At 54.8% G+C, this 57,671-nt stretch carries 35 protein-coding genes (1 of these 35 running past the window's edge); 22 read left to right on the top strand and 13 right to left on the bottom strand.

Annotated elements, in window-relative coordinates; genetic code table 11:
* The 4 genes from QTO31_RS19170 to aroQ form a co-directional block, all read left to right on the top strand.
* Positions 1–2,971, top strand: partial view of a right-handed parallel beta-helix repeat-containing protein gene (locus QTO31_RS19170; RefSeq protein ID WP_301430755.1) — the 3' portion only. Its footprint begins 773 nt before the window's first position; only the last 2,971 of its 3,744 coding nucleotides appear in the window; its start codon lies beyond the left edge, outside the window; it ends in the stop codon at positions 2,969–2,971.
* Positions 2,972–2,982: 11 nt separating this feature from the next.
* Positions 2,983–8,151, top strand: a complete 5,169-nt coding sequence (locus tag QTO31_RS19165; RefSeq protein WP_301430754.1) for a beta strand repeat-containing protein — start codon at positions 2,983–2,985, stop codon at positions 8,149–8,151.
* A gap of 311 nt (positions 8,152–8,462) precedes the next feature.
* Positions 8,463–9,593: a hypothetical protein gene (locus tag QTO31_RS19160; protein WP_301430753.1), complete on the top strand. Its 1,131-nt coding sequence runs from the start codon at positions 8,463–8,465 to the stop codon at positions 9,591–9,593.
* Positions 9,594–9,920: 327 nt separating this feature from the next.
* The gene (gene aroQ, locus QTO31_RS19155; RefSeq protein ID WP_301430752.1) at positions 9,921–10,367 is read left to right on the top strand and encodes a type II 3-dehydroquinate dehydratase; all 447 of its coding nucleotides are present in this window, start codon (positions 9,921–9,923) and stop codon (positions 10,365–10,367) included.
* A 217-nt stretch (positions 10,368–10,584) separates the two neighbouring features.
* On the opposite strand, the gene QTO31_RS19150 is transcribed toward aroQ, so the two are convergent.
* Both QTO31_RS19150 and QTO31_RS19145 read right to left on the bottom strand, forming a co-directional pair.
* Entirely contained in the window at positions 10,585–11,589 is a 1,005-nt protein-coding gene (locus tag QTO31_RS19150) for an amidohydrolase family protein (protein WP_301430751.1), read from the bottom strand.
* Complete coding sequence (locus QTO31_RS19145; protein ID WP_031460379.1) at positions 11,586–11,978, bottom strand: metal-sulfur cluster assembly factor; 393 nt, start codon at positions 11,976–11,978, stop codon at positions 11,586–11,588. The genes QTO31_RS19150 and QTO31_RS19145 overlap by 4 nt, the downstream gene beginning before the upstream one ends.
* 418 nt (positions 11,979–12,396) lie before the next feature.
* Here QTO31_RS19145 and QTO31_RS19140 point away from each other — a divergent pair, with 418 nt between their 5' ends.
* From QTO31_RS19140 to QTO31_RS19110, 7 genes are all read left to right on the top strand, one after another.
* Positions 12,397–12,906, top strand: coding sequence for a molybdenum cofactor biosynthesis protein B (locus QTO31_RS19140; protein WP_031460378.1), 510 nt, complete (start codon positions 12,397–12,399; stop codon positions 12,904–12,906).
* Between the two features lie 79 nt (positions 12,907–12,985).
* Positions 12,986–13,624, top strand: coding sequence for a 4-vinyl reductase (locus QTO31_RS19135; RefSeq protein ID WP_028457115.1), 639 nt, complete (start codon positions 12,986–12,988; stop codon positions 13,622–13,624).
* 4 nt (positions 13,625–13,628) lie between these two features.
* Positions 13,629–13,841, top strand: a complete 213-nt coding sequence (yidD, locus tag QTO31_RS19130; protein WP_028457116.1) for a membrane protein insertion efficiency factor YidD — start codon at positions 13,629–13,631, stop codon at positions 13,839–13,841.
* Between the two features lie 172 nt (positions 13,842–14,013).
* Positions 14,014–14,646: an IS607 family transposase gene (locus tag QTO31_RS19125; protein ID WP_301430749.1), complete on the top strand. Its 633-nt coding sequence runs from the start codon at positions 14,014–14,016 to the stop codon at positions 14,644–14,646.
* The gene (locus QTO31_RS19120; RefSeq protein ID WP_301430747.1) at positions 14,637–15,977 is read left to right on the top strand and encodes an RNA-guided endonuclease InsQ/TnpB family protein; all 1,341 of its coding nucleotides are present in this window, start codon (positions 14,637–14,639) and stop codon (positions 15,975–15,977) included. The genes QTO31_RS19125 and QTO31_RS19120 overlap by 10 nt, the downstream gene beginning before the upstream one ends.
* Positions 15,978–16,354: 377 nt before the next feature.
* Positions 16,355–17,029 (top strand): RNA polymerase sigma factor, encoded by a 675-nt coding sequence (locus tag QTO31_RS19115; protein WP_031460374.1) that lies wholly within the window; start codon positions 16,355–16,357, stop codon positions 17,027–17,029.
* A 3-nt stretch (positions 17,030–17,032) separates the two neighbouring features.
* Entirely contained in the window at positions 17,033–17,491 is a 459-nt protein-coding gene (locus tag QTO31_RS19110) for an anti-sigma factor (protein WP_301430746.1), read from the top strand.
* Positions 17,492–17,967: 476 nt separating this feature from the next.
* On the opposite strand, the gene QTO31_RS19105 is transcribed toward QTO31_RS19110, so the two are convergent.
* The 3 genes from QTO31_RS19105 to QTO31_RS19095 form a co-directional block, all read right to left on the bottom strand.
* Positions 17,968–18,573 (bottom strand): hypothetical protein, encoded by a 606-nt coding sequence (locus QTO31_RS19105; protein ID WP_031460372.1) that lies wholly within the window; start codon positions 18,571–18,573, stop codon positions 17,968–17,970.
* A 141-nt stretch (positions 18,574–18,714) separates the two neighbouring features.
* Positions 18,715–22,767, bottom strand: a complete 4,053-nt coding sequence (locus tag QTO31_RS19100) for a response regulator (protein ID WP_301430745.1) — start codon at positions 22,765–22,767, stop codon at positions 18,715–18,717.
* A gap of 217 nt (positions 22,768–22,984) precedes the next feature.
* Entirely contained in the window at positions 22,985–23,473 is a 489-nt protein-coding gene (locus QTO31_RS19095; RefSeq protein ID WP_301430743.1) for a flavin reductase family protein, read from the bottom strand.
* A 391-nt stretch (positions 23,474–23,864) separates the two neighbouring features.
* On the opposite strand from QTO31_RS19095, the gene QTO31_RS19090 reads away from it, so the two are divergent.
* The gene (locus tag QTO31_RS19090) at positions 23,865–24,320 is read left to right on the top strand and encodes a hypothetical protein (RefSeq protein WP_028457122.1); all 456 of its coding nucleotides are present in this window, start codon (positions 23,865–23,867) and stop codon (positions 24,318–24,320) included.
* On the opposite strand, the gene QTO31_RS19085 is transcribed toward QTO31_RS19090, so the two are convergent.
* The 8 genes from QTO31_RS19085 to QTO31_RS19050 all read right to left on the bottom strand — a co-directional run bounded on the left by QTO31_RS19085 (position 24,283) and on the right by QTO31_RS19050 (position 47,090).
* On the bottom strand, positions 24,283–24,663 hold the full coding sequence (locus tag QTO31_RS19085) for a hypothetical protein (RefSeq protein WP_301430742.1): 381 nt from the start codon (positions 24,661–24,663) through the stop codon (positions 24,283–24,285). The genes QTO31_RS19090 and QTO31_RS19085 overlap by 38 nt on opposite strands.
* Positions 24,660–24,947, bottom strand: a complete 288-nt coding sequence (locus tag QTO31_RS19080; RefSeq protein WP_301430741.1) for a YhbY family RNA-binding protein — start codon at positions 24,945–24,947, stop codon at positions 24,660–24,662. Before QTO31_RS19080 ends, QTO31_RS19085 begins: the two co-directional genes overlap by 4 nt.
* Positions 24,944–25,726: a dolichyl-phosphate beta-glucosyltransferase gene (locus QTO31_RS19075; RefSeq protein ID WP_301430740.1), complete on the bottom strand. Its 783-nt coding sequence runs from the start codon at positions 25,724–25,726 to the stop codon at positions 24,944–24,946. The genes QTO31_RS19080 and QTO31_RS19075 overlap by 4 nt, the downstream gene beginning before the upstream one ends.
* A gap of 21 nt (positions 25,727–25,747) precedes the next feature.
* Positions 25,748–26,686, bottom strand: a complete 939-nt coding sequence (locus tag QTO31_RS19070) for a glycosyltransferase family 2 protein (protein WP_301430738.1) — start codon at positions 26,684–26,686, stop codon at positions 25,748–25,750.
* On the bottom strand, positions 26,683–27,534 hold the full coding sequence (rfbD, locus tag QTO31_RS19065) for a dTDP-4-dehydrorhamnose reductase (RefSeq protein WP_031460364.1): 852 nt from the start codon (positions 27,532–27,534) through the stop codon (positions 26,683–26,685). Before rfbD ends, QTO31_RS19070 begins: the two co-directional genes overlap by 4 nt.
* A 154-nt stretch (positions 27,535–27,688) precedes the next feature.
* Positions 27,689–29,182 (bottom strand): response regulator, encoded by a 1,494-nt coding sequence (locus tag QTO31_RS19060; RefSeq protein ID WP_301430737.1) that lies wholly within the window; start codon positions 29,180–29,182, stop codon positions 27,689–27,691.
* A 425-nt stretch (positions 29,183–29,607) separates the two neighbouring features.
* A complete protein-coding gene (locus QTO31_RS19055) occupies positions 29,608–30,033 on the bottom strand; it encodes a hypothetical protein (RefSeq protein WP_031460362.1) in 426 nt (141 codons plus the stop codon).
* 509 nt (positions 30,034–30,542) lie between these two features.
* Positions 30,543–47,090, bottom strand: coding sequence for an SdrD B-like domain-containing protein (locus tag QTO31_RS19050; protein WP_301430734.1), 16,548 nt, complete (start codon positions 47,088–47,090; stop codon positions 30,543–30,545).
* Between the two features lie 896 nt (positions 47,091–47,986).
* Here QTO31_RS19050 and QTO31_RS19045 point away from each other — a divergent pair.
* The 10 genes from QTO31_RS19045 to bchD all read left to right on the top strand — a co-directional run bounded on the left by QTO31_RS19045 (position 47,987) and on the right by bchD (position 57,496).
* Positions 47,987–49,345, top strand: a complete 1,359-nt coding sequence (locus tag QTO31_RS19045) for a BCD family MFS transporter (protein WP_301430732.1) — start codon at positions 47,987–47,989, stop codon at positions 49,343–49,345.
* A 67-nt stretch (positions 49,346–49,412) separates the two neighbouring features.
* Complete coding sequence (locus QTO31_RS19040) at positions 49,413–50,240, top strand: class I SAM-dependent methyltransferase (RefSeq protein ID WP_301430731.1); 828 nt, start codon at positions 49,413–49,415, stop codon at positions 50,238–50,240.
* Positions 50,240–50,728, top strand: coding sequence for a 2-vinyl bacteriochlorophyllide hydratase (gene bchF / locus QTO31_RS19035; RefSeq protein ID WP_367620661.1), 489 nt, complete (start codon positions 50,240–50,242; stop codon positions 50,726–50,728). The genes QTO31_RS19040 and bchF overlap by 1 nt, the downstream gene beginning before the upstream one ends.
* A gap of 81 nt (positions 50,729–50,809) precedes the next feature.
* A complete protein-coding gene (locus tag QTO31_RS19030) occupies positions 50,810–51,799 on the top strand; it encodes a zinc-binding dehydrogenase (protein ID WP_031460356.1) in 990 nt (329 codons plus the stop codon).
* 73 nt (positions 51,800–51,872) lie between these two features.
* The gene (locus QTO31_RS19025; RefSeq protein WP_301430728.1) at positions 51,873–53,108 is read left to right on the top strand and encodes a chlorophyllide a reductase iron protein subunit X; all 1,236 of its coding nucleotides are present in this window, start codon (positions 51,873–51,875) and stop codon (positions 53,106–53,108) included.
* Between the two features lie 40 nt (positions 53,109–53,148).
* The gene (locus QTO31_RS19020) at positions 53,149–53,310 is read left to right on the top strand and encodes a hypothetical protein (RefSeq protein WP_173424565.1); all 162 of its coding nucleotides are present in this window, start codon (positions 53,149–53,151) and stop codon (positions 53,308–53,310) included.
* The gene (locus QTO31_RS19015; RefSeq protein WP_301430727.1) at positions 53,310–54,062 is read left to right on the top strand and encodes a DUF169 domain-containing protein; all 753 of its coding nucleotides are present in this window, start codon (positions 53,310–53,312) and stop codon (positions 54,060–54,062) included. Before QTO31_RS19020 ends, QTO31_RS19015 begins: the two co-directional genes overlap by 1 nt.
* A gap of 4 nt (positions 54,063–54,066) precedes the next feature.
* The gene (locus QTO31_RS19010; RefSeq protein ID WP_028457136.1) at positions 54,067–54,261 is read left to right on the top strand and encodes a hypothetical protein; all 195 of its coding nucleotides are present in this window, start codon (positions 54,067–54,069) and stop codon (positions 54,259–54,261) included.
* Positions 54,262–54,394: 133 nt separating this feature from the next.
* Positions 54,395–55,507, top strand: coding sequence for a magnesium chelatase ATPase subunit I (bchI, locus tag QTO31_RS19005; protein ID WP_031460353.1), 1,113 nt, complete (start codon positions 54,395–54,397; stop codon positions 55,505–55,507).
* A gap of 87 nt (positions 55,508–55,594) precedes the next feature.
* Positions 55,595–57,496: a magnesium chelatase ATPase subunit D gene (bchD, locus tag QTO31_RS19000; RefSeq protein ID WP_301430725.1), complete on the top strand. Its 1,902-nt coding sequence runs from the start codon at positions 55,595–55,597 to the stop codon at positions 57,494–57,496.
* The last annotated feature ends 175 nt before the right edge of the window (positions 57,497–57,671 follow it).

Genomic DNA, 57,671 nt, shown 5'->3' with positions numbered 1-57,671 from the left:
TATCCAGATACTCAGTGACACGACTATTGACCCGAATGGACGTGCAGAGCTGAATCTGGTCGGTGGCTCGACCAACGCTGAACGGAACATCATTGGTGCCAATGGATTGAGTGGTATTCTGATCAGTGGTTCGCAAACGTATACGACGACTGTTGCCAGTAATCTGATCGGGGTTAACCTGGAGGGAGAAAGCTCATTTGCCAACGGCGGCGATGGCCTCCGCATTGAAGATGGCGCCCAAGCCACGCAGATCGGGAGCATGAGTGCAACCCAACCATTGGTCATTAGCGGTAATAACGGAGTTGGGATTAGAATCCACGCGAATGGAGGTGCCTCGCCAGCCAACACGAACCTCAATGGCTATGCGTTGATTGGTTTAAGTCGGGGTGGCAGTAGTGCCCGCCCAAATGCGCAAGGTGGCATCTACGTAAGTGAGAGCGCCGGAGTGACAACCATTGGCAGTGCCAGTACATTGCTACGTATCGGTGGCAATGGTGGACCGGGTATTTGGATTGGCCCTAACGCCAGCAATATCGCAGTGGTAAACGCATTTGTTGGCGCACTCCCCGGTGATGTAGTCATTGCTAATGAACGAGGTCTGGTCATCGATGGCGCCAGTGGCATTACTGTCACTGCTTCCACAATAGCCGCCAATACCACCGCTGATGTACAGATACAAAATGCCAGCAATGTGACCTTTGATAACAATGTGATCGGGTTACACGCTAGTCGCCGTAGTGTCGCAGGGAGTGCTGCTGCCGGCATTACTGTGAACAACAGCACCAATCTGACAATCGGTCTGACAACTGGAAATGTGATCGCTGGTGCGAATGGCCCAGGGATCGACATCAGTGGTAGCAATAGTGTGAGTATTACGGTTCGAGCCAACATTTTTGGTCTCCGCCGTGACACAACCGGCGACGCCTACAGTGTTGCCGCAGCCAATACCGGCCCTGCTATTCGCGTTAACGGCGCATCGCAGGTAACAATTGTCAGCAATGTGATCGGCGGTAATGGCAATACTGCCGGTATTGATCTGACAGATGTCCAGACGGCAACCATCACCCAAAACCAGATCGGCTGGATTGCCGATCCAGCAGGTGGCTCCACGCTGCTGCCCCGCTCGGCCAGCGTTGGGATTGCGTTAACGAGCGTTACAACCGCTACCTTGAGCGGGAATCGGTTGCGGCTGAATACAGATGATGGCATTCGCCTGACCGACTCGAATGCGGTCACGATTGACAATCTGAATGAGATTGAGGAGAACGGTGGTGATGGGATACAGATTGGTGGCACTAGCCGTAGTGTAGTGATAACCGGCAATCACATACGAGCCAACGCCGGTTATGGGGTACTGGTAACCGATAGCGCCCAGCGAGTTCGTATCACACAAAATCAGATGTCAGCGAATGGATTGGGGGGTATTCACCTCGATAACACAACGCTGTATAACGGGACCGGCCTTGATCCTGATCAGACCCTCAACCGGCCTAATCACAGTATTGATCCACCCTTCGACCTGCAACTCTCACAAGACGGTTTGATAACCGGTCGAATCTTTCCCAGTGCGGCTGAGCGTGAAGAAGACCTCATTCCAATCTCAGCATGCGCTGGCTGCACAATCCAAGTCTATGCGCCGAAACCCGATCTGGCTGTCCCTGACGGACAAGGCTGGCAACAGCTTGAGATGTTAGTCAACGGTGTTATCCGCTCTGAGATCGATCAGGTCGACGCCAGTGGTGTATTTAATGCACAAATGATCGATCTTCCTGCCACCTATCCTCAACTCATCTTTGCTGCGACAGACCGGTTTGGAAATACATCGTCATTTCACATCTTCACCCCAACCGTTGATCTACGGCTGACCCCGCTTGATCCAGTCAATCAAAGTGCAGCACCTGGCAGTACTGTTCGTTATCGACTACAGGTAGAGAATCACGGAACGTTGCAGATTAACCGTCTCCGCCTTACTACCACAGGCACCCTAAGCGGTTGGACACCAAGCGTCGAGCCGACTGATCGCTTTGCACTTGCTCCTGGCGCCAGTCGCGTGCTTACAGTGACGCTCACGTTACCAACCGGTAGCCACCCGTCGATCCAGGTACCGATCACCGATACCACAACGCTATCATTGACTGCACCCGGTCTGAACCCGATCACACAGACATTGCGCACAGCAGTACAGGCATTACCGGTATTAACGGCCAGTCCGGCAAATAGCTCGGCTACCGTGCTTCCTGCCGATACATACATCTATCGTCATCAAATTACGAACAATGGCAACGTGACTGTGCCCATCGATGTGAGTGCAACCACTGCCGACCTGATTGGGCTTGACACCTACAATACGACAGTGTTAACACCAACGGTAACCCTGGCGCCGGGGGCGAGTGCAGAGATTGCCGTTCGGATCACAGTTCCTACCGGTGCACAAACGACTACGCCAGACGGTAATCCGGTTCGTGCAACAACGATTATCACCGCTACCCCACGCGGATTTGGTGCACAGGCCATCACCATAACTGACACCACCACTGTTGGTCTGCGCTATAGCGCTGAATTGCGCAGCAGTTACGAACAAGATGTGCAGGCTGGCCGCGAGGTTGTCTTCTTGCACACATTACGTAACACCAGCAACGGACGGGCAACGTTCCAGCTCAATTTTGCTGCCAGTCGTGGTAGCACGCTGATCGCTTTTGAGTCGGCAACTGCTGGCGTCACCATCAGTGATAATCGGGTCACACTCGACAATGTGGCCGGTAGTGGCAAGGTTAATCAGATGGTACTACGGGTACGGGTACGGATTAGTGAATTGATCTTGCCTGGCACCCGTGAAACGTTGCGCATCTGGGCATCGATACCTGGTACCACTGAGCCACTCAGCGGCGCTGAAGTGCAGGATATAGCAGTTGTTCGTGATTCGTCGGGGATTCTGGTACCGACAGTCTGGATACCGTTGGTCGTAAATTAAGGAGTGACCCTATGGATCGTCGCCTTCGGATTGCACTCCTTACGTTTCTCCTGGTCAGCCTGTTTCCGATCGCCGAACCGGTACAGGCAGCATCACTGATTGTCAATTCGCTTGCCGATACCAACGATGGCGCCTGCACCACCGATCCAGGGGGCTGTACATTGCGCGAGGCCATCACTGTTGCCAACAGTAATGGCGTACCCGACACAATTACCTTCAGTGTGAGCGGCACCATCTACATCCGCGATAGCGGTTTGCCACCTCTGACCGAAGGAAACACAACCATCGATGCCGGTACAAACCATACACTCATTCTCAGTGGTGAACAGCTCCGCGATAGTAGTAATAACGTTATCCCGGCCCACGGTATTGTTATCGCTTCAAATAACAATGTCATCCGCGGGTTGGTGATCATTCGTTTTAGCAAGGGCATCGGTTTCACGAGCGGAGGCTCCGGTATCTATCTACGTAACAATGCTCAGAACAATCTGATTGTGAATAACTGGATTGGGCATTTGAACGGCTTACCAGAGCCAAATACTGGCTACGGCATTCTGATCGACGGTGGGGCCAGCAATAACCGGATCGGTACCGGTAATCCCGCCGACCGGAATGTGATTAGTGGTAATACTGTTGCCGACATCGGGCTGAGCAACAACCTGAGTACAACTCCACTCGATGGCAACCAGATTGTTGGAAACTTTATTGGTACGACAGTAAACGGCGATGCTGATCTTGATCCGACCATCGCTGCGGATAATCTCGGTGGCATCTCAGTAGAGAATTACGCCTACAATACATTCATCAGTAATAATGTTATCGGTGGCTACACCGGCACGAATGCCGCCGGAATTGTCTTGTTTAGCAATGCTGCAAGCAGCAACGCCCCCTCTATTCCTCGTAACACCCGCATTACCGGTAACTGGATTGGTGTCAACCCGACCGGTACCGTCATTGCCAACCGCATCGGTGTCCTGGTTAGCGGCGGTGGTGTGTATGGCGCAATCAATACCGAGATCGGCGATCCACTGAATCCCCTTGCCGGACGGAACTATATCAGTGGGAATGCCAGAGGTGGGATTGTTATTGCCGACACCCCATTTGCTACCGGACCTACGACAATTGCTGGGAATTATATCGGTGTGGCGCTTGATGCGGGTGGTAATCCCTTCCCAGTCGGGAACGGTACCATTAACCAGTCAGTCGGTGGCGAAGGTGTGTTTGTTGGTCGTAATGCTATTTCGACCACTATTGGGCCAGGTAATGTGATCGCTGGTGCACGCACAAACGGTATCCGCATTCGTTCTGGGAATACAGTGGTACGGGGGAATTACATCGGAGTTCATCCAAACGGCACCCAAACGACAACGACAACCATTAGCAGTTCGCCTGTAGGCTACGGTACCGGCGACGCTAGCGTCTGGATCGAGAACGGCAGCAATTCGATTATTGGTGGAGCGAACCCAGCGGATCGCAATGTAATTGCCGCCGGGCACTTTGCCGTTACTGGTTCCGGGGCTGCTGTGTTAATCGAGCCTTGTACGACAAGCTGTACAGCTAATAACAATACTGTCTGGGGCAACTACCTCGGCATTCGAGCTGATGGGAGTGGTCTCCTGGTGGACGGCACTAGCAACATAGTCGCCGACAGTGAAGGTCTTCGGATCAGCAATGCAAGTAACAATACCGTCCGTGATAACCTGATTGGCGGCGTTGACCGCGGCATAAATCTTCGTAATAACGCGAATAACAACCTTATTACCGGGAACCGAATAGGTGTACGGGCATCAAGCAGCGATACCCCTGGCAGTGGTACAACGACGCGCAAAGACGGTATTCAACTTAATAGCGGTAGTAACAATCGGATCGAGTTTAATCTCATTGCATTCACCGGCCAGAGTAATACCACTTTGTTCAATGCGACTCACGGCATTACTGTCAGGAGTAGTAACAATCAACTGTTCGGCAACCGGCTGGTACGCAACGGTCGTCTCGGCGTGGGTCATGGCATTTTCATAGCCGATAACGTAACCGGTGTCTTGATCTCACGGAATACAACTCAGGATAACGCACAGGATGGAATTGGCCTCGGCAGTGGCGCGAACGGCGGACTTGCCGCTCCGACATTCAATCCGATCACAGCCGGTTCGCCAATTGTTAGCGGCACAACTGGCTGCGGTGCTAATTGTGTTGTCGAAATCTTCACCAGTAGTGCCAGTGTGACTGACCGCAATCGTGAGGGGCCGGTCTTTTTAACTAGCACCACAACCGGTAGTGGTGGAACGTTCAGTGCGAATATTACCGGATGTCTGGGATTTATTACGGCAACTGTCCACAACCCCACAACCGGCAACAGTTCACCTTTCTCAAATGCACTCGACGTGAATGCAACCGATGCGTGCAGTACGCCAACCGCCACTCTAACGGTTATCGGCGGTAGCAGCCGCGCAGTGAGTATTGGCAGTACATCAACCTATACACTCACCCTGAGTCACACTGCTTCGGTGACTCGTACCTATACGCTGATCCTTGATAGCAACCGCGGGTGGACGAGTGGGCCAGCACTTGTAGAAGTACCACCGAACGGTAGTGTGCAGGTACTCTTCAGCGTGCTCGTTCCCTTGACCGCTACTGCTGGTGATACCGATACCACAACCGTTACTGCTCGTAGTGACCAGACCGTCTCGAACCAGGTGACACTGACGACAACTGCTCAGGCAGTCACGATTATTCCGGCGCGCCCTGAAGTTTCACCCGGCCAGATTGTAGAACGGACAGGGAATACCATCACGTTTGTTCATACTATCACCAATACCGGTCAGCTCAGCGGCCTTTTTAGTGTTATTCGGCCAGATGGTAGCAGCGGTCTGCCTATCTTTAGCGGTACCCCACCCACCGGATGGAATATTCAGTCTGCAACCCTTGCCAGCACAACCCTGAATCCTGGTGCGACAACAACGCTGACTATCGTTGTGAATACACCAGCTAGTACGACCCTCCTCGCGGGAGACTACCCCTTCTCATTCCGAGTACGTGCGGTGAGCCAGCAGGGAAGCCAGACCTTTACCGAGCAGAGCGATCCCCCGACGGTTGATACAATCCGCGTCCCGGTTGTGCGCACCTTTTCGTTCGTCGCCCAACCACCGACCAGTCAACAACTGACACCCGCAGCAACGGTGAACTTCAGCTATACTATCACCAACACCGGTAACTTCACCGATACGTTTAGCATAACGCCACCTACCACGACCAGTCCTGCCTCTGGTCTTAGCTTCAACGTGACACCAGCAGGCCCATTCACACTGGCTGCCGGTCAATCTCGTCCGATTACGCTCACCGTTACTGCAAGCGCCAGTGAGCCGGTGGGAACGTACAATTTCACCGTTCAGGCCGGTGTAACAGGGGGGAGCAACCCACCGGCTATCCAAACGGCAAGTGGAACGGTACAGGTCATCGGTGGTGGTACCCCAGTGTTCGTCGGGACGCCGTTGGTAACGCCTGCCTCAGTTTTGCCGGGTGACACCGCAACGATCACGGTGACCGTGCGCAACGGTGGTAATGCAGCCGCTCCCTTTGATTTTGTCCAGACGTTGCCGACCGGCTGGAACTTGATCGGTAGCAGCAGTACATGTCCTTCACCAGTACCCGCCGATAACACAACCTGCACGTACACCTTACAGGTAAGCATACCCACAACTGCTGACGGCGGGAATGCTATTGTAGAAGTACGAGCGATTGCGCGTAACGGCGGTCAAATACCTCCTGCACCTGATAGTACTGCCAGTACGAACGTTACTGTCACAGTCGCGACGATTCGCGATCTAAACTTCGCTCCAACACCACTTACCGCTAACGGCGATCCTGGCGAGGCGATCACCTTCACCCACATTCTGACGAACACGGGCAATGCGGCTGACGTCTTCACACTCACGCTGAGCGGATTACCGGTTGGTTGGAACGCAACGGTTGTTCCGACAACCACAACTACCCTGGCGCGTAGTGCCAGCACAACCGTCACCGTACAGATTACCATCCCCACTGGCATCAGCGCCGGTACCACGGTAACGGCCATTGTGCGAGCAACCTCTCAGGGGAATCCCACCGTCAGTGCTGACGTGCTTGATAGTGTCACCGTCAACAGTGTTGATCGGGCTGAGCTGTCAGCAGGGACAACCGTTAACAGTTTACCAGGGGCCACAGTGGTCTTGACGCACACGCTGCGCAATAGTGGATCATCAACCATTGCCTACGATCTCAGTGTACAAAGCAGCGATGCAAGCTGGACAGGTCTCAGTGTCAATCCTGCCACCAGTCCAGTTTTAGGACCTGGTAGTAGTACGGTGATCACTGTGACGATACCCATCCCAACTAGTGCACTGCCCGGCACCAGCAATACGATCACGGTTGAGGCACGGGCCAATGGCGGTACGACCCTGCTCGCCGCGGCTGAAAACATTATTCAGGTCGGTGCCTTGCGCGATGTTGAGATTACACCATCACACACTGTTATTGCACTACCCGACTCCACTACTGTCATCACGCACACGGTGCGTAACCTCGGCTTTATCGCCGATTCGTACACGATCACCGCACTACAAGGTGATGGTCACAGCGTGATTGCGACTCCCAATCAGGTCGATCTGGGGCCGGGGGAAAGCCGTGACATCGCCGTTTTACTCACCTTGCCGGCTGGTCTCGCTGCCAACACCGCACTGAGCAGCATCCGTGTCACAGCCACGTCGCGGAGCGATGCAACGATTACCGCAAGTATCTTCGATAGCGTCCGCGTTGGGCTGGTAACCGGCGTTGCGCTTAGTAGTGACCGTCTTCAGGGTATCCCCGACGGTCGTAACAAGATTACCTTTACTGGCATTACCCTGGAAAATCTGGGGAATGATACTGACACCTTTGACCTTACGGTCAGCGGACTGAGCAACAAATTCAGCGTAGAGGTGGTACCAGATAGTGTAACCCTTAACGGCGGCGCAATTGATGTTGGCATCAGCGTTACCATCAATTTACCAGTGATCCAACCGGCGGCCCTACGCCATGATCTAATCCTGACGGCAACATCTCGCTGTGACCCGAATCAGCGCAGCAGTATTCGGCTATCCATGATCTATCTCAACCGTCAGGCGATTTTTGGCGAACCGGTGTTTATCCCGATTGTTAGCCGTTAGTGCAGAAGAGATCACCCTCGACATACAGACCATTGCCCCACCGCTTCAGGTGGGGCATCAATCTATCTCAACCTCAGATTGCGGCTTGATACGAACCATGCGCTCAGTTCCACTCACCCATCGCAGAACGTGGGTCAAAGGCCATGCCTGCCTTTCTGGTACGAGATATAATAAAGCATCCATCTGACCAACTCATAGCGAACAAAGGCATACGCGACGAGGCCGAACAATGACCGGTCACATGCGGGCACAGAACACCTCATCAGGGAGAACTATCATAGCTAACGAGTATTCACCTCTCGGAACAGGGTATGGTACACATCGAACGAGTGGATTTTGCTAACAAACAACAGATTAAACGCTTCGTTCAACTACCGCACCGGCTATACAAAAGCTGCCCGCAGTGGGTGCCACCACTCAACATCGATGCCTATGCTCAACTCAACCCGCGAAAACACCCCTTCTACGAGCATTCAGATGTTGAGTGCTTCCTGGCTGTACGCAAAGGACGCGATGTTGGGCGCATTGCCGCCATCGAAAATCGGCCATACAATAAGTACCACGGTGTCAGAGAAGCCAATTTTTACTTTTTCGACTGCGAAAACGACCCGGAAGCTGCCGCTGATCTGTTCGAGACCGTCTTTGACTGGGCTTGCAAACGTGGTCTGAACCGCGTTGTTGGCCCGAAAGGCATGGGGCCGCTTGACGGCTACGGCCTGCTCACCTCCGGCTTTGAACATCGCCAAACGATGACCATGCTGACATACAACTACCCCTATTATGTTGACCTGGTTGAAGGGCTCGGTTTTCAAAAAGAAGTCGATTTTGTATCCTGCTATTTGCCCTCTGACAGCTTCAAGATTCCGGAACGTATCGAACGGATTGCCCGGCGCGTAATGGAGCGCCATCACTTGCAGGTTAAGCATTTTGCCAGCAAACGTGAACTACTTCAGTGGGTGGATCGTATTGGGGAGGCTTATAACAAAGCGTTCATCCATAATTGGGAGTATTACCCGCTCACCGAACGAGAAACTGACTTTGTGGTGCAGAGCATTATCACAGTTGCCGATCATCGTCTCATTAAGGTCATTACGCACGCCGGTGAAGTTGTCGGCTTCCTCTTCGCCTTTCCCGATGTCTCGGCTGCCTTACAGCGTGCCAGAGGACATCTCAATCCGCTTACGCTGGCCGATCTGTTGATAACGATGCGTCGCACCAGCGCAGTGGTGATCAACGGCATGGGTATCTTGCCCGAATTTCAGGGTCAGGGTGGCAATGCACTGCTCTACTACGAAATGGGAAAGACACTGCTGGCATTCAGACGATTCACGCACGTTGAAATGACCCAGGTAGCCGAAACCGCACGCCAGATGCGTGCCGACTTGAAGAACCTAAACGGAGTAGAATACAAAAACAATCGCGTGTATTTTAGGGATTTGTAGAGGTTCATTCCCCCCATTGCCTGCAAAACGCCGATGATGCCTGTCTCGGCGTTTGTGGGGTTAGAATCCCCTCACCTTCCCCGATCCCTCTTCCTTTCCTGCACGGAGCAAGGGAGGGAGAGGATAAGGCACGTTCGCCAGTGAACAAACCATTTTTTGCTGCGTAGCGGGCCGAAGGCCCGTGCACCCAGGAAGTTTTACTGTAGACTCACTGCAATCATTTCTCAGGTACAATACCTCTATCGTGGAAAGACAGTCTAGAGAAAATCAGAGACTAGTATGCAGACCATTCAATCACAAGATCATCTGAACACGAGACAGAAAGTTATGACAACCACCATTCTCGTTCTCCACGGCCCCAACCTCAATATGTTAGGCCGCCGTGAACCGCATATCTACGGAACAACGACACTTGCCGACATTAATACTGCTCTCCGACGGCGTGGCGAGGCAGCAGGTGTCCACATCATCTGTATTCAGTCAAACCACGAGGGTGAACTGGTAGAGGCGGTACAAACACACGGCTGGGAAGCAGCAGGGATTATCATCAACCCAGGTGCGCTCACCCACTACGGCCTCTCGCTCCGTGATGCACTGGCCATGGTATCAGCACCAATTATCGAAGTTCATCTATCAAACGTTTACCAGCGCGAGGCATTTCGTCATACCTCGGTGATCGCACCTATCGCCCGTGGTCAGATTACCGGCCTGGGATGGCGTGGCTATCTGTTGGCATTAGAGTGGTTATTATCCGAACGCACTCCCGCTAGCTGACGGCACCCGCCACCACATCGGTCAGGACGGGGACCAAAGGAAGCAGTAGAGTTCTTTACTAAAGATGAAAGGGCGCGGCGGTGCCGCACCCTGATACGACCTGCCCTGCGGTCTGATCGCTCACCACAGGATACTGGACAGAAGTTGGCCCACGCAAGTCAGAGAACTTCTGTCGGACATGCACATGTACTGTTTAGTACACCACTCCTTTCTCGTATCAAGCAGCGATACCGAGACTCCGCTTCTTATCTTCTACATCAATACCATGCAAGCGGGCGAGATTCAGACCGAGGATCTTCTTCTTCGCCTCCTTTGTTAATTGACCACAGCCGTACCCCTGCACAATATCTTCCGGCAACTCAAACTCCCAGAACGCCTTCAGCGCACCACGCGGATGCCAGATTGGTGTCTCACCACCGTAAATAATCTTGTCCTCGCCGCACCAGAAGAGCAACTTCGCCATCGTCTCGGCGAAGACTCGGGGCGAACGCACTACAAAATTGACTGTCGCCGCGATTGAGGCATAGAGGTTAGGATAGCGTACCAGTTGCCAGCAGATTTCATCGATAAAGGGCAGGCCAACGTGAAAGATGATAAAGTTGATCTCAGGGAAATTGGCGGCTGCGCCGTCCATATCCCACGCCTGCGTATGCTCAATCGGCTGTGGGCCAAGCGGCACCCCTTTATGTACGCCGATAATATTCACGCCCAGTTCAAGTGCCTTCTCGAAAATGGGAAACGCAACCCGTGGATCGTCCATCCGCCAGGGGAACGGTTGGCCGTAATCGTAGCGCACATTGTAGAGTTTAAATCCGCGCGCACCGTATTCTTTCACCTGGACTTCCATCAAATCGAGCGCCTTCTTACCCTCTAATGGATTCACCGACCCCCAGAAGATAGTTCGATCAGGATAGCGGCGCGCCATCTCGGCACAACGTTCCCAGCTCGATAGCCCATCCTTAAACAGATCGGTTAATGGCAAGGGCTGCGCCACGATCATATCGGTAGGGCTTTCATCGAAAACCATGCGGGCAATCTCATCGACATGCCACTCACGCATGTATTCCTCACGGCTCAACGTCTTTTCGCCAGGAGCGTTGAGAACCTGATGAAAGGCATATAAATGCTCGATAAACATCTCACCAGGCTTTCCAAACGCATTCGATTTGTCGAAATTGAACACATGACATACGCCGTCGAAGACAAACGCATCGTCAATCATTGCGCTCCCTCCTTTTGAGTCGCCCGTAGCCGTGCCTCACGCAATGGTAGCAACTGCTCAAGAGGTAACCGTAACCGTTCACGTGCCAGTGCTGACATTCGTTCTGGTGACCATGGGGTATCCCAGGTAATATTGACCTGCACCTGCTCAATACCGGGTAACGCTTTCACCTCCTCTTCCATCATTTGCAACAGATGCACAGCAAACGGACACCAGCCCGTCGTGAGAATCATGTCAATCGCTACCTGGCTGCCATCCACCTTCACCCGTTCAATCAATCCCATGTCAACGACACTTACCTGCCGCTCCTTACAGCAAGGGTCGTAGCATCGCCGGAGCACGGCCATAACGTCCTCTTGACTGATGCCGACATTCGTTGTCGTACTCATTGTCTCCTCCTGGCGGAATAACAAAAAGCTCTCGCGTATCTGTCGGCGAGAGATGAGGGAGCGATGCGCTACATTGCGAAGATGAAAGCAGAAGCGGATAATGTCTGATAAGAATATATCACATATCTGTTATGAATTGCAAGTCAATTGCAAGATAACGGTGCAATATCTATCTCCTCTCTTCGATACGGGACAGACAACCTTTGGCGGACACAACCCAAACCGCACACGCCACGCCGCCTCACCTTCTTCCCGGCCCCTTCCGCTCTCAGCCAGAAGAGGAAGGAAGAAGGAACCCATACCTGTCCCTTCCCCCGCTTTCCTATTGGCGCTGCTCAATCGACGTTCTTGAGTTGGACATCTCACCCAGACATGTGGTAGGATAGAATGAGTTCAGCAAACAGCAAGGAAACAGCGTATGAGTCATCAGGAACATCGCCGCCTTGCCGCAACTCAGACCACAGCAATCCCTTGTGCGGTATTGACAATCAGCGATAGCCGTAGCGAAGCCACCGACGAAAGCGGGCAATACATTCGCACAGCGTTGACGCAAGCCGGCCATAATGTGGTACAATATGCCGTGGTGCGAGATGAGCCGGCCCAAATCGTCGAAATGGTACGACGGTTTGCCGCTGAAGGGTGTAAAGTCATCATTACGAACGGCGGTACCGGCATTTCCCGCCGAGATAGTACCTTTGAAGCGATTGATGCCTTGCTCGAAAAGCGTTTACCTGGTTTCGGTGAAATCTTCCGCATGCTCTCGTTCGCCGAGATCGGGCCAGCAGCAATGCTGTCGCGAGCAACAGCCGGTATCATGGGTGGAACCTTGATTTTTTGTCTGCCCGGCTCGCCAAACGCTGTGCGGCTTGGAATCGACCGCCTCATCTTGCCCGAACTGGCGCATCTGGTCTGGGAAACTGTGCGCTAATTGCGATTTTCTGTTATAGTATGTATGTTGTCGTAAAGAGTTGTTCTCTTCGTAGCTGTGAGAAGGAGCCAGAGAACCCATGACGTCAGTAGAAGCCTTCCGCGGCCTGTACTATCCTAATAAGATCGGCCGACTCTGCTTCCTGTCGCTGGAGGAAGTCATGGGTCAGAACGGCGTGAAGGCCTTGCTCCGGCTTGCCGATCTGCAACAGTACATCGATGCCTATCCGCCGAATGACCTTAAGCGTGAGTTCCCCTTCGAGGCCATCTCGAAATATTCGGTGGCCCTTGGTACGATGTACGGACCGCGCGGAGCACGCGGTCTTGAGTTGCGAGCCGGACGGGTAGCTTTCTCGCTCGGTCTGAAGGAGTTCGGGCCGTTGCTTGGCATGGCTGACCTGGCATTAAAACTAATGCCGATCACCATGAAACTTAAGATCGTACTGAACGCTACTGCCCAGACGTTTGATCGTTTCTCCGACCAGTCGAGCCACGTTGAAGAAGAGCGCGGGCGCTTTGTGTACCATATCACCCGTTGCTCGAACTGTATTACCCGTCCAGAACCCGGCCCCGTCTTCTATATTGCCCGCGGCATCCTCGAAGAGGCGACCGCATGGGTCAGTGGTGGTCGGCGCTTTGCGGTTGAACAGTTGTCGTGCATCGGTCAGGGAAACTGCTCGTCATGCGCCTTCGCTATTGGGAAGGACCCGCTGGAGTAAAGCTGTGCTACGCTGGCTACTCCTGAAGTTGATTCGCTTCTACCAGGTCGCTATCTCGCCTTGGACGCCGCCGAGCTGTATTTATACTCCAACCTGCTCGCACTATGGCTATGAAGCGATCAAGAAGTATGGGGCGCTGCGTGGTGGCTGGATGACGCTGAAGCGGATCGCACGCTGTCATCCCTTTGCCCGTGGTGGCTATGATCCGGTACCGTAGCAGGGACGCATCATCGTGCGTCCCTGTGCTGGTTGACGGCAAAACAATTCTCCGCTGGCATTGCACTACCCGCCCTGGTTCGGATTTGATATGGCGGCGCTTTCGTGCGGAGACGGACTCTAGCTTGACTTCTAGTACGCGATAGTGTATAACGGTGCTCACAGAAAACACCATGCGCACAGGGAAAGCCGCAACACTCCTTGGTGTCTCGGTCAAGACGTTGCAGCGTTGGGAACGCGAAGGAAGGCTGATTCCGGTGGCCCGAACGGACAGCAACCGCCGTCTCTCCCCTGAGACGCAAATCCGTGAGGTCATCGGTTTGCGGCAGGCGAACCATGCACCAACAAAGCTGGTTGCCTCCTGTCGGGTGACGAGCGCAGCGCAGAGGACGGACCTGGCGAATCAGCGCAACGTGCTGGAAGAGTTCGTGGCGGCAAAGGGATTGGCGGGGGTCGAGTGTATCGAGGAAATAGGCAGCGGGCTGAACTTCAAGCGCAAGCGGTTTCTGGCCCGTATGGACGCGATCGGGCGACGGGACGTCACGATGCTGATCCTCGCGCACCGGGACCGCCTCACCCGGTTCGGCGTTGAGTGGTTCGAACATGACGCCAAAACCCATGGCTGCGCAGTGCTGGTGCTCACCCAGGAACGGCTGTCTCCCGAACCGGAAATGGGGCAAGACGTGATGACCATCGTGCACGGTTGTTCGTCTCGGCGATACGGTTTGAGGAACTATCGAAAGCAGGTGGATGCAGCGCTGAAACAGGATGCACATGGCGTCAAAAAGGCCCAACAATGCAACTAACCCACACGATCGCCCTTTGTCCGACTCCTGAGCAGGTGGATTACTTCAAGCGCGCCTGTGGTACAGCCCGGCGCGTCTGGAACTGGGCGCTCAATGAATGGAACAAACAATACGCAGCAGGCGGCAAGCCAAACGCAATGGCGCTCAAAAAGCAGTTCAACGCCATCAAATACACCGACCCACAGTGGCTCGACGAAAACGGACGGCCTTGGTTGCGAGACATTCACCGGGACGCACACGCCCAGCCGTTTGCCTATCTCGCCAAAGCCTGGGAAAGATTCTTCACCGACCTCAAGGCTGGCAAAGAGGCGCACGCACCGCGCTTCAAGAAAAAAGGGCGCTGCCGCGACAGCTTTTACGTAGCCAACGACAAGTTCCGTCTGGACGGCAAGACGATCCGCCTACCCAAGATCGGCGACGTCGCTATGACCGAGGAACTGCGCTTCAAAGGAAAGATACTGGGCGCGACGGTCTCGCGCACGGCGGATCGTTGGTTTGTGGCAATACAGGTCGAAGTGCCCGATGTGCAATGCTATCGGCGTCGCACCTCCCATGAGGTCAATGGCATCGACCTGGGCATCAAGGCTGCCGCAACGATCTCCAACGGCGAAGCCATCGAAGCGCCAAAGCCGCTCAACGCAGCGCTGCGTCGCCTCAAGATTCGCAGTCGGCGTCTCAGCCGCAAGCTGCAAGCCGCCAAAGAGATGGCGGGGTTTGGACGCCATGCCTGCCTGCCCAAAGGAACGCGCCTGCCGGTCTCGAACAACCGGCAGAAGTCCGCTGCAACATTGGCAAGGCTCTACGCCCGCCTTGCCAATCTCCGAGCGGACGTTACTCATAAGCTCACGACTCGACTCTGCTGCGAAAACCAAGCGTTCGTGATCGAGGATGTAAACGTCAAAGGGATGCTCGCGAACGAGAGGCTCGCTCGCGCCATCTCTGACGTTGGCTTTGGTGTGTTCCGCTCGCAGTTGGAATACAAGGCGAAACGCTACGGCACTCATCTCATCATCGCCGATCGTTGGTATCCAAGTAGCCGACTCTGTTCCATCTGCGGCTGGAAGAACGAGGCGCTGACGTTGAGCGATCGAAAATGGGTGTGTGCGCAATGTGGCGCGCACCATGACCGTGACCTCAATGCGGCGCTGAACCTGAAACGGCTGGCAACCGAAACTGCCCTACCCGTGGCGAGTCCGACCAGTAATGGCGGCGCTGCGGCGGGGACCGTCCCCGCCGCAGCCGGGAAAGTCACGCTTGTCAGAGACGACGGTGGTCATCAAGACACGTCGGGGCAGGAAGAGAACCGTGCGCACCTTTGCGCACTTTCTTGATAGCAGACGGTGGAGTGATCCGCAGAGAGCGGGTAGGACAATGATTCTACCTGTGCATGAAGAGATTGCAGGTATTGCACGGCTATCTCATCATTCGGGTTCTGATCACATTAGTGCGGGTATAGGAACATCTTTACACGCCGTTACAGATGGGAACTCTACCCTTACCTTCCCACGGCAAGCAGGCTGTTATCCCGATCTTCCCATACCGACTGTGATGATTGTTGCCAGCCAAACCACTGGCAAGAATTTCATCTCATAATCTGATTCGTGCAACTTTTATCACTGCGCTATCGTCTATATGATCAGCCAGTCTGCTGTTCGCCGATCGCAGCACAAGTGTGATGCCCGGAAAGGCATCGCGGGAGTAAGAAACAGTGGCTGAACCATCTCGTGAGACGATTGTGCGCGCCCAACAGGGTGATCAACAAGCACTCACCGAACTGATTATCAGTCAGCAGCATTACGTCTACAGCATTGCCATGAGCGTGCTCAAAAATGCCGATGATGCCGCCGATTTGACGCAGGAAGCATTTATCCGTCTTTTTCGGACACTTCCGCAGTACAACGGTGAGAGCCGCTTTACCACATGGCTGTACCGACTGGTCATTAATTTGTGCCGTGATGAATTACGCCGACGTGGACGCCAGGTTGCCATTGTGCCACCGGCAACCGACGATGAAGAACTCGATGCTCTGCAAACTATCGCCGATAATGACCGACTGATTGACCCTGCACAGTCGCTCGACCTGAGTCAGTTACGGATCGAAGTGCGACGGGCACTCGAACAATTAGAACCGCACTACCGCCTTGTCTTGACCTTGTATTATTTTGAAGATTTGAAATACACGGACATCGCCGAAATCCTTGATCTCCCCCTCAACACAGTCAAGAGTCATATTCGGCGGGGGAAAGAACGACTGGCCGAATTGCTCCGTACAACCGAACCACCGGCAACTCGTGTTGTTGAGCAAGCGGTACGCAAAACTCCCGACGAGCAAATGCTCCAGATCACACCATTACGCCTGTTGCCGGGGTGGGGAAGGAGGTGACAAATGAGTACTCCACTATCTACACCACCACCAGAAGAACTGCTCGATGCGGCGTTGCGTCACGAGCTGCGTTGGGAAGCCCCACCCGAATTAACCAACCGTTTACTGCAACTGGTGCCCGGTACAGTGCCGGTTGCAATCGCCGAGAACCCACCACTGCCGCGCTGGCGTCTTTATCTCGCTATTGCACTTATCGCCGCGCTGACCCTGGCATCAATGCTTGGTGTTTCATACCTGTATCAGCTTGTCTGGTTCCAGTTAGGAGCAGTTCAGTTCGTCACGCAGCTTGAAGCATTACCAGCGCGCCTGCTTCAGACCCTATACGAGACTATGCCATTCGCTCGTGAACTGACGAGCCTGATTGCCCTGATCCGCACGCAATTACACTGGTTGTTACTGGCCCTGGTGCTGTGGATCATTCTCGATAACTGGCAGGCTGAATTTCAGGTACGACGCAGCTAAGAGCCTGGCCGAAGATGTACCGAGACGCGACGGAAACGGGTAGCATCGAGTTCAGCGCCGGTGCTGTAGAGCACGGCTAACGCCCCCTCACCTTCCCCCCCTGCCCCCCCTTCCTCTCCCGCGCTGCGGGCAAGGAAGGGGGGACGGCGCGAAAGTATGTTGGCACGAAACACAACCGTTGGAAACACAAACGATCTAAACACTCCAATCGAGGAAGGGGGGGACGGCGCGAAAGCATGGTAGCACCCCCTCACGCAATGACTGCACGGGTACAGTATGTTCCCAATAAGAAATCTGGGTTTCTGATCACCCGCTAAGGCCAGAATCAAGACGATGTCGGCACGAGCGCAGCGCTGCTTCGCTCTTCTCTCCACCTGGGTGCGCGGGCCTCCGGCCCGCAGATGCAGTGGGTCGGCAAGCGCGCAGCCCTGCTGCGCTCTTCTATCGCTGCGAGTAGTGCAGCGCGTCGGACCGTGTCATACCACCGGCACCGCTTCGTTCCAGAGATAACTGGCCCATTCTTCTGCCGGGTAGACGCGCTGTGGCCGGAGCGGATTGATACGCACATTCAGCATTGCGCCGCGTCGCAGGTGGGTGAGACCAGCCTCTTCAACCAACCAGATCACTCGTGCTTCGTAGGGTCGATTCGCCGGCGGATAGACCCACAACGTCAATTCTACCTCTACCGCTCGCATCAAGATAGCACGCTTATACGAACCGACCATCGTGACTTTTAGTAACTCGGCGCGTACCGGTACCGATGTTGCCAGATCACGTTCCATGGCTTGTTGAATGATAACGCGCCGCCGCTCAAAACGTTTCAGTGCTGTATGTACTGACGGTACCAGCAGCAACGATGTGCTGATAATGGCATAAGGCAACATTTGCCCAAGATGTAGCCGCTGCTCGTCACCATTCACGGTACGGCAGCGAAAGGCCAGCACACCGTCACTTCGATCTGGTTGCAGATCACCAACACAGACTATCGGCCCTATCACACGGGCCAGATCAGGCATAAAGACAAGACCGGTCGTGCCGCAAATAAAACCGAGTAATAGACTGAGTGCGATCCGTGCAAACATAAGGCGATCCTCTGGTGGAAGCGTGCTGATTGCCGGGATGACGAGATCGGTCATCATCGTGACAATGGGGGCAGAGAAGGAACACCGATCTCATTAGTTATGTCTTATTGTAGCACGCCGTCTATACCATCGCGTATCGAATTAGCGAGCATGCTGAGAATGGGTCAGAAGCTGCTCAATTCGTGCTACCAACTGCCGTAAGCGGATCGGTTTAGCGAGATAGTCAGTTGCACCAGCCACGAGACAGCGTTCACGATCACCCGGCATCGCCAGCGCCGTCACGGCAATGATTGGCGTCTGGGCAAACCGCTGATCGGCGCGTAGCCGTTTGATGACCTCAAGCCCGTCGATCTCAGGTATTTGTATGTCCATGATGATCAGGTCAGGATGCCATTCTGTGACAAGTGCCAGCACTTCGTACCCGGTACGAGCCACACGCAGTTCGTACCCATGGGCGATCAGATAGTCGCTCAATATCATCCGATTGGTTTCGTTATCTTCAGCCAATAAGATGCGGGCAACAGTCGCGCGCTGATTGGTATGATCGCTGACCGATGTATCCGTCTTCAGTTCTGAAAGCTGCCGCAACGTTCTCCGGAGCATAGCACGATTGATCGGTTTTACCAGATACGCCGCGGCACCAGCAGCCAATCCACGTTCCGGCTCATCGATGACCGATACAATAACAACCGGGATCGGAGCCAGTTCAGGATCACGTTTCAGGTCAGCCAGTATCTCCCAGCCTGACCGATCGGGTATCTGTGGATCAAGCAAGATCAGATCAGGACGCAGATCTTTTGCCCGTGCAACGGCTTCGTGACCATACGTGACCAAGACCGGCTGAATCTGCAATTCTTCCAGATAACGAGCCAACTGATCAGCAGTCGTCACCGAATCTTCGATCACGAGCGCTAACTGCATCGGCGCTGCACTATCGGGATGGGAGGACGTATCGGCATGCAAGACCGGTTGATAGGGCAGAATGACCGTAAATGTGCTACCGACACTCGGCGTACTTTCGACTGCAACGCGACCACCGTGCAGTTCGGTCAGCCGTCGTACCAACACCAGGCCCAGACCGGTTCCTTCATGCTGGCGCCGCAACCCACTATCAAGCTGCACAAACGGCTGAAAGAGCCGCGACAGTTGTTCAGGCGCAATCCCAATTCCGGTATCACTCACCGCAAAGCTGATCGTTCCCTGGGTAACGTCGGTCGTCACCTGCAAGGTCACCGCACCACCAGCCGGAGTAAACTTCACCGCATTGCTCAACAGGTTCACCAGAATCTGTTTGAGTCGTCGTGGATCGGCGAGAAAACGAGCCTGACGATCTTCAAGGTGTAACGAGAGTTGAATCTGCTTCTTGTTCGCCTGCTCTCTGATCAAGGCTAAGCTCGCCTCACACACATCACTCGCAGCGACAACTTCCTTTATCACATCCATTCGTCCAGCTTCAATCTTCGCCAGATCGAGGACATCGTTGATCAGGGTCAGCAAATGTCGGCCACTTGCTTCAAGCGTGTGGATTGCTGCTCGCTGTCGTTCACTTAACGGGCCGTACAGCTCTTCCAAGAGACTTTCACTGAGAGCCAGAATCGAGTTCAGCGGCGTGCGCAACTCGTGGCTCATATTGGCCAGAAATTCATCTTTAGCTCGCGCCGCACGGGAAAGTTCGGTATTTGCCAACCGCAACTCGGCTGTACGCTCAGCAACCCGCTGTGCCAGAAGATCGCGTTCGTTCTGCAATTCCTGCTCTGTCACACGCCAGTCGGTTATATCACGAATAATCGCAATTGCTTCCCTGCTCGATGGTTCTGCTTTGATCCGAGCCTCGAAAAAACACTCGCGATCGGCAACCGGCAATCGATACTCCAGCGTCTGTAATTCACCTGTTGTAAAAGCGGTGTGCAACGCTGACCGATACTGCGCACTAATTGCAGGTGGAAAGACCTGATCAATTGGGTGATTGAGAAGGTCTCCCAGTACAACAGGCATAAACATAGCGTGTGGTGCTGCCACATCAATGATGAGGCCATCGTTACGCAACCGCAACACAAGATCGGGGAGTGCACTTACAATCAGATGGTTACGTTGTTCGCTTGCCCGCAATTGTGCTTCTTGTTGACCAACTACAATCGCGAAAGCAATGTCCTGCGCTAATTCGTTGAGCAAACGTAGTTCGTCGGTATCAAAAAAACCTACCTGATCGGCGTAGAAGTTCAATGTAGCATAAACCTCATCATTGACCAGCAACGGAAAGCTCGCTGATGAGCGATACCCAATCTGCATGGCGATGTCACGCCAGGGTGCTGCCAGTTGGTTCATCGCCAGCTCGTTGATGATCACCGGCTGACGCTTTAAAAATGCCTGCACGGTCGGACAGGCGCTATCGTCAGTTATCTTGAAATCAAACTGAACGAGGTAATCTCTTGCTTCACCAGCCACAGCTACCGGTTCGATTCGCTTGGCGACAAGGTCTGGTCGGCCAATCCACGCCATCCGAAATCGACCTTCTTGAACGGCGATCTGACACACGGCGGCGAAGATGCGTTGTGGCTCACGTTCGCGGATAATCATCTGATTAATGGCACTCAACAACGCATAGGTACGCATCAGTCGTCGCTGACGCGCTTCGTGCGTTTGGCGCAACGCAATGAAGAAGAAAACAACGACAACGGTGGCAGTGCCCAGGATCGAACGTTGTATCGCATCGGAATTGAACCATGGCCGTGGGTATCCAGGGCCAGGTCGAAAGACAAGCTGCCAGGAACGACCGTATCGGTTAATCGTTCTAACTACGGCCGCCTCGCGGATAAAGGTCTCCGGATCGGGTATAACCGTTGGGGAACGAACGACGCCTCCGGCCAGGTATGCCAACGGTTGAAGGGAAGCGTCGGTGGTGTCAATCAATAACAACTCGAGATCAGGTGTCGCTACTAGCTGCAAGGCTTGCTCGATCAAACGGGCTGGTGATACCAGCATCATAATAATCCCTCGTATCCGTGCCTGACGCACTTCAACAGTTGGTGGAAATACATCAGAGCTGTACACCGGTGCAATCAACAGCACTGCTGGCGTAACAACATCGGTGAGATACGGGCGGATCGGAGCTGTCATCATGACCCGTCCGCTATCACGAGCCTGCGCAATCGTATTGCGACGTATCGGCTCTACAGCCATATCAAGCCCCAGCACAACCCGCCGCCGCGCAAACGGTTCAACGTAGGTCAGCGGATAATATTCATCACGCACCGCAGCCGGTGGGCCTGGAGCACCCGGTTCACGAATAACAAAATCAAAAATGCCATTTTCACGTATCTGACGCTCAAAGGACAACCGCTCTGCTTGCGTAACATGAGGCGCCCATCCTACCGATTGCAAAGCGGGGAACTGTATCAGGAGCGAGCGACTGAATGTACTAAATTCGTGCTGTTCGACCTCTTGGGAAGCGACGAAGAGGCCCTGTATGCTTCGGATCGCCTGTTCATAACGGGCAAGGCGGTCGTCGATCAAATTGACCACGTCTGTGGTATCAGTCTGCAATTGTCGTTCGTACTGTTGCCACGCATCGCGCCAGAATAGTTGGAGCGAAAACAGCAACAATGCCAGGAGCAGACTGATCACCGGCCATACCAACAGATCGGCTGTGCGTTGCTCTTGCCAGGATATGCCGGCGACGATCCATGGTACAATGAGCCATACGCCAGCAATCACATTCAGCCACCATTGCCAGAGGGTGGTTGGCACACCAGCCACCATTGGCACCTGCACAGCTACCAGAATTACAACTGCAATAAATGAGGTCGGCAGAATTGCTAATGCCAGTAGACCACAGCTATACAAGCTACGCCAAAGAGTCAGCGGAGGCAGAGGTTTGACGAAACGATGCACGAGCCAGCTTCCCAGCCATGCCTGAGCCACAGCACTCAGTGCCAGACCAACTGCAATGACTATCACCCGTGTTCCGTCGAGGCCCAATTGCGTGAAGACGGCAGCATACCCCAAAAACGCCCCAACCAGGATAATCGGTAAAAATCGGGTACCAGCTACCAATGCACCACCCATTGCGACCCCAGCAGCGACCCACATAAACGGAATGCCACGCTCTGCCAGCAACGGTTGGGCGCTTACCCATATCGCAATGGCGTACACCAGACCCAAACCAATAAGGGTAGATCGGGGTAAACGGATCATGAGCTGCACTCCGGTAGAGAGATGTGTATATGCGTACCCCGTTGCTACGATGCGGTTAGCATACCATCTCAAGAGGGCAGATTGCGGTAGGATCGCCGGTAGATTACTCGCCACCGAATCGGCTGCAACGGTCACCAAACCCGCCCACTGTCGCATGGCCCCGAGCAATCGGGATTATTTCATTCTACCAGAGTAGATCGTACCACGCTGTACCGGTTTATGCTAGCGTTGGCGACAGTTCGGCCAACTGCCGATACGCGCCGGCAAAGTATAGCAGCGGATCACCTTCTGCGGCTCGCCGTAATGCAATGACACGCCCCAGAACAATCCAATGATCACCACCATCGAGCAACCGTTCACGCGCACAAACTAGGGTAGCCAGACCATCGTGAAGTACTGGTACACCGGCCAGCTCGGTCATCGTGACCTCTAGATCGGCTTGTGGCCGACCGGCAAAATGACGGGCAATTGCCTCTTGGTCAACACGTAGAATGTTGACCGCGAAATGCGAGGCAGCAGCGATCACGCCTGCCATACGAGCTTTGCGATCAATACATACCAGTAAGAGCAGAGGATCAAGTGAAACAGAAGTCAGGGAATTGGCAGTCATCCCTCGTACCTGCATCCCATCGCTAGCGGTAATGACTGTTACTCCGGTGGCAAACAGACCTATCGTAGCACGGTATTCACGTGGATCAATCGTCATGGTGCATCTCTGTCGATTTCAAAAGATGTTTCTTACATATTAGCAGTATACGTCAATTCAGAGCATGCGGGCAAGCATGTTGTCATCGTTTAGGGCTTTTCAACGCTTTCATCCCGCTTACCAGCAAGACGGGGCACCATCGAGGATCACTCGTGGGGTAAAGTATCGTCTTGCCCACCCAGGTGCATCCATCGGTATCAGACTAATCGCCCATCGCGTACCATCCATCGCCTGGTTTGATTTGTTGTGCCGTGACGACGAATGTTCGGACAGGCTACCTGAAAACGTTAAAACCCCGCTGGCAAAACAGTTGTCGCTTAATAGTCTCTGTGCTATGCTGTATGAGACGGAACCTTGTCGTAAGCTCAGCTTGGATTAAGCAGGTGCACCTATGACCATCACTGATCGCATGCTCACCGGCGCCATCGCCAACAATCCTGGCAACTATCATGGTGACGGTGAATGGCGCTACTCGATCACGCAACGCACCCTCTACTTCAGCAAAGCTGCTGCCCCTGATCCACGCGATCAGGAACCATTCTTCTCGTTGCCTTCGTTGAACCCTGATGGATCGGGGCGTATGGAGCGCGCCTTCCGGCAGTTTATTCGTCGGCGTTGGCCGCCAAGTCGCTGTGCCGAGATCGAGAAGTTCGCCGAACGCCGGGGCTGGCATCTGGCAATGGAGCTGAAGTACGGAGGCGGCGCCCTCGAAGATCACGAAGCCGCCGAGTGGCAATACGTCGTCAATCGTGAACTTCAACGATTGGCTGCTGAAGTTCGCGCACGGATTGCCGAACTGGAACGTCAGGCTACTCAACCTGAGCAGACACCTGCATCTGGCGAGTAAGAGTTTGCCCCAGGATGCGGTAGACAAGCGTTACCGTGATGGTGTAAGCCTCACCGCTGTGCGCCTTTCCAATGAGAGGCACTTCAGCCTCTAACGCCTCACCATCAACGGTAACGCTGCCATACGCCCCATCGGCAAACTGTACGTCGAAAATTACATTTACCGGTCGGTTACCGGGGCCATACCCCCAACTCAACATCGCATAGACCGGCCCGATCCCGCTCAGGCTGGTTATCCGCAGATTACGCAACCGCGACGGAATCAATGCCCCGCGCACCGTCATCCAGGTTACGACCGTCCAGAATGAAAGCCAGAAACCACGCTGTAAGGCTTTTACACTCATACCTGTATCTTTCTTTGAGCAGGATCGGCGTGTTGTCGGTAGAGAATCGCGGTATGACCGATGATCGCAACCAGATTGGCGCCTGTCTCGGCGACGATGGTATCGGTGAACGATTGCTTCATATCTTTGTAATCGAGAAAGCGTACCTTGATCAACTCGTGAGCATTCAGTTCTTGTTCAATTTTGGTCAAAATGCCTTCGGTAAGGCCATTCTTCCCAACCATCACTGTGACCGGCAACGAATGGGCCAGTCGGCGTAGATAAGCACGCTGCGCAGGAGTCATTGTGGAGCAACCTCCTCTATCGGGGCCGATGTTAGATCATATCGTCCACATATATCATTGATACGAATACGCACCACATCACGAAGATTCCGCCACGAGTCGCGCAAGGGATTAACCTTCGTTTCGCTACCGTAGCGCCATCGCACCGGGATTTCGCTGATTGGGTAGCCACGTCGCTGGGCCAGAAAGAGCAATTCCACATCGTAGGCAGTAACTGCCGCATCGCGCAATACTGGGGCATCATCACCGTAGATTCGCACCCGCTGAAACAGATCACGAGCGACTTCGCGTCGCAATGCCTTAAAACCACATTGCGTGTCATTAATGCCGCGCAATGCAACTAACCGGATGATCCAGTTGAAGACCCGACCCATCACATGACGATACCACGGCTCACCTTCACGTGATGCACCTACTCCTTCACGCGAGCCAATGGCGATTGGATAACCACTTTCGATAGCGGCCCGCAGCCGTGGCCATTCTTCAATTGGCGTTGCCAGATCGGCATCACACAGCAAGATGATCGCGCCGCTCGCTGCTAAAGCACCGGTACGCACGGCAAACCCTTTGCCGCGATGATCACAGCGAATCACCGTGACTCCAAATGACTCTGCCAACTCTGCTGTGCGATCCTCACTGCCATCATCAACTACGATGATCTCAGATTCGTATGGCTCGTTGGCAAGAAATGTCTTAATGGCGGTCAGTGTTTCCGGTAAACGGCGCTCTTCGTTATAGGCCGGAATCACGATTGAGAGAAATGGCTGATCCTTCATCATTCATTACTATCTTCTTGCAAGCTACCTGAGATCAAGTGCTTTGACAATTAGCTCTGTTTCTTCGGCGGTAAGTGCACGCCGCGACCAAAAGGATGGTAAGGCGCGCAGCCCGGCCAACTGACCACGCAAGCGCGCCCGCGCTGCCGGCTCGCGAATATGACGCAGGCTGTGCAACACAAAACGTAATTGCGAAGCAATGAGTGCCGGCCAGTAGCGGCGTATCAGTTCCAACGGCATGTTTTTGACCCATACCAGTGGAAAATTGCGTCCACAGTAGTAACTGGCCAGTGCTCCCCCACCACTGGCACTCAGACGATGATAGACCACTGCCGTCGGCACAAAAATGGTGCGTAATCCCTTGCGTCGGGCACGCAAATTCAAGTCTACATCTTCACAGTACATCACCAGTTCTTCGTCAAATACCCGTCCGTCTTCAGCCAACAGTTCGAGCGCGCTGCGCCGGTAGGCTGCGGCGCCGGCACACGGCCCAAACACCTCACTGTACACATCGTATTGACCGCGATCTTCTTCCCAAACCCCACGATTACCCGGTTCACCATTTGGACGATAAAAATCACCGGCTGAATGCAGAACATTGCGCCGATCAAACAGCCGTAACTTAGATGCGGCAAAGGCAAATTGCGGCCAGCGTTCGAGCGCGCCGATCAGTGCTGCCAGCCAGTGCGGATCAGCCTCGGTATCATTGTTGAGCAGGGCAACAAATGGCTGATGCGTGGCTGTTAATGCTGCATTGACCGCTGCCGCAAAACCGCGATTCTGATCCAGTTGGAAGACCTGTACTTCCGGGTAGCGCGACTTTATCAGCGCTACCGAATCGTCTGTACTGGCGTCATCAACAACGGTTACCGTAAAGTCACGTCGGGTCTGTGCACGTAACGAATCGAGACAGACGGGCAAAAGGGCGCTACCGTTGTAGTTTGGAATAATGACATCGATCATGACGACAATTCATTGCGCAGCCGTGCCAGATACACCGCAAGCGCCTCTTGCCACGGTCGAAAGGTGATGCCCAGCGCAGCTCCGGCCAGATTGGCAAGGGGAGTGTACGGCGGTGGCGTACTATCACGCTGAAAATCGCGTAAGCGGATCGGATGCAGCGGTGTACTCATCCCAACCTGACGCAGAATCTCGGCGGCAAACTCATAACGTGAGCAAATACCGTCGTTGACAAAATGGTACGTCCCGTAATAATCAGTTTTGATCAGGCGAGCCAATCCAATCGCAACATCATAGGTATACGTTGGACTACCAATTTCATCGGCCACCATACGCAGGCCATGGGCTGGCGGATTACTCGCCAGACGCAGGACGGTACGCACAAAGTTACGTTCACCGCCGAAGAGCCATGCCACCCGCACAATGAAGTGTTGGGAGGTTAGCGTTCGCACAACCTGCTCACCGGCCAGTTTACTTTGTCCATACGGATTAATCGGTCGGGTAGGATCGTCTTCAAGATACGGACGCTGCCCATCACCTGCAAAGACCTCGTTAGTACTGATATAGACCATCGTTGCCTGAATGCGCCGGCATCCAAGCGCTACATAGCGCGTTCCCAGGCCATTGACCCGATAGGCCAGGATTGGATCCCGCGCACACCCATCAACGTTTGTGTAAGCAGCAGCGTGAATCACCACATCGGCACCGGTAGCGGCAATATGATCGACCGTTGCCGGATCGGTTAGCTCAAGCTGATCGTGGCCTAACGGTATCAACTCATGCTGATCGGCCAGTGTAGCGATAAGCGCTTGACCTAATTGTCCATTTGCTCCGGTAATTGCAATCCGCACGTTTTGGCTCCTCAGGTACCGCTTAATCGGCTACACAGAGTAGCAGAAGAGCCGATTTGCGTCAACCAATCTCATTAATCTGGGGGAGTTTCAGAGTTTTCAGTGGCTGTGTTGCGGAGCACACCAGACAACCCACAACCACAGTTGTGAGCGATCATCCTTTTCGGTTGGATGTCGCTTTGAAATCCTCGTCATGAGCAAACGGAATGCGTAATTCAACGCAAATACCGGGCCGGTCAGAACGGTTCCGCATCTGATAGCTTCCCCCTACTGCCAAGATAATCCGCGCCACCTGAGCCAGGCCCAGCCCCATTCCTTCGACCTGACCGGTAAAATTACGTTCGGCCTGGTAGTAGGGTTGCCATATCTTCTGCAATTGTTCAGGTGGTAAATGCACGCCATCGTCACACAATACCAGACGAACTTGCTGCTGGGCAAGATCGGCGTCAACCTGTAACGTCACGACCGGATGTTGTTGAGGATGGAACTTCCGGGCATTTTCACACAATTCGCGCAAAACAATCTCTAAACTACGCCGTGAAATGAGTAAGCGACGGGCGTCAAGCGCCGGATCAATCTTGAGGCTGATCGTTGGCATTGCCAGATCTTGATTGATAGCGGCAACGATCATCGGTAAATCGAAGACAGTACATGGATCAATTTGCTGAATATCACCAGGACTACTTGCATAAAGCAAAATATCGCCAATAGCATGTTGTAAACGATGAGCACTACTCAGCGCAATCGCTGCAATGTTACGTGCCATCGCACGATCCATATGCTCGATATTATCGTGAAGAATAGTCAAACCATTGATAATACTCGTTAGGGGGGTTCGCAATTTATGCGAAATGGCGGTGTGAAACGTCCACATATCACGTTGGGCAGTAATTTGTTGTGTTACGTCACGGAGCGTCACCACCACCTGATCGTCAGTAGCCTGGATAATTGTGGCTTCAACCTGAAGCCACTGCTCGGCGCTATGGAGTGTCTCTGGATGAACGAGATAACGTGGTTCCGCTATCGCAGCGGGCCACCGCTCCCAGGATTCTGGTGGAACTAGGCGATAGCGCTGAGCCACTAATTCTCGTAGTGTCTGAACAGGCTGATCATACGCATCAAGACCAAGGTACGTGCGGGCACGTTGATTGGCATAACGAATCCGGTCATTCCGGTCGACAATCACGTAAGCGTTATCGGATGTCTCGACCACCCATTCAAAACGTGCTCGCTCGGCATTTACTCGCGCTTGCTCTTGCAGCAATCGACGGTACCGGTTCAGGCGTAAGACAGTGTTAATGCGCGCCTGTAACTCACCTGGATCAAATGGCTTGGTAATGAATTCATCGGCGCCAGATTCAAATCCGCGGATCTTTGCCTCACGATCATGCAGGCCCGTGATCATCACAATCGGTATCTGAGCCAGCATCGGATCGTCGCGCAGCCGCCGACACACCTCGAAGCCATCCATGTCTGGCATCATTACGTCGAGCAAAATCAGGTCAGGCAGGTACTGCTGAGCAAGCTGTAGCGCCTGCTTGCCGCGCTGAGCAGTAAGCAGGCGGAGGTTGAAAGGGGTAATAATTTCGACGAGCAGTGAGCGCATCAGCTCATCGTCGTCAACGATCAAGATCGTATTTTGTTCCATGGTTATATCGTACCACAGAGGCATTACGGTTAGCATGACAAAATTATTCGTTTTGAAGGGAGGCTTTTGTCGGATCAAAACAGACCACGTTGTTGTTTAAAGGGAAAGTATCTTACGCTCTGGAATGGGGAGAGGACAGAGGGAAAGAGCGGTGAGACAACGGAGTTGACTGACATATCCGTAGCGCTTATCCGCTTCTCGCGCTATCACCGCACGACAGATCAATCGTGACAATACGTTAGCGCACAATGGATGTGGAAGCCACCTGTGCGCTTGCAGGGGGTAAGGTGCCAACCGATGGGTTGCCGTGCACCTGGAGGGAGACGGGGAAGCTCACTCGTTTTCGCTTTAGCACCCTTCCTCCCCCAAGATGAGAGAACGTGCGGTTAGCAGACAGCAATCTACAGAAAAGCATCCAGACACTTTCAGACCGGCCCCAATCCCGCCCGTGTAGCCTGGATGATGCTTAACAACTCATCATCACTTAACGAATAACCATTCTGCTCCCACCACTGCCGATACCAGGCCAGATTGGCCGTAAACGCTCGGATCACCTCATCACGACTGAGCGGTGGTATCTTCCGCCGCAATGCCTCCCGTATCTCCTGCCGATCATCCTCGGTCAAATCAGGCAACGATTCGAGAATGCGGTCGGCGCGCAGTAGAAACAGCTCACGCTCGATAGTTGGAAAATCGCCATTGATCTGACGAATATTGCCGAGATAGGCAACAGTGCGTTGCCGTGGTTGACCACGCTCATCACGGTAGCTCTCGACGAGATAGGCGTCGTAAAAATTGGTATTGGCAATCTCAGTATTTTTGTGTTTGCGCACAACCCAACGAATATACATAGCGCAACTCCTGCGCGAACGACCGGCGATGCTGTAGGCAGCGGTTCCATCAGTACGAAAAACCACAGCACTGTTCACCGATAAGGCATCGCTCGATGGTTCAGTCGATTGATCCTACCATCCGCGACGAAAGAGAGATGAATATCTGAAGGTTTGCTTTTATTTGCCTATTATAGCATATTTAACCGTTTTTGTCATGTCTTTTTGCTTTTAAATCAAAAAATTGTCTGAAAAACGCAATAGGGCTGATCAGCGTTGTTGGGCAGGTTCCTTACCTTCCCAAACCGGCACGCAAGGCTAAGCTTGCGATGGTTTGAGAACCTGCGCCTTCTATCGTGCCTCACTGCTGCGCTCTCCTCAGTCTCCTCTGCCGGGTAGGGAGGAACGGAGATACCATCCGTAAAGGTGGCAGAAACGTAAACAGGAGGGGCGAACGTCTCTTTGCCCCTCCTGTCTCACTGATTTGGCAGAGCTAATCCTGTTGCCCGCAATGATCGGGCGGCAGCGCCCTAGCGCTGAATGATCGGCACCAGTACCCGATAGGTAAATTGCACTGCCGGGCTGATGATACTGAACTCATTTTGATCACCATCAGCTTCAATCTCAACCAACCAGTAGTGGTAGCTGACACCCGCCTGCGCCGTGCGGTCAAACCACTGGTAGCTGGCCCCACTACCCGCACTGCCTTGAGCCGGGATCGGTACAGTGACGATGGGCCTGGCATCGGCACGGTTACCGCTACTGCTCCGCAGCAACAGGAAGCCAACTGTGTCACGTTCGCTACCGGTCACCCAGCGCAGCAGCACACCACTTCCCTGGCGCTCGGCAGTGAAGCTGAGCAGCGTGATGGCGGTTGGCGGCGCCGGTTGATGGATACCCGCCCACCAGCTTGTATCGGTCTGACCGTACCCGAGCGTGAAGATGGCTGTCTGCTGCGTATTCGGATCGACATCGCTATCACGATTTTCATCACCGCCCTGACCGGGGGCACTGAATACCCACCCATTCGGTATCGTGAATGTGAGGTAGTACTCGCCCGGCGGCAAGTTTGTGAACAGGTAGGAACCATTGCTATCGGTTACTACTGTATCGACGAGCGTTCCATCAGACCGATACAGGCTGACAGTGACACCACTGACACCCTGCTCTCCTGGATCGGCAATGCCATTCGCATTGAGATCATTCCACACCCGATTACCAACACTGGCCGGACGGTAGAGACCCGCGTCCCAAGTCAGGTCAGTCTCGCCGGATTCGAGCATCGTTGCGGTCATTGCGCCTGTGGTTGGATTAGCATCAGAGTCGATGGCATCATCGCTGCCCCGATTGGCTGCGGTGAAGACATACCCTGCTGGCGCGACCACCGTCACCGTGTACGTCCCTGGCGCCAGGTTGTTGAACTGATAGGAGCCGGTGATGGTGGTAGTTGTGGTCAAAGTGACTGTGGCGCCAGCACCGGTCGTACCACTCAACTGCACCGTGACGTTCGCCATCCCCAACTCACCAGCATCCTGCACGCCGTTGCCGTTGGTATCCTCCCAGACAAAGTCGCCGATGCTGGCCGGGCGGTAGAGACCCGCGTCCCAGCTCAGATCAACTTCGCCGGATTCGAGCACCGTCGCGGTCATAACACCTGTATTCGGATCGGCATCCGAATCAACGGTATCATCACTGCCCTGATTGGCTGCGGTAAAGACATACCCTGCTGGCGCGATCACCGTCACCGTGTACGTACCCGGCGCCAGGTTGGTGAAGCGGTAGTTACCATTAGCATCGGTAACGACACTCATGTCAATACTATTCCCATCGGCATCGGTACCGGTTAAGCGCAGAGTGATCCCTTCAATACCCGGTTCATCGCTATCCTTGATACCGTTACCATTCCGATCCTCCCAGACCAGATTACCGATACTGGCCGGGAAGATCAATCCGGCATCCCACCGCTCATCGTCGGTTCCACTCTGCAAGGTAAAGACCGCCGTTGAGCTGTTATTCGGATCAACGTCGGAGTCAGTTGCTCCATCACCTCCTGCACCGGGTCGGGTGAAACGGCCACCGGTTGGAAGCTCACTGAAGACCAAATAGTAGGTACCGGGTGGTACATCCTCGAACATGTAGAAGCCGTCGCTGTTTGTCCGTTGAGTAGCGACAACGGTATCGTCAGTTGTGCCGACATTCCCATCGTCTCCCACATCGTAGAGTGTAACCAGCACATCTGCAACACCCGGTTCACCACCGTCTTGGATGCCATTCCCGTTCAGATCGTTCCAGACCCGATCACCAACCGTTGCCGGACGGAAGATACCGAAATCAACGGTCAGGTTGCTATTGCGGCCATCGCCATCGACTGTCGTGTCTGGCTCGGTATCAGGTCGCAGGGTTATCAGGCTACTGATGATGGCCGCATTACTTTGTCGCGTACCGTTATCGTCGTTGTCGAGATCGCTGTTTGCCAGAACACCCGGCTCATACGGCCCACTAGTCAGCGAGCGAGCGCCGGTGCTGCTACGATAGCCATACCACGGCGAGTCGGCTGCAAACTGCGAACCCGGCAATACGACAAAGTAGTTGCCCTGTGGCAAGTTCGTGAAACGGTAGAAACCATCACCATCGGTGAAGGTAGTATCTACCAACGTGTCGGCTTCATCCCACACTCCATTGCCATTGCCATCACGGTAGAGCCGAACCTCGATTCCACTAGCACCGTTTTCGCCACTGTCAACAACACCGTTGTTATTGACATCCTCCCAGACCAGGTTGCCCAGACTGAGCAGCGGATAGAGACCTGCATCGCGACTCAGATCGGTCTGATTGCTAAGCAAGGTGAAAGTAGCAGTTTCACCAGTTGCGGTAACGACATCACTATCGGTAGTGTCATCACTGCTGCTGTCAGCCGGGCTGAAGGTTAATCCGGCCGGAATATTCGTGAATTGCAACCGATACTCACCGGGCGGCAGATTCGTGAAGAGGTATTCACCATTGTTATCAGTCGTAGCAGTGCGGCTGATGTCATCCGCCGTCCCGAACACGCCATCAGGGCCGGCTCCGGTCAAAGTCACTACAATGTCACGGATGCCCGTCTCAGTAGCGCCTTGTACACCGTCGCCATCCGTATCGAACCAGACCCGGTCGCCAATACTGGCCGGGCGGTAGAGGCCCGCGTCCCAGGTGAGGTCAACTTCGCCGGATTCGAGCACCGTCGCGCTCATTGCACCCGTGGTCGGGTCGGCGTCGGAGTCGATGGCATCATTGCTCCCTTGATTGGCGGCCGTGATGACGTAACCGGTGGGTGGTACGACCGTCACCGTGTACGTCCCCGGCGCCAGATCGTCAAAGCGGTAGAGGCCATTACTGTCAGTCGTGGTTGTTCGGCTCACGGCAACGCCTGCGCCCGTCGTGCCACTCAGCCGTACTTCAACCCCCTCCAGCCCTGGCTCACCAGCATCCTGCACGCCGTTGCCGTTTGTGTCCTCCCAGACGTAGTTGCCGATGCTGGCCGGGCGGTAGAGGCCCGCGTCCCAGGTGAGGTCTACTTCGCCGGATTCGAGCACCGTTGCGCTCATTGCGCCTGTGTTCGGATCGGCATCCGAATCAACGGTATCATCACTGACCTGATTGGCTGCGGTGAGAACGTAACCGGTGGGTGGTACGACCGTTACCGTGTACGTCCCCGGCACCAGGTTGTCGAAGCGATAGAAGCCATTACTGTCAGTTGTGGTTGTTCGGCTCACGGCAACGCCTGCGCCCGTCGTGCCACTCAGCCGTACTTCGACCCCCTCGACCCCCGGCTCACCAACATCCTGCACCCCGTTGCCGTTGGTGTCCTCCCAGACGTAGTTGCCGATGCTGGCCGCACCGAATAAGCCAGCATCCCAACTCAGATCTTCCTCACCCGAAACCAGCGTTGTTGATGGCATCACTCCGCCGGAGTCGGCATCGGAGTCTTGTGCATCATCACCGCCCTGGTCGGCTACTGTGAAGCCATCACCAGCCGGTGCGATGACAGTAATGGTATAGATACCCGGCGCAAGGTTGTCAAACCGATAGAGGCCACTGCCATTGGTCGTGGTTGTTCGGCTCACAGCAACGCCTGCGCCAGTCGTGCCACTCAGCCGCACTTCAACATTCGCCACTCCAGGCTCACCAGCATCCTGTACTCCGTTGCCGTTGGTATCGCGCCAGACCCGGTCGCCAATACTGGCCGGACGGTAGAGGCCCGCGTCCCAGGTTAGGTCAACTTCGCCGGATTCGAGCACCGTCGCGCTCATTGCACCCGTGGTCGGGTCGGCGTCAGAGTCGATGGCATCATTGCTCCCTTGATTGGCAGCCGTGATGAGGAACCCTGCTGGCGCGACCACCGTCACCGTGTACGTCCCCGGCGCCAGATCGTCGAAGCGGTAGAAGCCGTTATCGTCGGTGATCGCGCTTCGACTCACCGTGACGCCTGCCCCCGTCGTGCCGCTTAACTGGACGGTCACGCCCCGCCCCCCCGGCTCACCAGCATCCTGCAGGCCGTTGCCGTTGAGGTCCTCCCAGACGTAGTTGCCGATGCTGACCGGACGGTAGAGGCCCGCGTCCCAGGTTAAATCGACTTCTCCGGATTCGAGCACCGTTGCGCTCATCGCACCCGTGCTCGGGTCGGCGTCGGAGTCGATGGCATCATTGCTCCCTCGATTGGCGGCCGTGATGAAATAACCGGTGGGTGGTACAACCGTCACCGTGTACGTCCCCGGCGCCAGATCGTCAAAGCGGTAGAAGCCGGTAATCGTGGTCGTTGCCGTCAGATTGACCGACGTGCCAAAACCGGTCGTTCCACTCAACTGGACGGTGACGTCCTTCACCCCCGGCTCACCAGCATCCTGCAGGCCGTTGCCGTTGAGGTCCTCCCAGACGTAGTTGCCGATGCTGGCCGGGCGGTAGAGGCCCGCGTCCCAGGTGAGGTCAACTTCGCCGGATTCGAGCACCGTCGCGCTCATTGCACCCGTGGTCGGGTCGGCGTCAGAGTCGATGGCATCATTGCTCCCTTGATTGGCAGCCGTGATGAGGAACCCTGCTGGCGCGACCACCGTCACCGTGTACGTACCCGGCGCCAGATCGTCGAAGCGGTAGAAGCCGTTATCGTCGGTGATCGCGCTTCGACTCACCGTGACGCCTGCCCCCGTTGTGCCGCTTAACTGGACGGTCACGCCCCGCACCCCCGGCTCACCAGCATCCTGCAAGCCGTTGCCGTTGGTGTCCTCCCAGACGTAGTTGCCGATGCTGGCCGGACGGTAGAGGCCCGCGTCCCAGGTATTGTCGATCTGACCACTTACCAGTGTGAAGGTAGCAGTTCGCCCAGTTGTTCGGTTTGCATCTGAATCGCTCGCATCCGAACCTGTATCGGCAAAGGTAAATACATAACCCGCGGGCAGGTTGCTGAATTCAAGGTAGTACTCACCGGGCAGTAGACCGCTGAAGCTGTACGAGCCGCCGCCAGTCGTGGTGACGGAACCAACCGCAGTTCCGTCGGCTCGATACAGGGTCACAGTTACTCCATCGATCCCATTCTCGCCACTGTCTTGCTGTCCGTTGCCATTGACATCTTCCCAGACGAAGTTGCCAACACTGGCCCGATTAAAGACACCCATATCCCACGTCTGGTCATTAGCACCGATGGGGAGGGTGATAACTGAAGTGAGGCGAGTGGTCGGATCGGCATCGCTGTCAACGGTATCATTGCTACCCTGATCGCGTGGGCTGACATCGCTATAGCCAGCCGGTAGCGCGAATTGGAGGTAGTACGATCCGGGAATCAGGTGCGTGAAGCCGTAGATACCGTTCATGTCAGTTGTTGTGCTCACCACCAGCGTATCATCATCGCCGCCAATCGCGTTGTCGGGGCCGGTGCTGAATAGCTCAACCATTACACCACTGACCCCGTTCTCACCACTATCCTGCACGCCATTGGCATTCTGGTCATTCCAGACCAGATCGCCAAGGCGGGCGTGACGGAAGAAGCCAAAGTCAACCGTTAAATTACCGTTCGTGCCGTCACCGTCAACAGCAATGTCCGGCTCAGTACCGCGGGCCAGCGTGATCGGCGCGCTGTCAACATTGCCACTGCCATCAGTGGTACCGTTGTCATCATTGTCTACATTATTATCCGGATCGGGCGCTGCCTCATAAGGACCGGTCACCGAGCCATTGGCACCGGTGCTGGAAACAAAGCCGGCTAGGGGCTGCCCGGTTGCAAACTGACCGGCCGGAATACGCACAATGTAATTCCCCTCGATCAGATCGGTGAAGTTGTACAAGCCGCCGCCCAACGTGGTAGTGGCGGCCACAAATTCGCTATCGTCAGCCTGGTTGTTGCCGTTGCTGTCAAGGTAGAGTTCGACCCGTACCCCATCAATCCCAGCTTCACCAGCATCAACGACCCCGTTGTTGTTCAGATCGTTCCAGACCAAATTACCGAGGGTGAGCGGCTCGAAGAAGCCGAAGTCGAGGGTGAGGTTGCCATTGGCATCATCGCCATCGGTGGTTGGCTCAAACGATGGATTGAGCGAAATAACACCACTGACAACACCGTTGATTGTGTCGGTACCGTTGTCATCATTGTCTACATTGTTATCCGGATCGGATGCTGGCTCATAAGGCCCGGTCGCGGATCCGTTGCTACCGGTGCTTGAGCGATGGCGATAGAGCGGCTGACCAACGTCGAAGTTGCTGGCCGGAATAACCACAATGTAGTCACCCTGCTCCAAACCGCTGAATAGATAGGCACCGTTGCCATCCGTAGTTGTGAAGGTAACAAACTCTCCTGTATCGGCCTGGCCATTACCATTGCTATCGCGGTATAGCTCAACCCGCACATTGGGAATACCGCTCTCGCCACTGTCAACGACACCGTTGTCGTTGGCATCGTACCAGACCAGATTACCCAAGGTGAGACGCGGATAGAGGCCAAGATCCCACGTCCGATCATTATTGTTGGTGTTGCCAAGTGTGATATCGGCCGTTCGCAAGGTGATCGGATTGACATCTGAGTCGAGTGTATCATTACTACCCTGATCAAGTGGACTGATAGCATACTGAGCAGGAATGTCACTGAAGACCAGATAATAGGTACCGGCAATCAGGCGGTTGAACAGGTAGCTGGTAGCTGCCGCGACTGACGTGCGGGTGATCGGCTGGATTCCAGGTGTATTCGGGTCACCATCGAGTGGCTGATTGGTTGCCGCATTGTAGATTGTAACCGTCACACCAGCAATATAGGTTGTTTCACCAGTATCTTGAATACCATTACCGTTGGCATCCAGCCACACCTGATCACCGATCTGACCTTCGTCGAACAGACCAAAGTCAATGGTCAGATTACTGTTCGCATCAATGGCCGGATTGTTCACACCGGTTGGCATGGCCGTATCGGGTTCGCCAGTAGGCATCATCCCAACGCGCACCGTAAAGACAGCGCTGCGCTCGTTGTTTCCATTAGCCGTGCCGTTGTCATCATTATCAACCGTGCTGTCATCAGGATCAGGCGCCGGTTCGTAGGGGCCGGTAGCCATACCATTGATACCGGTGCTCGACACATTACTAGCATTCGAGACCAATTCTACCACGTAATTTCCGCCATCACGGAGGCCACCAAACAGGTAACGACCGCCGTTACTGGTTGTCGTGGTAATGACGGCTGTCGCTTCACTACCATTTAGTACGCCATTCCCATCGGCATCGTAGAACAAGCGCATCTCTCTACCGTTGACATATCCGGTACTTGCATCTCCAGCATCAAACACGCCATTGTTGTTGTAATCGAGCCAGACCCGATTCCCAATCGTCAAGCTGTAGAAGCCGAAATCAACGGTCAGGTTCGTATTGCTATCACCATCTTCGTCGGTTGGCTCACCACCGAGGCTGAGCGTTACTGCTGCGCTGCGAACGAGATCGGTTGCAGCGCCGGTCACAACCCCCACGTTCGGCCCGATACCGTTGTCATCGCCGTCTATGTCGGTATCGGGATCATCGGCGCTATCGTTGGCGTTTCCACCATCACTGCTGCGGAAGAAACGTAACGCCCCACCACTGGCAAAGTTGCTGGCCGGAATGACAACCAGATAGTCACCCGGTATCAGGTTATCGAAGCGATATTCCCCGCCACCACTGGTTGTAGTCGTCGCCACCAGCGTATCAGTAGCGGCATCGTAACTGCCATTGTTATTCACGTCGCGGTAGAGTTGGATTTCAACGCCGTTAATGCCCGGTTCACCCGCATCAACGGTACGGTTATTGTTGTAGTCATGCCAGACCAGATTGCCCAACGCCAGTGGACGGAAGAAACCGAAGTCGAGGGTCAGGTTGCCATTGTTCCCGTCACCATCAGCCGTTGGCTCGTCTTGCGAGCGCAGGGTGATGATAGCAGAACGGACGTTACCACTCCCATCAGTCGTCCCGTTATCGTCATTATCGACGTTGTTATCGGGGTCTGGGGCTGCCTCATAAGGACCGGTTGCACTTCCCACTATACCCGTGCTTGAACGGAACGCAGGCTGCGTACCACTCGGTCCCAGCGCCTGACCGATGGCGAAGTTACTCGCCGGAATCTCAACCAGGTAATCACCTGGATCGAGGTTGTTGAAGCTGTAGAAGCCATCACCGGAGGTTACCGTTGATACAATAGGTGTATCTTCGCCGACGTCAATCGTGCCATTACGATCTGTGTCGCGGTAAAGATTGACCGTTACCCCGTCAATCCCACCCTCACCAGCATCGAGCAGGCCATTATTGTTGACGTCATTCCAGACCCTATTCCCTAAATTGACAAGCTGGTACAGACCGGCGTCCCAGGTTAGGTCTTCCTCACCGACAGAGAGTGTAGTGACGCTAGTAAAGCCGCTTGTTCTATCAGGATCGCTGTCAATGTTATCATTACCGCCCTGATCCTGTGGGCTACGGACATAGCCGGTTGGTAAGGCAAAGTTCAGATAGTAACTACCCGGAATGAGATAATTGAACCCATAACTGCCATCAGCAGCAGTTGTTGCGGTTGCAACCAGGGTATCACCAGCACTTGGCTGACCGTTACCATCGGTATCGAAGAAGAGTTGGACAGTCACACCACCGATACCGGTCTCGTCACCACCATTCTGCACGCCGTTAGCATCGCGATCAAACCAGACCAGATTCCCAATTCGGGCCGGCCGGAAGAGGCCGAAGTCAACGGTCAGGTTGCTATTCTCGTTGCGCGCCGGATCGGTCAGCGCAGCGGGTAACGGATCGCTCTCACCGGTTGGTTCACTATTGGGCCGCAAACGCACAATGGTGCTCCGCACCACACTACCGCTTTGGGTACCGTTATCATCACTGTCAGTCGCGTCGGTATCAGCATTGGGCGCCGGTTCATACGGCCCGCTGGTGCTCCCGTTCGTGCCGGTGCTCGACACATAACCTGCCGGTAAGACCACTTCTACCAGATAGTCGCCCTGTACCAGACCACTGAACAGGTAGTAGCCACCGTGGTTCGTCGTGGTGGTAGCGACCGGTGTCGTTTCACCAGCATCGTTTACATCCCCATCGCCATTGAGATCACGGTAGAGACGTACAGTAACGCCATCAATACCAACCTCACCCGTGCTGAGTTGACCGTCATTGTTGGTATCTTCCCACACCCGATTGCCCAATGACAGGAGCTGGTAGAGACCGGCATCCCAGGTGAGATCATTCTCCCCCGACTCGAGATCAATCGTGATCGTAGTCGCTGTCGCACTTACACCAGTCGGCACATCGGAGTCTGTAGCATCGGTCGCTGCCGGTGCATCGCCAATCGTGAAGGCGTAGCCATTAGGCCGGGCGAAGCGCACACGGTAGAGGCCGGGTTGCAGATTCGTAAAGCTATATGCGCCGCTGCCATTGGTCGTCGTGGTCGCCAATGTATCATCAGCCGTGCCGAAGGTGCGGTCACGCCCGGCGCCGATCAACGCTACAGACACATTGACAAAACCAGGTTCACCCGTCTCTTGCACACCGTTCCCGTTCAGGTCTTCCCAGACGAAATCGCCCAGGCTGGCCGGAATGACCAGACCAGCATCCCACGTCAGATCGATCTCACCCGACTCAAGGACGGTGGCGATCATGACACCTGACGCATCAGCATCACTATCATTGGTATCATTCGCTCCGGCAACTTCTGTTGCTGTTATATCGCGATAGGTGAAGACTTCGCCCGTCGGTGCAGTGACGGTAATCTGGTATGTGCCCGGTACCAGATTGGTAAAGCTGTAGAAACCACCACCTGACGTCGTGGTTGTCTGATTAACAAGGGCGCCACTACCGGTTGTGCCAGTTAGTGTCACTGTAACACCATCAAGTCCTGTTTCGCCGGTATCTTGCACACCATTGCCATTCGTATCGCGCCAGACCCGGTCGCCAATCGTTGCCGGACGGTAGAGACCAGCATCCCAGGTCAGGTCTTCCTCACCCGATTCAAGGGTTGTTGTGGTCATCACACCGGCAGCGTTTGCATCCGAGTCGCCACTATCATCACCCTGATCGGCTGCGGTGAAGAAGTAACCGGCTGGAGCAGTAACGGTAATGGTATAACTGCCCGGTGTGACATTATCGAACAAATAGAAACCGTTACTGTCGGTTTGAGTCGTTCGCGACACCGGATCGCCTGCACCGGTCGTGCCATTCAGAGTCACCGTGACATTCGGGATGCCCGGCTCGCCAGCGTCCTGGCGACCATTGCCGTTACGGTCTTCCCAGACGAAGTTGCCAATTCGGGCCAGCCGGTAGAGACCGAGGTCGTATTGCGGATTGTTCCCTGATACCGGCGTGAATGGCGCCGTCTCAAAGGTGGCATTGGCATCGCTATCAAGCTGATCATTCCCACCCCGATCCTGCGGACTACGCACATAGTCGGTTGGGATTTCGCTAAAGCGAATGCGGTAGGTACCAGGGAAGAGGTTGGTAAACTGATAAAGACCATTGCCATCAGTGTACGTGTAATCGAGCACGACACCATCGCTGTCGCGCAATAGCTCAACGCGCACACCGGGAATGCCGGTCGTCTCATCAGCATCCTGAATACCATCGGCATCCAGATCAAGCCAGACCCGATCGCCAACAGTGATCGTCTCGAAGATACCGGCATCAACGGTGAGATTGTTATCGCCTGAATTCAGACGAACGATTCCGGTGCGACCGTCAATTGGATTGGCGTCACTATCGGCAGTATCATCACTGCCCTGATCCAGCCGGGTGAAGGAGTGGTTGGCCGGTAGGTTACTAAAGACCACATAGTATTCACCTGGTGCGAGATTGGTGAAGAGGTATTCGCCGTTGGTATCAGTCGTCTGGGTCACGACCAGCGTACCATCTATCCTGTAGAGGCTTACCGTGACCCCACTAACCCCGCTCTCGCCCGCATCTTGCGTCCCATTAACATTACTGTCAAACCAGACCCGATTCCCCAGACTGGCCGGATTCAGCACACCCATGTCGAGAGAACGGTTTGACGCGCCGGAGAGTAGTTCGACAATTGGGGTGCGCCGGTTAGCGTCAACGTCACTATCGGTCTCGTCGGTCGCCACGACCGCATCACGCGGGCTGAGCAGACTGTAACCGGGTGCAGTACCGAACTGGACGAAATACCGGCCAGGTTGCAGATTGGTAAAGAGGTATTCGCCACTACCGTTCGTTGTTGTCGAAGCGACCAGGACATCATCGGCCGTACCGGCGATACCGTCAGTCCCAGGCTGGTACAGAGAAACCGGCACATTCGCTACACCAAGCTCGCCACTATCCTGTCGTCCGTTGCCGTTGACATCGTGCCAGACCCGATCACCGAGGCTAGCCAATTGATACAGGCCGAGGTCCCAGCGCAGATCGTTTTCGCCAGCACTTAAGGTCGTCGTGGTTGTCAGGAAGGTGTTCGGATCAACATCGGAGTCGGCGTTGTCGTTGCTACCCTGATCCCGTGGGCTGACGATATAACTGGCAGGAACGACAAACCGCAGGTAGTAATCACCGGCCAGCAGATTCTCGAAGCGGTAGAAACCATCGGCATCGGTGACGGTAGTATTCAGCGGGTTACCGGCGCTATCGTACAGCACAACCTGTACACCTGGTATGCCAGCCGTCTCACTCGCATCCTGGATACCGTCCGCATTGTCATCACGCCAGACTCGATCACCAATGCTGGCCGTCGGCACAATCCCGAAATCCCAGGATGGATCGTTCTCACCCGGATCAAGCGTGGTTGCCGCCGTTTGCCGGGTCACTGGGTCGGCATCACTATCGCGAGAGTCGTTACCCCCCTGGTTCTGAGGGCTGGCACGATGACCGGCGGGCAAGCTAAACTCAACGTAGTAGTCGCCTGGCACCAGATTGGTGAACGTGTAGATACCACTGCTGTTCGTCGTTGTAGTGGCTACCGGAACACTGCTACCGGGCCGGTAGAGACGAACCTGCACCCCACCGACACCCAGCTCGCCAGTATCTTGAATCCCATTGTTGTTGGTATCGCGCCAGACCCGATCACCGATTGAAGCGAACACGAACAGACCCATATCCCAGTTGGGATCATTCTCGCCCGGCGCCAGATCGATCAGGGCAGTGCGGCGAGTAGTGACATCGGCATCACTATCAGCCGCATCATCAATTCCCTGATCGGTTGCAGTGAGAGCGTAACCGTCCGGCGGCGAACCAAACTGCACAAAGTAGCGACCGGGTGGCAGATTGGCGAAGCTGTAGAGACCATTGACGCCGGTTGTAGTTGTAGCCACCAGTTCATCATCAGCCGTACCTGCCACACCATCGTAGCCAGGGCGATAGAGACTCACCTGAACACCGCTAACCCCCGGCTCACCAGCATCTTGAATGCCGTTGTAATTCAGATCATTCCAGACCCGATCGCCAAGACTGGCCAGCAGTGCCACCAGACCAGCATCCCAACTCAGATCGGTCTGATTGGCGGTCAAGGTGATAACCGGCGTCAATCCGCTAGCGTTAACATCACTATCCAGCTCGTTGTTGGTACCTTGATCGGCGGTCGTGAAGCTGTAGCCAGCAGGCAGATTGCTAAAGCGCACCCGATACGTACCGGCGTTCAAACCGGTGAAACCGTAGCGACCGGCGCCATCGGTCACGGTTATCGTTGGCTGCACACCGGGCGTACCCGGATCACTATCTATCGGATTCCCACTACCATCGAGCAACTCAACCGTGATACCGGCTACGCCCGGCTCGCCAGCGTCCTGAATCCCGTTGCCGTTCGTATCAAACCAGACCCGATCGCCCAGAGCTGCACCTCTGATAAAGCCAAAATCGAGGGTCTGATTGCCATTTGCATCATCACCGTCTGTTGTCGGCTCACCACCAACTGATAGTGTGATCGGCAACGAGCGGACGATGCCGGCAATCAGTGTACCGTTATCATCATGATCGACATCATTATCGGGGTCAGGCGCCGGATCGTTGCCACTACTCGAACGCATTCCGTACAACACACCACCAGGAGCGAAGTTATCGTCGTCAACAACTACGATATAGTTACCGGCAGTTAGATTGGTGAACTGATAATACCCGGCCTCACCACCGACCGTACTGGTGGTCGCACCGCCAACGTACTCACCGGAATCGGGGAGACCATTATTGTTCACATCACGGAACAGGCTTAGACGCACACCATTAATACCGGATTCGCCGTTCGTCGGCTCATAGCGACCGTCGTTATCACGGTCATACCAGACCCGATTACCGAGACGCAGATTCCCGGTCGGTACAATCAATCCAGCATCACGACTACGATCAAGCTGGTTTGCAGCCAGCGTGAAGACACCGGTTCGTCCGGTAGTTGGATTAGCGTCAGAATCCTGATTATCGTTACTTCCGCTGTCTGCTGTCGTAAAGGTAAAGCCGGTTGGCAGGACAAACTCAATGAAGTAGCTGCCAGCACTCAGCCCACTGAAGAGGTAATACCCCGGCTTACCAAGCAGATCATCGGCAGTGACGGTTGTGGCAATTAGGGTACCGCTGCCATTGTATAGCCGCACCGTGATCCCATTGACCCCATCAGACGGTGGTTCATCCTGGACACCATTCCCGTTGCGATCAATCCAGACATAATCACCAACTGCGGTGACGGTAACCAACCCCACGTCCCATCTATCATCATTCTCGCCTGATTCCAGCGTTGTGACTGCACTGTAGCGCGAGATCGGATCAACATCTGAGTCGCGAGTATCGTCACCACCCTGATCGGGCGTTGTAAAGCCATACCCAGCCGGCGGCGTTACCCGAATGTAGTAATCGCCGGGAGGAATGTCATCAGGATCAGAGAAGAGATAGTAACCGGGGTTGCCATCATTATCTGGGCCAGAGATAGTAAAGCCAACCCAACGGTCGCCAGCACTCGGCCCGGCAATACCATCACTGTCCTGGTAGAAATCGATCCGTGCACCATTCACCCCAGTTTCGCCAGGGTCTTGCACACCATCGAGGTCGGCATCGAGCCAGACGTAATTCCCATACGAAGGCGGTATAACCGCTCCTCGCTCAATACCAACTCGTGGTGGTTCGGCAGCCAGCAACGGATTCCCGTAAATATCAAACGCCCGATAGCCAAACGTATTCCAGGCAATCTCGCCAGGGGTACCACCTAACGGCGCCCGCATCGGCCACGTTATCACCACCGAATCTTGCGGGTAGAGAATACGGCTGCCAAAATCAATCCGCACCGAACGTACCGTCGTGATGTCAGCCGGTAAGGTCGTTGACCATTGTGGATCGACACAACCAGGTGCGTCTATCGGATTGCCTCCAGTATCGGTCAGACCCAGGTCGGGATTGCGACAAGGATTGTTCGTTGTACTGTAATAGACGGTTGCCCCATCGGGTACAGCGATAGGGCCGGCCAGATACGGTTGCCACTGGCTTTCACGCGGCTGGTTAAAACGCACGACGCCGACATCACCAACCCACGGCAAAATATCGATCAACACCAGATTGGTCAAGGGAACGGAGTTGGTATTGGTAATGATCAGCCGATAATCAGCCATACCACCGGGTGTTGTTAGACCGGTGTTGGGATCGCGTGTCCATTCAGTATCGAGCTGGCCGAGTACCCATTTTGCCGAACTGGCCGTCGCTGCGGCCGCCAGGCTGAGGCTGGTAATCGAGGAGGAACAGATCAGTTCACTGATGTTGCCATCGCCATCGAAATCGTGGCTATCAGCAAGTTGTTGATGACATTGATCGATGAAAATCTGACCGGGCGGGTTGGCAAAACTGGCTAACGACGCAGTATTGGCGATGGTACCGGTCACCGTAGCCGGATCGATCCGCGCCTGGAAGCGAATCGTAAAGGAAGCATTCGGCGGTAAATTATAGCCCGGCCAGCGCCAACGCAGCAGGGTACGACCGGTACCGTTGTAGTTGTCAATCACATCCAACACCGGATCGGGGGCGCCGGTCGGCTTCGAGACCACAACTGAACTGCCCAGAACGTAACGTAGACTTTCAACCAACAGATCGGCCAAAACCGGATCAACCAGACCGGCGCCAACACCACCGAGCTGAGAATTGTTCAGCGTGATCGTGTAGGTAACGGTGTCACCAGCATAGGCTACCGCCGGGTCAACTGATTTACTTACAACTGCACGAGAACCTGGCTCAACGATTCGCGTGCGAGCTTCATCAAGCCGCGTAGCAGTATACCCGTTGTAAGTGAAGGTACTGGTCGCCTGATTCACCACGACCGCATTCACCGGCACTGCGGTCACCACAGCGCTGAGGTTATGTCCAGTTGCGCTAAACCCAAACGGTAACGGATCGAGGTAGCGCCAGCGAATAGCAGTAATCCGCTCGCCAGCGCCGAGGGTCAGCGTACTACAGCCACCACCTGAAGCCGGCGCAATATTCACGCAGCTTGTCGTGGTAAACGGACTCCCCGGAACTGGCGTAAAGGTGGAATTCAAATTTGTCGTGTACTCTAACTCGACTCGCACACCGGAGATATTTCCACCAGCCACTGTAATGCGTGTAACCTGCAACTCAGGCGGAACCGGATCGGTTACCACCACATCATTCAATGGCGTCGTGCCGGTGTTAATGGTATTGAAGGTATAGGTCACGGTATCACCCACCAATGCCGAAGTGGGGCCATTTTTGGTAAAGCCATACCCTGGCGTTGGCGGCTGAATCCGCCGTACATCATCATCGGTCAACGTGATTGTCGCCGAACCGGCCTGGGCAGAGACATTCATCACATTGCGCACTTCAGTCCCGACGGGAAACGAAGCCGAAGGGAAGATAACCGTCACCGTGCGAGTTGCGCAGAGATTGCCTGGCACCGTTAGGCTAGTCGCTGGCCAGGAGACGGTATTCGTGCTGCTATTAAACGAGCCACCATCAGAAGCACTAACGAACGTCGCCCCTACAGGCAGCGCATCGGTAATCTGCACATTGGTCAGATTCAGCGCACCCGAACCATTATCTGGAATACAGACCTGAAGCTGATAAGTCGTCGGCACATCGGGAGCACCACCTGACACAAACGTCTTCGTAGCGACGGCACGTGGCTCAGCGCGAGCAGTAATTGTCAACGGATTCGACAAGCGCGGCGGCGCCGTGGTTGAACGCATCTCGGCCCGCAGCGTAGCCGTTGTTCCATCAGGGGTTATACCGGCGGGGAAACGCACCCGCAATTCCAACCGTCCACTATCACCCGGTGCTAGCGGCGAACTGAACGTCCATGTCACGGTGCGAGTAGTCGGATTGTACGATGCCGAAGTACCAGCACCAAGCGCCTGCACATCACCAGAACCACCGGCCAGCTCTGGCGGGATCACTGTAGTGACGGTCGCGTTTTCGCAAGGTGTACTGACAACGCTCGAACAACTGTAATCAACATAAATCACTGACCAATCACCGCTGTTGACCACCGGGAAACTGGTACTGAGCATAACATTGACGGTGGCGTTAGCCAGAGCCACATCAGGCCGCAGACTAACGAAAACTACAGCAATGATCAGGAACAGACTGAATAGAAAACGACGGGCAGCGACGAAGTGTGACATAAGATGACCCCACATAACACATTGATTACTCGGCAACAGCCGAAGTACGACCGAATGGTCAAAAAACAGTATATGTCTCCGGCGCACCAGAGCATTACCATTACCAGCAATGTTGGGCAGTTCGGATGATGTATTCGTTGTGATTGAGGTTGTCGGACGGTGGCAATCACGGGATGGCGCCGAAACCGTATTGATCGCACCGATGCTGAATCCCCTGAACCGGTGACATTGGAATGACAAATGACGTTGGATGGGGAGTAGGGCGAAACATTTTTCGCCGTTGCCTTCCGCCACCACCGTGTCTCGCCAATAGCGCACAGCGTCGCATATTCTCCAAGCAGCACTACGCGCTGCGATTCGGCACACGTCAGCACCGATCCGAATATCGTATCGTCACGTTCACAACGGATGAACCTGGTTAGCAAGACAGCGTCTCGTCGCTGAGACAGTTATTCGGATAGGTACTAATCTTGCGACTGGTTGTTTTCTAAACGGTGTGAAGATTTCTCAACTGCGTCTGTGCAGCAGTGGTCACGCAAAATGGTTGCATTTACAATGCAATTGATAATTATATCTAGCAATTGGGCTTTCAAAGACTTTCTTCGCTTTCCTAAAGGTGTAATTTTTCCGAGTACCAACAGTAACTCAAAAAACTTTTTGATAATATGCAAAATTTTGAGGTTGACAAGCGATTGCACAAATTTTGCAAATATTGCACAAGGTTGTAATATATGCTATACTCGGTCACAGATATGGGATCCCAAAAGCCTCGTACCGACAGTGATCAGTTGCCACGTCCGCCAAACGAAAACCTTTTGCTAACAGGAAAAAAGTAGTACAAACTCTGTGCTACACAATCCGTTCGTACCGTGTAAAGAGCTAGAAAGGTGTGCGTGATGGGCCTGCTCCGTTTCGCCGTCAAAACATTTCGCCTCTCGCTGATGCGGGTTGGCGCCGGGTGGATGTTCGCCTTGCTTACCTTTAACTTCAATCGCGTATCGATTGCCGACCTCGGCGCAATGGCGGTGATCGTCACCACGTTGATCGGTCTCCACCACTTCATCTCATTCTTTCAGGTATACTGGGGGCGCTTTACCGACCGTTATCCCATCTTTGGCTTACGGCGCACGCCATACGTCATTTTGTCAAATATTGGTGCAGCGCTGGTATTTCTCGCCTTACCCAGCATTGCTATTGGTCTAGGCGAACGCTCGTTTATCGCAACAGTTGAGGCTTTCGCCCTCATCTTCATCTTCGGCGTGTTGATGGCCATGAACGGCAGCTCATCCAATGCGCTGATTGCTGAAGTCACCACACCGAAAGAGCGCGGCGCGGTGGTAGCTTTTATCTGGGCTACTGTCATCATTAGTGGCATTGTTTCCGCCGGTGTTTCGCGAGTCATTATGCCCGTCTACTCGCCGGAGACAATGCAACAGCTTTACAATCTGACCCCCATTGTCGTAACTATCACTGTGCTATTGGGCGTAGTTGGCCTGGAGAAGCCGATCTCGAAAGAAGAGCATCAACGGCTACTCGCCCAGGCTCCTGAGCGCGGCGAAGCCGGCCCAGTCGAGACGTGGCGAGTAGCTACCGGCCTGATGAGGCGCAACCCACAGGTACGCGGCTTCTTCGCCTTCGTACTACTGGCGATTATGGGTATTTTCCTGCAAGATGCAATCCTGGAGCCATTCGGTGCTGAGGTCTTTGGAATGCCGCAGAAGGATACTGCTGCATTTCAACAAGTGTGGGGTGCTGGCGCCCTGCTTGGTATGCTCGGGATTGGTATCCTCTCCAGCTTGCTCCCGATCCAGAAGAAGACTATTGCAACGATTGGTGGGCTGGGTATCGCCGGCGGTCTGGCAATGCTGATGGTCTCGGCGCTGTCTCTCCAACGCGAGATTATCTCGCCCGCCCTATTCATTATGGGTCTCGGCATCGGTCTGTTTAATGTCGGTGCACTGGCGATGATGATGGAGATGACGGTCGAAGGTCAGACCGGTCTCTATATGGGAATGTGGGGGATGGCGCAGGGACTGGGGAATGGTTTTGCTAATGTCCTGAGCGGCCTGGGCCATACGGTGATGATCGAAGGTGGTCTGGTATCACCGACCGTTGGGTACGGGCTTGTCTTCGGCCTGGAAGCGTTGCTGATGGTCGTCGCAACCGGTATCCTGCGCGGGATCTCGGTGCAGGAGTTTAAGGGTCTTACCCGCCAGGACATCACCACCGCACTGGCGATGGATACGGCCTCCTGAAACAATTTTGATCATCGTGGGGGTAAACGCGGTTTCACCCCCACGCTGGAAAGATGTATCCACCGCTATGGCACTTGAGATTACCTTCGACAACATTGCCAGTGTGTACGATGTGCAGCGTGCCCATCCACCAGATGTCGCAGCCGCCATTGGGCAGGCGATTGTGCGTCAGCTCGGGCAGGGGAGACTCGTGCTAGAAATCGGGGTGGGAACCGGACGGATTGCGCTGCCGGTTGCGGGAGCGGGCGCGATCGTGGTTGGGATTGATATTTCACCTGGCATGCTGGCAACTGCACGCGAACGGGCAACCCAGGCCGGTATGTCGTTGCAGCTCGTGCAGGCCGATGCCCAGTCGCTTCCATTTGCCAACACGACGTTCGATGCAGTGCTGGCAGTGCATGTCTTGCACCTGTTGCTTGACTGGCGTGGTGGGCTGGCCGAGATCGTGCGGGTTACGAAACCCGGTGGTCTGATCATCCAGGGGGTTGATTGGCGCGATCCCAGTTCGTGTGTTGGAATGCTACGCGCCCACCTGCGCCAGGTCGTGATGGAATTGCTCCCCGGTGCACGACCGCCAGGCGCCGGAGCCGCAGTGAGTCAACATCTGGCGAAGCTCGGTGCACCCGTGATAGGTGAGGCTATCGAAGCAGCACGATGGCAGCGAACCCTCAGTCCTGCTGAGGTGATCGAGGGTATGGCAGCACGGATCGATGCCGAAACCTGGGCCTTGAGCGACGATATTTTAGCCGAGGCAATAGCACGGGTGAAGAGTTGGGCTCAACAGCGCTGGCCCGATCTAAACGAACCGCAAATCGTTGAACACCGCTTTCTTCTCACAATACATCGCGTTGGTGAGCGCATACCGGCGCGGGTTGAACAGAGCGGAGGCAGATGATGTATACGCCCGAACAACTCGAACGGCGCAATCGATCACCATGGACAAAAGCGCAATTCATTCTTGCACCTATCCAATTTGTTGTCTTCCTCATTAGCTTTGCACTGGTGATCCGTTATCTTGTCACCGGCGAGGGTTACTGGATTGCGACGATCAGTGTGTGGATCAAAATTGCTCTGATCTGGGCGCTCACCATTACCGGTATGTTGTGGGAACACGACATTTACGGCAAGTATTTCATGGCGCCCGAATTCTTCTGGGAGGACCTCGGCAATCTGATCGCGATCATTACCCACAACGCCTATTTCGTCGCCGTCTGGCTCCATCTCGATAGCCGTACCGTGATGTGGGTGATGGTCTTTGCGTATGTCACCTATTTGTTCAACGCCGGACAATTTATTGTGAAAGGAATTCAATCGGCCAAGCAACGACGCTTGTTGCAAGCCCAGATACAGGCTCAGGCGGCAGGGACGGCAAAAATGCAATAGCAGGCAGAGGATTGATGTGGCACAGCCACCAGTTGAAGTCTTGAGACTACGCTACGGCGTACTAGAAAGTAGATCAAGCGTATGCCGATCAAGTCGCGGGCAGTAGTTATTCCCAAGCGGAACACGATTGAGATTCGCACGGTGCAGGTGAATGATCCGAAAGCTGGGGATGTCTTGATTAAGACGGCCTTTACCTCGATCAGCGCCGGTACCGAACGGATGCTGCTTGATGGACGCTTGCCGCAACCCCAGCTCCTCTTCCCGGTAGTTCCTGGATATGAGACGGTTGGGCAGGTTGTGCAGGTCGGTAGCAAGGCGCCGAAAGAGTTGTTAGGGCAATGGGTATACATTGGCGGCGCACGCTGTTTCCGCGGTGTCAATGCCGCCTGGGGAGGGCAAAGCGAGTACATTACTGCTGAACACGAACGAGTGGTACCGCTCGGATCAATCGAACCGGCAACGGGTGTGTTACTGGCACTAGCTGCAACTGCACTCCACGGCATCAAGATTGCCCAGATTCGGCGCAACGATCGCGTGTTGGTTTTAGGGCAGGGCATTGTTGGGCAACTAGCAGCCCGTCTAGCTAAGTATGCCGGTGCCCAGCACGTGGCAGTCGCCGACCGGGTAGCGGTACGGTTGCAAGCCAGTCAGGCCGATCAGGTGATCGATGTGACGCGCGAATCGCTCGATGAGGCGATTGGTGAAGCCAAAGTCAATGTGCTGATCGAGGCTACTGGCTCAATGGGCGCCCTGTCCGGCGCGTTGCCACTCTTGGCCGACCATGGTCGGGTTGTGCTGTTGGGATACTACGATCACATCAATATTCCCTATGCACCGGTCTTTATGCGTGAAGCGCAAATTCTGATCGCTCGCGAGTGGGAATTCGGCCCCGATGGTGATCTCCCACGGGTTCGTGATCTGCTGGCTAACGGCGACTTAAAGGTGGATGGCCTGCTTACCCACTATGTACCGCTCGAACGCATTCAGGCGGCTTATCGACTGGCTCTCGAAGATCCGGCGTGTCTGAAGGTTGTAGTGACCTGGCCGCAAAATAACCAGGACGCTGAGTAACCAGCTATTGCATGCACGTTCAAAGAGGGACCTGCTACTGACAAGCGAATACGCCTGGAAAGAGACATCACGTATGCCAGCCCATCCAAAACAGAAGCAAACCGGTTCAACCGCACGGATGTTGGCCGTCTACGGTAAAGGCGGCATGGGAAAGTCGTTCTTCACTACCAATCTGGTCGGCAAACTGGCGTTGCTCGGCAATCGGGTTCTTCAGCTTGGCTGCGATCCAAAACACGATAGCTGCAATGCCCTCTTCGGCGGGGTCAGCCTGCCAACGCTCGGTGATGTCTGGCGTGAGTTTAAAGAAGCCGGACGTGAAGACGAACTGGCCCCTCACCACGTTATCTTTAAGACGACGATTATGAACGGGGCAGCAACGGTGTATGGTTGCGAAATTGGCGGGCCAGAGGTAGGACGCGGCTGCGGCGGACGCGGGATCACCTTCGGCTTCGATATGCTGGAAAAATTCGGTCTCAGCCAGTGGGCCCTTGATTATGTAGTCATGGACTTTCTGGGTGATGTGGTGTGCGGCGGTTTCGCAACCCCACTTTCCCGCTCCCTGGCGGAAGAGGTGATTATCCTCTGTGGTAACGACCGCCAAAGCCTCTATGCGGCAAACAATATTGCCAGCGCAGCCAAGTATTTCGCCAGTATGGGCGGGCGAACGAAACTGTTGGGCCTGGTAGTCAATCGCGATGACGGCAGCGGCGTTGCCGCGCGCTTTGCCGAAAAGATCAATCTCCCCGTGCTGGCGAGTATTCCGCTTGATCGGAAAGTGCGCGAATTGGCCGACGCCTGCCAGTTGGCGTTGCAGGACCCGCGCTTCGATGCACTCTTCGACCGGCTGGCCCGCCAGATTATCGACCGCACGCTCCCGACAGTGAAGATGGAAGAGGTCCGACCACTCGAATACAAAGCATTTCTGAGTGTGTTTGGCGCCGAAGAGCCGGACATCGTCCCTGAAGGTGCAACTGCCGAAGAGTTATTCGGCGAGCACCAGATCCGACAGCCGAAGCCGATTATTACGCTTGACCTGATGGAACGAGCGGTTGGCGACAAACCAGAGATGGATGCACCTACCCGTATGGTTGTGAAACGGTTGCTAAAAGAATTGGGCATGTACGTTACGGAAGCGAATTACGATCCGAAGAAGGGGATGATGCTGACCGTAGATGGTCATACTACCATTTGTATGGGCAATGCCGACGACCTCGACAGCAAGCTGGCGATCCTAGCTGCATTACAGCGTTCGGGCGAGCAGTTCCGCTACGTTGATCTGCGCCGACCGGCCAGCCCATTCTACCGGTAATCGAGCGTTGTAACCGTAGGTTGGATGATGGAGGTGGGCGATGTGGCTACGCCTGACCAAAACGGAAACTGAATATCGAGTAGCACCATTACGATTGCGAATTCGTTGGTGGATCGAGGGATGGATCTGGCGTTGGGGCCAGACGGCCGCCGCACTGCATGCGGAAAGTCCTGATCTGCAACATCCATTCTGGAGGCGATGATGAGTGAACAAGACGACATTCCCGATCTCAAAATGCTGCATCGCCTCTTGACCGAACGGATGCGGGTCAAACGCCGACCGGTAGCGATTACTTACTGTTATGATGGGCCACCACCCGGCTACGAACCGGTCAATATTGTTGCCTGCGCGATTGTGCGCGAAGCTGAACAGGGTAGACGGGTGTATGTCGATGCGAACCATCACGACTGCTGGGTAGGACAGTATCATCTCGGCTTCAATCCTGATCCAGGGCCATACATTACTCAAGGCATTTATTTAACCGATGCGCAGGGATTTTACACCCCAGAAGCGGCTGCCTGTAACAAGCAACAGAGCTACGCATTACCAGCAGGGATGATCAAAGCGTTGGCTGCCGCACCACTCGATGATGTGCCAGAGGGAGTTCCTATCGATTTGATGGTCTGTGTTGTTGATCCACAACGCGCCATGCAAATCGCCGGCGCAGCCAGTGTGCGGATCGGCACATTTCCTGTGGGTGAGCTGGGTGCTAGTGCGTGCGCTTCGATTTTCGCTACGCCATGGCACACTAAAAATTCAGTCTTTGCGATTGGCGATGGCGGTGGACGAATGCATAACCGGCTTGATCCGAGTGAAATGTTTGTTTCCATCCCGCGATCACATTTGCGCTACGTGGTAGAATTAATAAAGAACTTCCGTATTGATCCACAAAAAATGCGTGAAGTGATCATGCCTTCGTATTCCGCAAAAGCGAAACTATCGCGAGAGGAGTGAACCTATGCCAAGCGGACTCGGTGAAGCCACTCAGATGATCGGTCCATTAACACCAGCGATCCTGTGCTGGGCCTGTTTGATTCTGACCGTACTCGGTCTCGGTCTAACGTTCTTGTGGACGAACATCACTGCCTATGCCCGTCGGACCCGCACCGGTCGGAAACCAACGGCAGGGTCGGTGGTGAAGTCGCAGCGTTAATCTGGCCCGTAGCGGGATTGCGGCACCCATCGCACTGGACGTTCGTGGGTTGTGATTGTCTGTCCCGCCTGATTCGGGTATAGCGGTTCAGGCGGGCAGATGCCCGCTTTTTATTTGACAAAGGTGCTGCACAATGACCAAAGAACAAGCGCAAGAAGTCACAGTAACCGAACCGTCAACCAATGGTCAGGCGCCCGTTCCCAATGCGCCGGTTCCACCCTATCCGTTCGTAGCGATTGTTGGTCAGGCTGAATTAAAGTTAGCCCTCTTACTTTGTGTCGTTAATCCGACCATTGGGGGTGTGATGGTAATGGGCCATCGCGGTACGGCGAAATCAACTGCGGTGCGAGCGCTTGCAGCCATGTTGCCCCCGATCAAAGCAGTTGCCGGATGTCCTTATTCGTGCGCACCCGACCGGATGGCCGGGTTGTGTGAACAGTGTCGGGCGCTAGAGCACCAGACCGGTAAACACAAAAAGCCTGCGATCATTAACATTCCAGTACCGGTGGTTGATTTGCCGCTCGGCGCTACCGAAGATCGCGTCTGTGGAACACTCGATATTGAACGGGCATTGACCCAGGGTGTGCAGGCTTTTGCGCCCGGATTGCTGGCACGCGCCAATCGTGGTTTCCTCTACATTGATGAGGTCAACCTGCTTGAAGATCACCTGGTTGATGTGCTGCTTGACGTGGCAGCGTCGGGTGTCAATGTGGTGGAACGCGAAGGGATAAGTGTACGTCACCCGGCCCGTTTTGTGCTGGTCGGGTCGGGGAATCCCGAAGAGGGTGATCTCCGTCCACAGCTCCTGGATCGGTTTGGTCTGCATGCACGGATCACCACCATTACCGACGTGAATGAGCGCGTCGAAATTGTGAAACGCCGACGCGAGTACGATGCCGACCCGTTTGCGTTCACCGAGAAGTGGTCGAAAGAGACACAGAAACTACAACGCAAAATAAAGCAGGCGCAACGTCGTCTGCCAGAAGTTGTGTTGTCCGATCCGGTGCTCTACAAGATTGCCGAACTGTGCGTCAAACTTGAGGTCGATGGCCATCGTGGCGAATTAACGCTGGCCCGTGCTGCAACTGCCCTGGCAGCACTCGAAGGCCGGAATGAGGTAACCATTCAAGATGTGCGCCGTATTGCGGTGCTGGCTCTGCGCCACCGCCTGCGCAAAGACCCGCTCGAAACGCAAGATGATGCGGTACGGATCGAGCGTGCCGTCGAAGAGGTTTTGACTCCGTAAGCGATGTGAGGCTGGAGCGAGGAGCTGCCTCGCTCCGCCATGAATCGCAAAAGGAGGCAACATCGTCGCGTTGAGAGGAATGCTGATATGGTGCAGAAAGCCAGAGAACTACCAGCAGCGCCGCTACCATTTACGGCTATTGTCGGATTAGAAGCGGCACGGCAGGCACTCTTATTGTTGGCGGTTGATCCGAAGTTAGCAGGGGTTGCCATCGGCGCCGGTGCTGGCACCGGCAAGAGTGCCCTAGTGCGTGCCTTCGCCCGTATGCTGGCCGGTGGGCACGAGTTCGACCCAACCTTACCCTGTCAGTTAGTAGAGATGCCAGTTGGCGTCAGTGAAGATCGGTTGTTGGGTGGTATCGACATCGAAGCTACCCTGGCAACGGGTGAGCGTGTCCATCGCAGTGGTCTGTTGGCGCGTGCCAATGGGGGAATGCTCTACGTTGATAGTGTCAATTTGCTCGACGATAGTACCATTAACCACATTTTGAGTGCGCTCGATAGTGGGGTGGTACGGGTTGAACGCGAAGGTATCTCGGTCGTCGAACCGGCGCGCTTTGTATTGCTAGTCACTTACGATCCGGCAGAAGGGCCACCACGACGTCATCTTCTTGATCGGCTGGGATTGATTGTGGCACCAATCGGGAAAGCACCAGTAACAACTCGAGCAGAAGTAGTGCGCCGCAATTTGCAGCCCACTACCGACTACGAAGATGACGAAGCGCTGGTATTGGCCGGGATTCTGGCAGCCCGCGAACTACTGCCCTCGGTTACGATCAGCGATGAGCAGATCCAGCAATTGAGTCTGACGGCACTAGCGCTCGGGATTGAAGGCCACCGCGCCGATATGTTCGCGGTGCGTGCAGCTCGCGCCGCAGCAGCGCTAGCCGGTCGCGAAACGGTAAGCAATGAAGACCTCGAATTGGCGGTACGATTGGTGATGTTGCCACGGGCTACCCGCTTACCCGACATGCAACCGCAAGAGGCGCCGCCTCCGCCGACACCTGAACCAGCCCCACCGCCACCGAGTCAGCAGCAAGACGAAGACCGCTCAGACGAAGAGGACGATCAGCCACCACAACCTCCCGATGATGAACTGACGGTCGAAGATCTGATTTTAGCGGCCATGGAAACGGAGGTACCGCCGGACATCCTCGAAACTCCTTTTACCGTGCGCCGACGCGGACGCAGCGGTTCGCGGGGAACCATTTCGGGTCAACGCGGACGCCACATTCGTTCGGTGCCGGGGAAACCGGCGCAAGGGCGGCTCGACGTCATTGCAACCCTCCGAGCGGCAGCACCCTGGCAACGGCTACGCGCTGCGGAACACCATCCGCATCGGCGTGGTCGCATTCACCTTCGAGCCGATGACCTGCATATTAAGAAGTATCGTTCAAAGGCGGGGACGCTCTTCTGTTTTTTGGTCGATGCCAGCGGCTCGATGGCGCTACACCGCATGCGACAGGCAAAAGGCGCCGTTAATGCACTCTTGCAACAGGCATACGTTCACCGCGATCAGGTTGCTCTGCTGGCCTTCCGCGGTGACCGCGCCGATCTGTTGCTTCCCCCATCACAAAGCGTTGAGCTGGCAAAACGAGCGCTTGATGTGTTACCGACCGGCGGTGGCACACCTTTAGCAGCAGCCCTACTGGCCGCATATCAGATCAGCGAACAGGCACGTGCACGCGGTATCTATCGCACGACGATTGTGTTGATCACCGACGGACGACCGAATGTGCCGCTCAAGGCCGATCCGACAATGGATAAGACGCGCCGGCTTGAACAGGCCCGCCAGGAGGTACAGCAACTGGCTGGCCGACTCCGGGCTGCCGGTGTTGGCGCGGTGGTTATCGACACTCAACGCAGCTTTGTATCGCGGGGTGAAGCCCAACAACTGGCGGCCTGGCTCGGCGGACGATACGTCTATCTCCCCAACGGACGCGGTGATCAAATCGCGAATGCAGTGATCGCTGCGAGTGAGGATGGGTAGGGGTGTTTTGGAAGGTAGCCCTCACCCCCGACCCCGCTCCCGCGTTGCGGATAGCCCTCACCCCCGGCCCCTCTCCCGCGCTGCGGGAGAGGGGTGATCTAGTTCGTGAACGCGGTATCGGTGGCAGAATCGCCACTGCTGCGCTCATCTCTCCTTTTCTCTCTCCGTATGGAAG

Origin of the sequence: Chloroflexus sp. MS-CIW-1 (genome assembly GCF_030444705.1) — a bacterium.
In the GTDB taxonomy this organism is placed as follows: Bacteria; Chloroflexota; Chloroflexia; order Chloroflexales; family Chloroflexaceae; genus Chloroflexus.
This window is presented reverse-complemented; position numbering and strand designations above follow the sequence as displayed.

Excerpts from the sequence above, each read along its gene's own strand:
- QTO31_RS19165 (WP_301430754.1), top strand. The coding sequence starts at position 2,983 with ATGGATCGTCGCCTTCGGATTGCACTCCTTACGTTTCTCCTGGTCAGC.
- QTO31_RS19160 (WP_301430753.1), top strand. The coding sequence starts at position 8,463 with ATGGTACACATCGAACGAGTGGATTTTGCTAACAAACAACAGATTAAA.
- aroQ (WP_301430752.1), top strand. The coding sequence starts at position 9,921 with ATGACAACCACCATTCTCGTTCTCCACGGCCCCAACCTCAATATGTTA.
- QTO31_RS19150 (WP_301430751.1), bottom strand. The coding sequence starts at position 11,589 with ATGATTGACGATGCGTTTGTCTTCGACGGCGTATGTCATGTGTTCAAT.
- QTO31_RS19145 (WP_031460379.1), bottom strand. The coding sequence starts at position 11,978 with ATGAGTACGACAACGAATGTCGGCATCAGTCAAGAGGACGTTATGGCC.
- QTO31_RS19140 (WP_031460378.1), top strand. The coding sequence starts at position 12,397 with ATGAGTCATCAGGAACATCGCCGCCTTGCCGCAACTCAGACCACAGCA.
- QTO31_RS19135 (WP_028457115.1), top strand. The coding sequence starts at position 12,986 with ATGACGTCAGTAGAAGCCTTCCGCGGCCTGTACTATCCTAATAAGATC.
- QTO31_RS19125 (WP_301430749.1), top strand. The coding sequence starts at position 14,014 with ATGCGCACAGGGAAAGCCGCAACACTCCTTGGTGTCTCGGTCAAGACG.
- QTO31_RS19120 (WP_301430747.1), top strand. The coding sequence starts at position 14,637 with ATGCAACTAACCCACACGATCGCCCTTTGTCCGACTCCTGAGCAGGTG.
- QTO31_RS19110 (WP_301430746.1), top strand. The coding sequence starts at position 17,033 with ATGAGTACTCCACTATCTACACCACCACCAGAAGAACTGCTCGATGCG.
- QTO31_RS19105 (WP_031460372.1), bottom strand. The coding sequence starts at position 18,573 with ATGTTTGCACGGATCGCACTCAGTCTATTACTCGGTTTTATTTGCGGC.
- QTO31_RS19100 (WP_301430745.1), bottom strand. The coding sequence starts at position 22,767 with ATGATCCGTTTACCCCGATCTACCCTTATTGGTTTGGGTCTGGTGTAC.
- QTO31_RS19095 (WP_301430743.1), bottom strand. The coding sequence starts at position 23,473 with ATGACGATTGATCCACGTGAATACCGTGCTACGATAGGTCTGTTTGCC.
- QTO31_RS19090 (WP_028457122.1), top strand. The coding sequence starts at position 23,865 with ATGACCATCACTGATCGCATGCTCACCGGCGCCATCGCCAACAATCCT.
- QTO31_RS19085 (WP_301430742.1), bottom strand. The coding sequence starts at position 24,663 with ATGAGTGTAAAAGCCTTACAGCGTGGTTTCTGGCTTTCATTCTGGACG.
- QTO31_RS19080 (WP_301430741.1), bottom strand. The coding sequence starts at position 24,947 with ATGACTCCTGCGCAGCGTGCTTATCTACGCCGACTGGCCCATTCGTTG.
- QTO31_RS19075 (WP_301430740.1), bottom strand. The coding sequence starts at position 25,726 with ATGATGAAGGATCAGCCATTTCTCTCAATCGTGATTCCGGCCTATAAC.
- QTO31_RS19070 (WP_301430738.1), bottom strand. The coding sequence starts at position 26,686 with ATGATCGATGTCATTATTCCAAACTACAACGGTAGCGCCCTTTTGCCC.
- QTO31_RS19060 (WP_301430737.1), bottom strand. The coding sequence starts at position 29,182 with ATGGAACAAAATACGATCTTGATCGTTGACGACGATGAGCTGATGCGC.
- QTO31_RS19055 (WP_031460362.1), bottom strand. The coding sequence starts at position 30,033 with ATGTATATTCGTTGGGTTGTGCGCAAACACAAAAATACTGAGATTGCC.
- QTO31_RS19050 (WP_301430734.1), bottom strand. The coding sequence starts at position 47,090 with ATGTCACACTTCGTCGCTGCCCGTCGTTTTCTATTCAGTCTGTTCCTG.
- QTO31_RS19045 (WP_301430732.1), top strand. The coding sequence starts at position 47,987 with ATGGGCCTGCTCCGTTTCGCCGTCAAAACATTTCGCCTCTCGCTGATG.
- QTO31_RS19040 (WP_301430731.1), top strand. The coding sequence starts at position 49,413 with ATGGCACTTGAGATTACCTTCGACAACATTGCCAGTGTGTACGATGTG.
- bchF (WP_367620661.1), top strand. The coding sequence starts at position 50,240 with ATGTATACGCCCGAACAACTCGAACGGCGCAATCGATCACCATGGACA.
- QTO31_RS19030 (WP_031460356.1), top strand. The coding sequence starts at position 50,810 with ATGCCGATCAAGTCGCGGGCAGTAGTTATTCCCAAGCGGAACACGATT.
- QTO31_RS19025 (WP_301430728.1), top strand. The coding sequence starts at position 51,873 with ATGCCAGCCCATCCAAAACAGAAGCAAACCGGTTCAACCGCACGGATG.
- QTO31_RS19020 (WP_173424565.1), top strand. The coding sequence starts at position 53,149 with ATGTGGCTACGCCTGACCAAAACGGAAACTGAATATCGAGTAGCACCA.
- QTO31_RS19015 (WP_301430727.1), top strand. The coding sequence starts at position 53,310 with ATGAGTGAACAAGACGACATTCCCGATCTCAAAATGCTGCATCGCCTC.
- QTO31_RS19010 (WP_028457136.1), top strand. The coding sequence starts at position 54,067 with ATGCCAAGCGGACTCGGTGAAGCCACTCAGATGATCGGTCCATTAACA.
- bchI (WP_031460353.1), top strand. The coding sequence starts at position 54,395 with ATGACCAAAGAACAAGCGCAAGAAGTCACAGTAACCGAACCGTCAACC.
- bchD (WP_301430725.1), top strand. The coding sequence starts at position 55,595 with ATGGTGCAGAAAGCCAGAGAACTACCAGCAGCGCCGCTACCATTTACG.